Genomic DNA, 57504 nt, shown 5'->3' on the forward strand with positions numbered 1-57504 from the left:
GCAGCAGGGCGCCGATGGCAAGGATGACGGAGACCAGCTGGGTGAAGATGGCCGCGATGCGGTCCAGGACCCGTGCGTAGGAATCGGAGAAGCGCTTGGCGCGGTCGTACAGGTCAACAGTCTCTTTGTCGTCGTAGCGCCAGAATTCGAGCGCCAAGAAACGTTCATACATCTGGTCGCCAACGATGGCGCCCACCTTGAAGCTCATGAGCTGCTGGATGTAGCGGTCCACGCTGCTGAAGGCACCCCAGAAAAGTCCCAGGGCGGCAGTGATGATGACGTAGACGATGGCCTGCCGGCCGGCCGCGGCATCGCCGGCGTAGGCCGCCGCGAGCGCCGTCGTGGTGAGCGAGGCGAAGTAGGTGGTGACCAGCGGCAGCAGTGCCGAGATCAGGGAACCAACAACCTTCATCACCACCGCGGCCGGAGACGCCCGGAAGCTGACCCGCAAAATCTGGGCTACGGCACGCGCGTACGGCCGGACCGCCAGCTTCCGTTTGGAATCCGGCCTGGGGTTAAGCCCTGAGGGGTGCCGCGCTTCGGACATGGATTCAGCCTAGTCCGGGGCGCGGCACAGCCACTTAGCGCGAACCGTAGTTCGGCGCCTCCACCGTCATCTGGATATCGTGGGGGTGGGACTCCTTGAGCCCGGCCGGAGTGATGCGGACGAACTTGCCGCGGGCCTTCAGCTCGGGAATGGTGGGGGAACCGACGTAGAACATGGTCTGGCGCAGCCCGCCCACCAGCTGGTACGCCACCGAGGCCAGCGGGCCGCGGTAGGCAACGCGGCCTTCGATGCCTTCCGGGATCAGCTTGTCGTCACCGGACACGTCCGCCTGGAAGTAGCGGTCCTTCGAGTACGAGGTGTTCTTGCCGCGGGACTGCATGGCCCCCAGCGAACCCATGCCGCGGTAGCTCTTGAACTGCTTGCCGTTGACGAAGATCAGTTCACCCGGGGACTCGTCGCAGCCGGCCAGCAGCGAGCCGAGCATCACGGTGTCGGCCCCGGCGACCAGCGCCTTGCCGATGTCGCCCGAGTACTGCAGGCCGCCGTCGGCGATGAGCGGGACTCCGGCAGGGATCGCTGCCTTGGCTGATTCGTAGATTGCGGTGATCTGGGGAACGCCCACGCCGGCCACTACCCGGGTGGTGCAGATGGAGCCCGGCCCCACGCCCACCTTGATGCCGTCGGCGCCGGCGTCGATCAGGGCCTGAGCGCCTTCACGGGTGGCGGCCTGGCCGCCGATGATGTCCACGTGCGCGGCGACAGGGTCCGACTTCAGGCGGCGGATCATGTCCAGCACACCCTGGGAGTGGCCGTTGGCGGTATCAACGAACAGGGCGTCGACGCCGGCGTCCACGAGTGCCATGGCGCGCTCCCAGCCGTCCCCGAAGAAGCCGATGGCGGCGCCCACCCGGAGGCGGCCCTCTTCATCCTTCGTGGCCAGCGGGTACTGCTCGGCCTTGGTGAAGTCCTTGGTGGTGATGAGGCCCTTGAGCCGGCCCTGCTCATCCACGAGCGGAAGCTTTTCGATCTTGTTGGTGGCCAGCTTATGGGAGGCTTCCTCCCTGCTGATGCCCACGTGGCCGGTGACCAGGGGCATCTTGGTCATGACGTCGCTGACGAGCCGCAGCGGGAAGTCGGACTCCGGCACAAAGCGGGTGTCGCGGTTGGTGACGATCCCCAGGAGGCGGTTGCCATCGTCGACCACCGGAAGCCCTGAGACGCGGTACTGGGCGCAGAGCTCGTCGAGTTCCTGCAGCGTTGCCTCAGGACGGATGGTCAGCGGGTTGGTGATCATGCCGGATTCGCTGCGCTTGACGCGGTCCACCTGGTCGGCCTGGTCGGCGATGGACAGGTTGCGGTGCACCACGCCCAGACCACCCTGCCGGGCCATCGCGATGGCCATCCGTGATTCTGTCACGGTGTCCATGGCGGCCGACAGCAGCGGAGTCTCCACGGTAATCCGCTTCGAGATCCGCGAGGAGGTGTCGGCGTCGGACGGGATGACGTCCGTATGCCCCGGCAGGAGCAGGACGTCGTCGTAGGTCAGGCCAATGAAGCCGAAGGGATCGTGCTCGGGCTGGGTCATGAGTGCGCCTCTTACCTTGGGTATTCGTTCACGGGTAGGGGTTGCAACTGATGACCAGCCCGTCATTACGGGACTGGTCCGTGCAGAAAGTGTTGAATAAATATTAGAACCTCGGCGCCGATCCCCCTATTCCGCGGCCGCAATGTGAGCAACGGCACCCGCGGCCGGCATCAGGTCCAGCCAGTGGCAGCCAGGAGCCGCTGTTCAAACATCGGGATCATGCTCTGCACATAGGTCTTGGTGAGGTGGTTGTCGTCCTTGTACACGTACACGTTGCCCACCACGGCCGGGCAGGTGCCATCGGCGCAGATGAAGTCGCTCAGGTCCATGAGGTGGAGCCGGTCTGCCCCGCCGCGGTAGCTGTCCAGCGGCGAGGACTCTGCCAGCGACTCGTTCAGCGGCGCGTTGCATTCCGGCGCGTCCGCACCGTTCTTCTGGACGCATTCAGGCATGTTGATGCTGAACCGCGGGTTGTCCCGCACCCCCACCACGTCCATCCCGGCGTCGGTGAACTGGCGGATGCCGTCCAGGTAGCCGGGAACTTCGGTTTCAAACGGTGCTTCTGCGTGTGTCAGCGACGCCACGGTGAACACGGCGTCGGGCCGGTGCTCCATGACGTAGTCCGCACTGGCGCGGTTGAACGCGTTGCAGTCCTGATCCCGCTCGGGCGATTCCGCGCCGAAGCGGCAGTTGCCCTTGAGCAGCGTCACCACTTCCCAGCCGTGCCGTTTGGCGACCGGGCCCAGGGCGGCCATGTACTGCTGCGCGTGCGAGTCGCCCAGCACCACGATGCGCTTGGTTACGTTCTCCGGCCTGGTGTTCTGCAGGCAGCCGGACAGCAAGGGATCCGAAGGGACATTTGCGTCAGTACACAGTCCGTCGATGTCTGCCCATTCCTTCTTCATGGCGGCCGGCGCAGGGATGATCCGTGCGGCCGGAGTGGGTTTGCCCGCGTTTTCCGGCGCCAGCGCCGCAGCGCCCGGAGTCAGCTCCCGCGGCTGTGCAGCTGCCGCAGCTTCTTCAGCCGTGATGCTTGTCTGCCAGAGCGCGACGGGGCCGGCCAGGACCGCACAGCACGCGGCAACCACCACGGCGGTGCGCCGGGTCCGCAGCTTCGGCCAGTGCCATTCGCGCAGCGGCTTTTCGACAAAACGCGTGGTGAGGACCGCCAGGACGATCGACAGCCCGACAACGCCCAGGCCCTGGCCGATGCTCGGTGACGCGATGCCGGCGCCAGCCAGGGCCAGGACCAGTACCGGCCAGTGCCACAGGTAGAGGGCGTAGGAATTGTCCCCGAGCGCCACCAGCGGCCTCCAGCTCAGCAGCCTGTCCACGCCGAATCTGCTCCCGCTCTGGCCGGCAACGATGATGGCGGCGGAAGCGAGGGTCGGCCAGAGTGCGATGTAGCCGGGGAAGGACCGGTCAACCGTCAGCACCAGGCCGCAGGACACCATGGCGGCAAGCCCTGCCCAGCCCAGCACGATTCGGAGGGCCTTGCCTGGCCGCAGGTATGGCACACTCAGGGCCAGCAGCGAACCGAGCGCGAACTCCCACAGCCGGGTCCTGGTGTCAAAGTAGGCGTAGGCCTGGTTGGTGGCCGTCTGCTCGATTGAGAAGAGGAGGGAGGCGATGAAGATGCCAGCGAAGGCGACGAGCAGGACGAACCGGTAGCTGACGTCCCTCCCGGGGAAAATGCCGGAGAAAAGAAGACGGCGGCGGCCCTGCAGGAGCCGCCACACGAGGGCGGCACCTGCGAAGATGAGCGGCCACAGGATGAACACCTGTCCCTGGATGGACAGGGACCAAAAATGCTGCAGCGGGCTGGCGCCGGAGTGGTCCTGCGCGTAGTAGTCCACCGCGGTATCAGCCAGCAACCAGTTCTGCCGGTACAGCAGTGAAGCCCAGGCCTGGTCCAGGATATCCGGCCAGCGGCTCTGCGGCAGAATCAGCCAGGTGCCGGCGAGGACACCCAGGAGAACCACGACGGCGGCGGGCAGCAGCCGCTTAAAGAGGTGCAGCCAGTGCGGCAACAGGTTGAAAGACTGCCCGGCTTCGACCTTCCGCACGAAGGAGAGGGTCAGCAGGAAGGCCGAGATCAGCAGGAAGACGTCCACGCCGCCGGACACCCGTCCCAGCCACACGTGGTAGGTCACCACCATGAGGACGGCGAGCGCCCGGAGCCCCTGGACCTCCGGGCGGAACGTCGGTTTCCGCCCGCCGGGGTTTTCGGAGGCACCGCCAGATGCGGCCCTGGTACTCGGAAACGACACGAATGACCTCTCACAGCGGGTAAGCAAAGCCTCCATGCTACCCATCCGTATTTTCGAAGGCCAATCAGCGAAGGGTGGCCCGCAGGCTTAGGTGGAAGCTGCGGCGGCCTGGCGACTGACGGAATCCGGCATTCTTCCGGCCAGGTAGCGGGCATCGCGGCACGTACCCGGAATCGTGGCCGACGTTGCCGCGTACAGGAATTCCTGTCCCAGGAAGAACAGCCCGGGGGAATCAAGCGCAACCCCGCGTACCTGCCGCGGCAGCCCGCCGTCGTCGAGAAGTGCCGGATCGATCCAGCTGAAGTCATCCTTGAATCCGGTGCACCAGATCACGTTCGACACGTCCAGACGGGTCCCGTCCGCCAGGACTGGCAGCCCGTTCTCCACCCCGGCAACCCGCGGTACGAGGCGCACGCCGGCAGCTGTCAGGTCCTTGGACTTCGTCCGGATCAGGGGTGCGGCGTGCATCTTGAAGGACGGTGCCACCTTCCGCCCGATCGGAGTGCTGGTGGTCAGGACGTGCGACCCGACGAACCGCACCACCGGCAGGACGTACCGTGCGGCGGTCCGGCCATGCTTCACCGGAAGCTCCCCTCCGGGCTTTCCCGCCACGATCGTCGGATGCGTCCGGCACACTTCGATGCCAATCTCTGCCCCCGAGTTTCCCAGCCCGACGACCAGGACTGGACCTTCCTGGAGCTGCTCAATGTTCCGGTAATCGCTGGAATGGAGCTGGACGATGGAAGGCGCCAGTTCCGCCGCAAAACCAGGCACCTTCGCCGCCTGGCTGCAGCCCGTGGCCACGACGACATTATGCGCCTCCCAGCGCTGGCCGTTGGCGGCGGCCATGAAGCGGCCCCCTTCACGCCACAAGCGTTCGACACGGATACCGTTAAGGACGGGAAGGCTGAATTTTGCGGCATAGCCTTCAAGGTAACCGGCCACGTCATTCTTACTGGGGAAGGACAGCCTATCCGCCGGGAACGGCGCCCCCGGGAGTCCGTCGTACTTGGCTGGGGTAAACACCCGGAGCGAATCCCACCGCTGACGCCAGGCGTCTCCGGCTCTCGGGTTGGCATCCAGGATCAGGAACTTCCGCTGTTGTTTGTTCAGGTAATAGCCCAGGGCAAGGCCGGCCTGCCCACCACCGATGATCATGGTGTCCAGCGTTCCGGTTGCGTCGTTGTTGTTCATCACAGCTCCCCTTTTTCACTTATGTGGATTCCTACGGCTGAACCTTCCCCGTGGACTGCCGTTCCGCCGTCGCTCCTGGTGCTGGCAGTCTGCCTGTAACGCAGCCACCACGCAAGCATCAGCGCGGACGCCAGAACGTAAGCCATGTGGAGGGCCCAGATGGGACCGGCCGGCAGGTTGAAAACATAGACGGAATGAACGGCATTGGCCACATTGCTCAAGACCAGGTTCCCCGGACTGTAGGACGCCAGGTCCCGTGTGCGCGCGGCTTTCACCAGCATAGGGAGCATTCCTAAGGCAAACAGCACCGTTGAAAGGGTGCCGGCAAGGACTGGAAGGTTCATGCTTTGAGGCTACGGGCGGGGCCCTGCAGTCCGCGTCGGCCAAAACATGTAACTGTGCCTGGCACCTTATGGGTATTTATGTGCAGGGAGGCCCTTATCCCGCCAGTCCGTGCTCGAACGCATATCTGGTGGCTGCCGCCCGTGAGGAAAGCCCGAGCTTCAGGAAGATGTTGCTGATGTGCCGGGCCACGGTCTTTTCACTGAGATAGAGCTCAGCCGCTATCGCCCGGTTGCCCGCTCCGGAGGCAACGAGCCGGAGCACTTCCGTCTCCCTCGGGGACAGCGGCCCCTTGTTGCCATCGGCTCCTTCCCGCATAAGCGACGCCGCCCAGGCGGCGGCCGGCGCTGCGCCCAGTTCCAGGAACTCTGTGTGGGCGGCCTCTAAATCCATCAGTGCCGAGGGTTCATCGCCGAGGGCGCGGCACGCCCGCCCTATCAATACCCGGCAGCGCGCGGCCTCGTAGGGAACGCCGAGTTCCAGCCACAGCTTCCACGCCTCCCGCAGGGCTTGTGAAGCACCCACTGCGTCGCCTTCCGAGAGCCGGACCTCACCTTCTGCCTGGCCAGCAACCGCGCGGACCATGGGCATGGGGCATTCCCGAGCAAAGGCAGCGAGCTCGTCGGCACCCCGTCGTGCCGCCTCCACGTCGGATGCGGCGAGTTCGATCTCTACCAGGGCAGGCAGCAGATGGCGGCGGGTGGCGGCGTCCGCGACGCCGGCAGCCCTGCGGACCATTGACTGCGCCTGCTGCACATCTCCGCGCGCCAGAAAGAGGAGTCCAAGGCCAGGCTGTGGCTCATAGCCGCTTCGGGCCGCTTCCCGGTAGGAATCCGCTGCCGCATCCAGGTTGCCCATGAGCCGCTGCACTTCTCCCTGCTGGTAGTAGCCGCCGTAAAGGGCCTGTGGATCACCCTTGGTGGAACGTCCTTGAGCTATGGCCGCCGCCGCCAGCGCCTCGGTCCAGGCTCCGTGCAGCCGGAAGAGCTCGGCACGGTGTGACTGGCACTGGCCGCTGAAAAGTACCATGTCGGGGCGGGTACGGCACCAGCGGTCAAGTGCCGCCGTCCATTCCAGCGCCCGTTCCAGATCGAAGGCCAGGTGGCAGTTGCCAATGACTGCGCAGTAGACAATTCCTGACGGGACCGCGGACACTTCTCCCGCTGTCACGGCCACCATAACCTCGTCGAACATCCTGAGGCCCTCGTCGTTGCGCCCCAGCATGAGGGTTGCCTGGCCTGAACCTATGAGGGCCAACGCCGACACGTCTTTGTCCTGGAACCTTTGGCCAAAGTCAGCAACCTGGGCGAAGACTTCCAGGGCGCCGGCGGGGTCACCGCCGTACAGCTTGCCCAGGCCCACCGGAACGAGCAAGAGCCCCTGGACGGAGTCCGGCCCGTCCAGCTCGTCCGAAAGCCTTTGCCCGCGAGCGAACCATCCTCCGGCGCGGGACACCTCCCCCAGATGCATCAATTGCATCCCCATCCAGCCGGCGCACCGGGCGGCTCCAACGATGTCGCCGACAACCAGGTACTCTTCGTGGGCGCGCGTAAGGGTCTCCAGGCCAGAGTTCGTGTCCCCGGTCAGGATCTCCGCGGTTGCCAGACGTTCAAGGTCCGGTGCCGGCAGTCCGCCCAGCTGGTCGGCGTCGCGGAAGTTCTTGAAGGCATCGGTCCAGCGGCTCTCGCGGAACGCTGACCGGCCCTGGTCAATGCCAGTCTCAGCTGTCATCTGGCCTCCTTTCGGATACCACGCCAGCCTGCCGTCGTCGCGCACGGGACGCGACCTACTTAAGCGCCACGGTACGCCCGCTGAAGAAAGGGCACAAGCGGGCCGCAGGTGCCTCGCTGACCTGAATCTGGTGCCACCTCCAGCGTGTCCGATACGGTTGTCTTCGAAGGATTCTTCCGCTTCCGGCTACGACCGGAGCAGCCCGCGCAGCGTCTGGATGGTGTCAGCCTCCGCAGCCGTCTTGTCGTCGCGGTAACGCTTGACCCGTGCGAACCGCAGGGCGATTCCGCCCGGATAGCGTGAGGACTGCTGCACACCGTCGATCGCGATTTCGACGACGGTGACCGGCTCAGTCCAGACGGTGCCCGCCGTACGCCGCACCTCGAGCTCCTGGAACCGCTCGGTCTGCCAGCGCAGCAGGGCGTCAGTGAGGCCCTTGAATGTCTTGCCCACCATGACGTAGCCGCCCGGTTCGCCGAAATCGCCCGTCGGGTCGAGGGCTCCGAGGTGCAGGTTCGACAACAGCCCAGTGCGCCGTCCTGACCCCCATTCGCAGGCGAGCACCACCAGGTCGTAGGTGAGCACCGGCTTCACCTTGATCCAGTTGGAACCGCGCCGGCCAGCCGCATAGGCCGATCCGACCGCCTTCACCACCACGCCCTCATGGCCCGCGGCGAGCGCATCGTGCGCCACCCTTTCAGCAACGGCCGCATCCGCCGTGATCTCCCCCGGGATCCGGTATGCGGGAGCGATGCGCTCGAGCACGCCGATGCGCGTCGACAGCGGCTCCTCAAGCAGGTCGCGCCCGTCGATGTGCAGCACGTCGAAGAACCACGGATGAAGGACCGTAGCGCGCGCCGCGTCCGCCCCGAACCGTGCCATGGTCTCCTGGAACGGCCGCGGGCCGCCGTTATCGTCGAGGGTGAGGGTCTCGCCGTCGAGGATCACAGCGCGCACCGGCAGTCCACGCACCACCTCCACCACCTCGGGCAGCCGGTGGGTCACCTCGGCCAATGTGCGGGTGTAGATGCGCACGTCGTCGCCGACCCGGTGCACCTGGATGCGCGCCCCGTCGAGCTTGTATTCCACGGATGCCTCCCCCGTGACTTCCAGCGCGGCGGCGGCGCTGGATGCGGTTGCGGCGAGCATGGGCTGCACGGGACGGCCGACGACGAGGCCGACAGCGTCCAGCTGGGCCGCAGCGCCCGTGAGCGCCAACAAGGCGGTACCGCCGAGATCACCGGAGAGCATGGCAGCGCGGCGTACGGCGTCGACGGGCCGATCGGCGGCACGGGCAACGGCGTCGGTCAGCACCCCCTCGAGTGCACCGGTACGCAGTTCGCCGAGCAGCACGCCAGCGATGAAGGCCTGCTCGCGTTCGGTGGCTGCCGCCGTAAGCGTCCGAAGAGTCGCGGCGCGCTCCGCTGCCGATCCAGCGCCTGCTGTAACGAGCAGCCGGTCCAGCGCAGCATCGAGGTCGGCGACAGTAAGAGTGGGCTCAGCGGCTGGCTTCCCCATGGCCGCTGACATGCCGCGCCAGCCAACGCCCACCCGGCCTTGGCGCGGCTTTGCGGTCAGTAAGCCGACCGCCGTCGGAATTTCCCCGGGTTCAAGCCGGCGCAGCAAATCGGCCAGCGCATCAACCTTCGCGAGCCGGGAGCGGGTGGACGCGACGGCATCCGTGGTTCTCACGAGCTCCTCGAGCAGCATGGCACCAGTCTGCCACGCCGGCCCGGCACAGGACGCGAGTATCCGCCAACGCTGGACAGCTCCGGAACACGGTTCCAGACTGGAGCAATGGGAATCATCGTCGCGAACCTGTTCATCACCCTTGACGGCGTCTACCAGGCACCCGGCGGCCGCGAAGAAGACATCGAGGGCGACTTCGCCTTCGGCGGCTGGCAGGCGCCGGTGTCCGATGACGAGGCCGGCGCGGCCATCGGCGCGGAGATCAGCCGCATCGACGCCCTGCTTCTCGGCCGGAAGACCTACGACATTTTCGCAGCATACTGGCCGCACCAGTCCGATGAGATCGGCGGCACGCTCAACCGGGTGCCCAAGTTCGTCGTCTCCAGCAGCCCGGCCGATCCGGGCTGGGCGGGCACAACAGTGCTGCCGGATGCCGCGGCCGCGGGCCGGCTCCGCGAGGAGTACGACCAAGTGCACATGTTCGGCAGCGGCGTCCTCATCCGTTCACTGCTTGCGGCAGACGTGATCGACCGCCTCCACCTCTGGCTCTATCCGATCACCCTCGGCGAAGGCAAACGCCTCTTCGACACCGGGACCATCCCCGCCTCCTTCCGCCTCGCCGAGCCTGCGCGCACGTTTCCGAAGGGTGCTGTGTCGCTGGTCTACGAGCGCGCAGGCGATGTCCAGACGCAGGACATGGCGGGCGCGTAATGGTCAAGGTCGTCGCAGCCATCACCACGTCTGTCGACGGCTATATCACCGGACCCGATGACGGGCCCGGGAACGGTCTGGGCACGGGCGGGGAGCGCCTGCACTACTGGGTGATGGGTGGCCCGTGGACCTACGACGGCGGACACGACTTTGGGATGCACGGCCCCGACAAGGATTTCTACGACCAGCTCGAAGCGGGCATGGGTGCTGGCATCGTAGGCCGCGGCATGTATGACGCCGCGGGGGCATGGGGAGGGACGAACCCGTTCGCCGGCCCGCTGTTCGTACTCACGCACCGCGTGCAGGACCAGCCGGCGGCAGCGTCCGGGTTTACGTTTGTGTCCGGGCTCGATGAAGCCCTGAGGCGGGCCTCCGGGGAGGCGGGAGGCAAAGACGTGTCGATCGGCGGCGGCGCGGATGTAATCCGGCAAGCGCTGGCCGCCGGCCGGGTTGACGAACTGGTGCTATCTACGGCACCGGTGATCCTCGGCGCCGGAAAGCGTCTTTTCGACGGCTTTGATCACGACTTCCACCTCGAAATTGTCAAAACTGTCAGCTCGACGTTAGCTACGCACGTGCATTACGCGGTCAAAAGGTAGGCCACTACTTCCACCGTCACACAGAAAGAACCGGTCCAGCAAATGCTGGACCGGTTCTTTCTGTGTGACGGTGGGGACTAGTGGCTGTGGCCTGCGTGCTCGTCTTCTTCAGCAGGCTTTTCCACCACGAGGGTCTCAGTGGTGAGAACCAGCGCAGCGATGGACGCCGCGTTCCGGAGGGCCGCGCGGGTGACCTTGACGGGGTCGATGACACCGGCAGCGATCAGGTCCTCGTACTCGCCCGACTTGGCGTTGAAGCCGTTGTTGGTTTCGAGGTCGGCGACCTTTGCCGTGACGACGTAGCCGTCGAACCCGGCGTTCTGGGCAATCCAGCGCAGCGGCTGGACCAGCGCACGGCGGACGATGCCCACCGCAGCAGCAGCATCGCCGTCGAGCGCCTGGACGGCCGGATCCTCGTCGAGGGCCTTCAGTGCGTGGATCAGGGCAGAACCGCCGCCAGCCACGATGCCTTCTTCGAGGGCGGCGCGGGTGGAGGACACTGCATCTTCGATGCGGTGCTTCTTTTCCTTCAGCTCGACCTCGGTGGCTGCGCCGACCTTGATAACGCCGATGCCGCCGGCCAGCTTGGCCAGGCGCTCCTGGAGCTTTTCCTTGTCCCAGTCGGAGTCGGTGCGGGTCAGCTCGGCGCGCAGCTGGGAGACCCGGGCTGCGACGTCTTCTGCGGAACCTGCGCCGTCAACGATGGTGGTGTTGTCCTTGGTGACCGTGATGCGGCGGGCGGTACCCAGCACCTCAAGGCCAACAGTATCCAGGCTCAGGCCCAGTTCCGGGGAGACAACCTGTGCACCGGTGAGGGTGGCGATGTCCTGCAGCATGGCCTTGCGGCGGTCGCCGAAGCCCGGAGCCTTGACGGCAACCACGTTCAGGGTGCCGCGGATGCGGTTGACGATCAGCGTGGACAGTGCCTCGCCGTCGACGTCTTCAGCGATGATGAAGAGCGGCTTGGAGCTCTGCAGAGCCTTCTCCAGCAGCGGCAGGAAGTCCTGAACCGAGGAGATCTTGCCCTGGTTGATCAGGATGAGGGCGTCCTCGAGGACTGCTTCCTGGCGCTCTGCGTCGGTGACGAAGTACGGGGACAGGTAGCCCTTGTCGAACTGCATGCCTTCGGTGAGGACCAGTTCGGTCTGCGTGGTGGAGGACTCCTCGATGGTGATCACACCATCCTTGCCGACCTTGCCGAATGCCTCAGCGAGGAGCTCGCCGATCTCGTCGCTCTGGGCCGAGATGGCAGCAACGCTGGCCACCTGGGTGCCTTCGACGGGGCGGGCGTTCTCGAGCAGGCGGGCAGCCACGGCCTCAATCGAGACCTCGATGCCGCGCTTGATCTGGCCGGGAGCAGCGCCGGCAGCAACGTTGCGCAGGCCTTCCTTGACCAGGGCCTGGGCCAGCACGGTGGCCGTGGTGGTGCCGTCGCCGGCAACGTCGTTGGTCTTGGTGGCTACTTCCTTGGCCAGCTGGGCGCCAAGGTTCTCATACGGGTCATCGAGCTCGACCTCGCGGGCGATGGTGACGCCGTCGTTGGTGATCGTGGGCGCTCCCCACTTCTTGTCGAGTACGACGTTGCGGCCGCGGGGGCCGAGCGTCACCTTGACAGTGTTGGCGAGCTTGTCGATACCGGCCTCAAGAGACCGGCGGGCAGCGTCGTTGAACGCAAGCTGCTTAGCCATGGTTTTGTCCTTTCGGAGACAGAAACCCCGCGCTGCTGACAGCGTCAGACAAGTCAGACGGAGTCAGCGGCGCGGGGTCCAAGAGTTACTTTACGACGATCGCCAGAACGTCGCGGGCGGACAGCACGAGGTACTCGGTGCCGCTGTGCTTGACTTCGGTTCCGCCGTACTTCGAGTAGATAACGACGTCGCCTTCAGCAACGTCGAGGGGAACGCGGTTGCCGTTGTCGTCAAAGCGGCCGGGGCCTACTGCGACAACTTCGCCTTCCTGCGGCTTCTCCTGTGCGGAGTCCGGGATGACCAGGCCGGAAGCCGTGGTCTGCTCGGCTTCGAGCGGGCGGACAACAATACGATCCTCAAGAGGCTTAATAGAGACCGACACTCGGACCTCTCCTTTTCGTCAGCAAATTCATGGACTGGAAAGCTGTGGCACCTGGCTGGCAAACCGTCGTCGCGGTGCCGGCAGCAGCCTGGCTGGCAGCTCTTCATGTATTAGCACCCTCCTAGGGAGAGTGCTAATGAAGACTCTATGTAAGGGGTTAGCACTCGGTCAAGGCGAGTGCCAGCATTTCGTCTTCGGCGAACCCTGGTCCGGGTACCGGCCGGAGAACGTCACTCTGAATCCAGCAAGGCTTCCGGTGTAGATTCGAGCCGTGAGAGCGTCCGTTTACCTAACTCTGGCAGCGCTGTTCTGGGCAGGAAATTTCGTGGTGGGCCAGGCTGCCGTTGCTTCCATGACGCCGCTTGACCTCACCTTCTGGCGTTGGGCGCTGGCGGCCCTGCCCTTGCTGGTCCTCGCCCACTTTGTGGAGCGCCCCGATTGGTCCGCCGTGCTCCACCGGTGGCGGGTTCTTTTGCTTCTGAGCGTCTTGGGCATGACCGGCTACGCACTGCTGCTCTACAGCGCACTGGAGCACACGTCGGCGCTGAACGCCTCGCTTATCGGCGCCGCCAACCCGGCGCTGATTCTGGTGATGGCCGTTGCTTTGCTGGGTGACAGGCCGCCTCCCCTCAGCTGGTTCGGCATCGGCCTTGGCCTGGTGGGTGTGCTCCTGGTCCTCACGGGCGGAGATCCCCGGCGGCTGCTGGGCTTCGGCGTTAACATCGGGGAGCTGCTGATGCTTGTGGCCATTACCACTTGGGCGTTGTACACCATCATTGCTCGGCGGCTGAATCTCCCTGTCATCACCGCCACGGCAGTCCAGGTGGCAATGGCGGTGGTAGTGCTCGGCCCCGTCGCAGTCGCCTCTGGTGTCCGGTTTCCGGCAACAGCGGCCGAAGGATGGTCGCTGGCGTACATTGCCTTGTTCCCCTCGGTGGGCGCCTACCTGCTGTGGAACCTCGCGCTGAAAACCACGACGGCGGCCAACGCCGGAAACTACCTGAACCTGATCGCTGTGTTCACCGCCGTCGTTACCCTGCTTTTAGGCAAAAGCATCACCGTTCCGCAGATCCTTGGCGGAATTCTAGTGATTACCGGCGTCCTGCTGACTGGCTTCAGGAAGCGGCCCACCGACAAGCCGGACGATACGGGCGAAGCACCCAGCGTTCCGTCCGCCAGACGGCCCTGACCTCAGCGTCCCGCGAGGTCGTCGAAATCCACGTCCTCGTCGCCTTCGTTGCCGTCCTCGGGCCCGGTGCCGCGCTTGAGGTAAAGCACCACCGCGCCGCCCGCGGCGGCCAGCAGGGAAACCACCAGGAGGATGATGCCGCCAATCCGGGCGCCAGTGTAAAGGCCCCTGATGTCCCGGGCCTCGTCCGTGGCGTCCTGGATGTTTTTGCCACCCACGGAGTAGACAGTGGCGTTGAACGTGTCCAGGAAGAAGATAATCACCAGAAGCGCAATGCAGACGACGGCTACTGCAGCCCCCGCGATCAGTGCCGGCCGTGCGAACTTCACCAGGTCCGGATTCGTGGATCGGGGCTGTTCGGACGGCTGGGTGCCTGCACTGTCTTCCATGCGTTCAACCATATCGGGAACTCGCCATAGGGCTCCTCCACTAGGCTTGAACCCATGGCTCAAGCACCGCAGGACCAGATTGCACCTCTGCTCACGAGCGAAGGCTGGGAGCTGCTGGCGTCCCTGGGACCTTACCGCGAGGACAAGGCGTTCGAGCTTAATGCGTCCCTTCGCAAGGCCGGGCACTCCCCCGAACTGGTGTCAGCGGTGCTCACCCAGTCAAGGCTGCGGACCAAGGCCGAACTGAAGTTCGGGGAGTTCGCGCGGCGGATGCTTTTCACCCAGGCCGGGCTTGAGCAGGCCACCAGGCTGAACGTTGCGGCCAGGCACGCCGAGCGGTTCGCGCGGGCCGGGATCAGCCATGTGGCCGACCTGGGCTGCGGGCTTGCCGCGGATTCGCTGGCGCTCGCGTCCATGGACATCACTGTCACCGCGGTGGAAATGGACGAAACCACCGCGGCCTGCGCCACCGTAAACCTGATCCCTTTTCCGAACGCCACCGTGGTGCACTCCGATGCGACAACGGTGCGGCTGGACGGCGTCGACGGCGTCTGGCTGGATCCCGCGCGCCGCGTCACGTCCACGTCGGGTACCAAGCGGATCTGGGACCCGGAGGCCTTCTCCCCTCCGCTCTCGTTCGTGGAATCCCTCGCCGCGACCGGCCGTGCGGTGGGAGTCAAGATGGGCCCCGGCATGCCGCACGATTCGGTCCCCGCCGGCTGTGAGGCGCAATGGGTCTCCGTGGGCGGCGATGTCACCGAGGTGACGCTGTGGTTCAACGCCGTCAGCCGGCCGGGAATCCGCAGGGCCGCTCTGTTGCTCGGAGCCCAGGGCGCCGCCGAGATTACCAGCGGCGAAGACTTCGACGGCGGCCCGGCGGCGCCGGTGGGTCCGGTGGAGGGCTACCTGTACGAGCCCGACGGCGCCGTGATCCGTGCAGGCCTGGTGGCCGACGTCGCGCTCCAGCTGGGCGGGCACCTGGTGGATGAGCACATCGCCTATATCTGCGCCCCGGAGCTGGTGGACACGCCCTTCGCCCGGGCCTACAAGGTGCTGGAAGTGATGCCTTACAACGTCAAGGCGCTCAAAGCCTGGGTGAAGGACAACGGCGTCGGCGTGCTGGATATCAAGAAGCGCGGCATGGCCATCACCCCGGAGGAGCTGCGCAAAGAGCTTCTCTTCGGAGGGAAAACTGCAGGCAAAAACACAGGGAAGTCAGCGGCGAAGAAAGCCGGAATCAAGACAGCCACCCTGGTCCTGACCCGCATCGGTGAGGACCGGGTGGCCATCTCGGTGAAACCTGTCTGACTACTGCGCCCGCGCGAACTACTGCGCCCGCATGAACTCCTCGGCGGCTTGCACCTGCTCCTCGGTCGGGCGGACCCCGGTGTACAGGACGAACTGCTCCAGCGCCTGAATGGTGGCCACCTCGGCGCCCGTGATGACCGGCTTTCCTGCCGCGCGGGCGGCTTTGATGAGGGGCGTTTCGGCGGGCAGCGCGACGACGTCGAACACCACTTTGGCGGCATTGACAGCCTCCTGGGGGAAGGACAGCGAGTCGGACCCAGCCCCTCCCTCCATACCTCCCTCCATGCCTCCCTCCATGCCTCCCTCCATACCAATAGGAGTGACGTTAATGATCAGGTCCGCCGTGCCGCCGTCGAGCGCCGCGCGCCACGGGAACCCGTAGTGCTCCGCCAGGGCGCGTCCGGTGTTCTCGTTGCGCGCGACCACCGTGACGTCCGTGAACCCAGCATCCCGGAGCGCCGCGACGGTGGCCTTGGCCATGCCGCCGGCACCCTGGACCAGCACCGAGTAGTCCGTGGGGACGGCGTTGCTCTGGAGCAGCTGCTCGATGGCCGTGTAGTCGGTGTTGTAGGCCTTGAGGTGCCCGTCCGTGTTCACGATCGTGTTGACCGAGTCGATGGCCTGGGCTGACGGATCCATCTCATCCACCAGGGCGATGACGTCCTCCTTGTACGGCATGGACACCGCGCAGCCACGGATTCCCAGGCCGCGCACGCCGGAGATGGCCTGGGCGAGGTCCGTGGGGGCGAAGGCCTTATAGATCCAGTTCAGTCCGAGCTGCTCGTACAAGTGGTTGTGAAAACGCGTCCCGTTGTTGCTCGGCCGGGCCGACAGGGAGATGCAGAGGGTCATGTCTTTATTGAGAATAGGCACCCGTCCATTAAAACGGGTCTCCGGCTGCTTTAAGGGCAGCCGGTCCCCGCCGGGAAACTTCCGACGGCGGCAGGCAGCTTTCCCGGTGCCGTCGCCTTGCCTGCCAGTACGGCCGCCAGGGCGTCAAAGGCGCCCTGGCTCCGGCCATAGACCGCTATCTTGACCGGCGCGCTGGAGCCCTGCAAAGGCCAGGGAGCGTCCAGGGCCACCGCGATGTCACCGCCGGCAGGAAGGCCACCGTAACCGATGAGGCTGACGAGCGGCCCTTCCCCCGCGCCCAGCCCCGCCTTTGCTGCGGCGGCCTCGAACCGGGCCCTGTCCTGCGGGGAACCGCCGTCCAGCCGGACGCTGCCGGGGACCAGAGGTCCGCTACAAGGGCCGGAAAGGACTGTGACTGCGGCCGCGGAAACCTGGGCGGAGAGTACGCTGCCGCTTCCCGGCGCAGACCCGCCCGGCGGTGCTGTCCTGGCCCGCCAGATCATCATGGTGGCAACCCGTCGAGCTGCTTCGTCCAGCCTTGCGGCGGGCAGGCTGCCGGAAGCCACTGCGCCGACAATGGCCGCGTGTGCCTTCCCGACATCCGGTGGCATCAGGAGCAGGTCAGCCCCGGCGGCAAGCGCAGCGGACGCCGCGGCGCCGTCGGGGTACTGCTGCTGGATGGCACCCATGTTGAGCGCGTCCGTCACCGCCACCCCATTGAAGCCCAGCGCCCGCAGGGCTGCGTACGCCGGCTTGGACAACGACGCCGGGACGCCAGGTTCCAGTGCGGGTACGGCGATGTGCCCCGTCATGACCACGGGCGCACCCGCTGCGACGGCTGCCTGGAAGGGCTTCCAGTCTCGCGCGCTGAGCTCGGCGACTCCCGCCGGCTGTACGGGAAGGCTCTGGTGGGAATCCACGGTGAGGGAGCCGTGGCCAGGGAAATGCTTGACGACGGGCAGGAGGCCTGCTTCTTGCATGCCCTGGGAAAAAGCCACTCCCAGCCGCGCTGCCGTATCCGGGTCGCCGGACATGGAGCGCGCGCCGATGGTGGGATCCGCCGGGCCGATGGTGACGTCGGTGTCGGGCGCGAAATCCACGGTGAAGCCCAGTGGCACAAGTTCGGAGGCAAGGGCGCGGCCGGCGTCCTTGGTGAGCGGCGCACTGCCTGCCGCGCCGTAGCTCATGGGCGCCGGCCATTCGGTCAGGGGTGCCCCGAGCCGCGCCACGATACCGCCCTCCTGGTCCACGCCGATAAGCCCGGGCCATGTCCTGCCGTCGGCGCGTGCGGCCTGTGCCAGCCGGGCGTTCACCGCCGCCATGGCAGCCGGGTCCACCTGCTTCCGAGCGTCCAGGGGAATGTTGTCCCCCATGATGATGGATCCTGCAAGGTGCAGCCGCTCGATGGTGGCAGCCTGGGCTTCGGCATCGGTTCCGCTGTAGGACGGCATCAGGACCTGCCCGGCCTTCTGTTCCACAGTCATCGCTGCCACTGCTGCGGCGGCTGCATCCTGGTCCCGCTGCTCAGGACCCCAGCCGAGTGCCCGCGTTCCATCGTCAGGTGCGTCCCCCGCCGAGGCATCCGGGGAGGCGGCAGGGGACGGTGGGGCCGACGTCGTCGGGCCTTCGGACGAGGACTGCGGAAGCGGCACTGACGGCGAAGACGACGGTGCTGGAGCCGGAGCCGCGCTACAGGAGGCGAGACTGACGGCGGCCATGACCGCCGCCACGGCGAGAGTGGTTTTGTGAATACTGTCACGGGTCCGCGGGAACAACGACATCAATACGATGCTACCCCTGCACTAGACTTGAGACACCCGTTCGCCTGCCGGCCGCCGCCTTTCTCTGCCCCCTTCTCTGCGGCCTGTTAGTAGCGGCGTGAGCCAGCCGCAACAGGACAGTTAGGGAAACGCGTGAAGATTGATTTCGCTTCATCGAGGCAGTCGACTCTTGGGGTGGAATGGGAACTGGCGCTCGTGGATGGCCAGACCGGCGAACTGGCATCTGTGGCCAACGAGGTGCTTCGGGGCGTGGCTTCCAAGCATCCCGAGCTCAATGAGGACGACGAGCATCCGCATATCAAGCAGGAACTGCTGCTCAATACGGTGGAGCTGGTCACTGGAATCTGCGAAACGGCGGGCGAAGCGAAGGAAGACCTCAGCCGCTCACTGGCCGCCGTCCGGGAAATCACCGACCCCATGGGCGTGGAGGTGTTCTGCGCCGGCAGCCATCCCTTCAGCCCCCCGCAGCTCCAGCCCGTGACAGACAAGGCCCGCTACGCGAAGCTCATCGACCGAACCCAGTGGTGGGGCCGGCAGATGGTGATCTACGGCGTACATGTCCACGTCGGACTGGACCGCCGTGAGAAGGCATTACCGGTGCTCGACGGGCTGGTTAACTACTTCCCCCACTTCCAGGCGCTCTCGGCGTCGAGCCCGTTCTGGGGCGGTGAGGACACTGGCTACGCCTCGCACCGGGCCCTGATGTTCCAGCAGCTTCCCACCGCCGGCCTGCCGTTCCAGTTCCGGTCGTGGGAAGAGTACGAATTCTACGTCCAGGACATGTTCAGGACCGGCGTGATAGACACGCTGTCCGAAATACGCTGGGACATCCGGCCCGTACCCAACCTGGGCACCATCGAAATGCGCATCTGCGACGGCCTGGCCACCCTGGAGGAAGTGGGCGCGATTGCGGCGCTGACCCAATGCCTGGTTGACGAATTCTCCAGCACGCTCGATAACGGCGGAACCATTCCCACCATGCCGCCCTGGCACATCCAGGAGAACAAGTGGCGTGCGGCCCGCTATGGCATGGACGCCATCATCATCCTCGACTCCGCCGGCAAGGAGCAGCTGGTGACTGACCACCTGCTGGAGACCCTGAACCGGCTTGAGCCCGTGGCGGCCAGGCTCGGCTGCCCGGACGAACTCGCCGATGTTGAGAAGATCATCCGCCGAGGTGCCGGCTACCAGCGCCAACGCCGGGTTGCCGCCGAACACGGCGGAGACCTCCGGGCCGTGGTGCTGGACCTCGTCAAGCAGATGCGGAACGGACCCACGGCTTAGGGCATATATTTGGCCAGCCCTGCGGCACGTTACCCCGCGGGCTCCGCGACTGTTTCCGCGGGGGCCGAGACGCTGGTAACCGGCATCGAGGAATCCGGGGCGAAGCGTATGCCACTCGGCCCGATCCCGGCCATGACCAACTGGGCACCCAAGGCAGCCACCATGGCTCCGTTGTCCGTGCACAGGTCCAGCGGGGGCACGTGGAGCCTGATTCCGGCGGAAGCACAGCGCTGGCCGGTCAGCTCGCGCAGCCTGGAGTTGGCCGCCACGCCCCCGCCCAGCAGGACATCCTTGATTCCATGCTCGCGGCAGGCCAGTACTGCCTTGGACGTGATCACGTCCACCACGGCCTCCTGGAACGCGGCGGCAATGTCAGCCACGGGAACGTCCTCGCCGCGGGCCTCGAACTGTTCCACGCAACGCGCCACGGCCGTCTTCAGCCCGCTGAAGGACCAGTCATACCGGTGCGGCCCTGGTTCCTCCGGCGTGCCCATGTACTTGGGCTGGGAGAGACCGCGCGGGAAGCGGATGGCTTTCGGATTGCCGGTGCGGGCCAGCTTGTCGATTGCGGGTCCTCCCGGATAACCGAGGCCCAGGATGCGGGCCACCTTGTCATAAGCTTCGCCGGCGGCGTCGTCGATCGTGGAACCCAGCAGTTGGACGTCGTCGGTAATGCTGTTGATCTTCAGGATCTCCGTATGTCCGCCGGACACCAGCAGGGCGCCGAGGTTTTCCGGGAACCGCAAGCCGGTCCCGTTGGCGCTGCCCTCCGCGCCTCCGTCGGCTGCGTGCCCTCCGTTCAGGAGCCCCACGCCGACGTGCGCCACCAAATGGTTGATCGCGTACAGCGGCTTGCCGGTGGCGACGGCCAGGGCCTTCGCGGCGCACACCCCCACCATGAGGGCACCTGCCAGGCCGGGGCCGGAGGTGACGGCGATGGCGTCCACATCGTCCAGTTGCACGCCTGCCTCGGACAGGGCCTGCCGCAGGGTGGGCACAAAAGCGTCCAGGTGCGCCCGCGAGGCGATCTCCGGAATCACGCCGCCGAAGCGGACATGCTCATCCATCGAGGAGGACACAGTGTTGGTGAGGAGGGTGGTTCCCCGCACAATGCCCACGCCGGTCTCGTCGCAGGAGGATTCGATGCCCAGCACCAAGGGCTGTGAGCGGTTCATGGCTGGCCTGCTTCCGCTGTCAGGGGGCCGGTCGGCCCGGTGAGCTGGAGCCTCATGATGAGGGCGTCCACGCCGTCCCGGTAGTACTTCCGGCGGAGATGGATCTGTTCGAAGCCGAACCTCAGGTACAGCTGCTGGGCCCGTGGGTTGTCCGCACGGACCTCCAGCAGGACGTCTTCCGCCCCGCGGCGGCGGGCTTCTTCGATGAGTTGCGTCAGCAGCGCGGAGCCGATCCCCCGGCCCTCCAGTTCAGGGACGACGGCGATGGTCTGCACATCGGCAATGGGCTCGATGCACATTAGGCCGGCATAGCCCACGATTCCTGAGCTGGTCTCCGCCACGAGGTAGCGGCGTGTGGTTGTCTGTGAGAGTTCGTCCAGGAACATCTGCAGCGGCCAGGCGTCCGCCGGGAACAGCCGCTGTTCCAGGGCGTTGACGGCCGGTATATCCTCCAAGGTCATGTCGCGCAGGAAGACACCCTCAGCGCGGGGCAGCGCCGGCGTACTCATAGTGCCCGCTTCCGGGGGCCCGGGACCTGGGCGTCGGATTCGCGGAGGTAGAGAGGTGTTGAGTCGAGCAGCTTCCCGCCCGCGGCCAGCCGGGCCAACGCGAACTGACCCAGGTAGAGGGCGTCAGGCTGCTCGGCGCTGAATCCTGGATCGGCCCGGAGGACGTCAGCGTAGAGTCCCGCTCCTGCCCCGTACGCCGGCAGGTCCGGCAGGTCCGTCGCGAAGCCAACGTGCGGGCCGTCCTCAAGCTGAGGCAACTGCCCTTCTGCCAGGCTGTAGCGCGCCCAGTAGACTTCTTTCCGCCGGGCGTCGGTGACCACCAGGAACTCGGCCGCGGCTCCTGTTGATTCAGCGACCTCCAGGGCAACGGCGTCCAGGCTCATCAGTCCGTAGAGCGGCTTGTCCCAGACGAAGGCCAGCGTCCTGGCCGTGGCGATGCCTGACCGCAGGCCGGTAAAGGGACCGGGACCTACTCCGGTGACGATCGCATCGATGTCGCTGCCCGTGACGCCGGTTGAGGACAGGAGGTCTTCGATGCCCGGGGCCAGCACTTCGGCGTGGCTGCGCGTGTCCTCGGTGGAGAAACTGGCCACCACTCCTTCCAGGGCGTCGTCAGAGACCAGCGCTGCGCTGGCCACGGCGGAGGTGTCGATGGCGAGGATAAGCATCAGGCTGTCCCTTCCGGGATTCCGGCGAGCGCTGGAGACCGGTCCCAGCGCGGACCGAAGCCGCGCATCACGATGGTCCGGGGTTCGTCGTCGTCCAAGGTGTCAAAGTCCAGGGTGCCAGAGTCCAGGGTGCCAGAGCCCAGGGTGTCAACCTCAGGGGCGCCAGAGCCTGTATCGTCAGTGCCCCGCGTTTTGGTGGTCCGCACGGGAGGCTGAAGGCCGGTGGCGCGGTGCAGATCGACTTCCAGCCGGCTCTCGCTCAGGTGCTCCACACGCCCGCGTCCCCACTCCACCACTGTCACGGACGAGTCCATGGTGTTCTCAAGGTCGATGTCATCAATTTCCGATGCCGAACCCAGCCGGTAGGCATCCACATGGACAAGGTCCGGGCCACCCGGACGGGCGCCATCCGGCAGGTTCGGGTGGATGCGGACCAGGACGAAGGTGGGCGAGATGATTCCGGGGCGCACGCCGAGCCCTTCCCCCAGCCCTTGCGTGAAGGTGGTCTTGCCTGCCCCGAGTTCGCCGGACAGGACCAGCAGGTCTCCTGCTTCCAGTGACGTTCCCAAGGCGGCGCCGAGTGCGTGCGTTTGCTCCGCCGTCGAGACGCTGAGTGTCAGTTCCCAGTTCGGCGGGTCCGCGGGGACGGGCACGCTCATGGCGCGTCCTGTCCGCTCAGCACGAGTTCATTGACGAAGCGCCGAGGAACGCGTGGGCTGATCCTGGTCACGATCTCGTAGTTGTTGGTTCCGGCCGCCTGCGCCCAGTCGTCGGCGGTCGGTCCTCCGCCCGCGCCGGTGCCGAACAGTTCCGCTTCGGCACCCAACAGGCCCGTCCCGGCAGGGCCGATATTGCCGAGGTCGATGACCATCTGGTCCATTGCGATGCGGCCCACGACGGGATAGGTCTTCCCTGCCACCCGCACGGGTCCGCCGGTCGCGACACGGGGAACGCCGTCGGCATAGCCCAGCGGAATCAGGGCCAGGGTGCTGGGGCCGCTCGTATGGTAGCGAAGCCCGTAGGACACGCCCTGCCCGTCCGGGACCTCCTTGCACTGGGACACCAAGGTCCGGAGGGTCATCGCCGGGCGGAGCCCCAGTTCAGCGGATGTCTGGCCCTCGAACGGCGACAGGCCATAGATGCCCAGGCCCACCCGTACCAGGTCGAAGTGGGTATCCGGCCGGGACAGCGTGGCCGGGGTGTTGGCCAGGTGCCGGACCTCAGGATCCACCCCTGCGTCCTCGGCCACCGCGAGCACTTCGCGGAAGGCAGCCAACTGCTGGTCTGTCTCAGGTCGCTCCGGCTCATCGGCGACGGACAGGTGCGAGAAAATGCCCACCACGCGCAGGAGTCCCTGGTCCTGGTACTCCAGGGCTTCGCCCACCACATGGTCCCAGGCATCAAGGGTGGCACCGTTCCGGCCCAGTCCCGTGTCCACCTTCAGATGGATCCGGGCGGGACGCTCCTGTTCCCGCGCCGCGGTCACGATCCGGTCCAGCTCCCAGCCGGAGCATCCGATGTCGACGCCGGCAGCCACCGCCGCGCCGAAGTTGCTTTCTGTAGTGTGCAGCCAGGCCAACATAGGCGCGTCGATTCCCGCGGCCCGCAGTGCCAGGGCCTCGGAGATGTGGGCCACTCCCAGCCAGGACGCCCCGGCTTCGAGGGCAGCCCTGGCCACCGGCACTGCTCCGTGCCCGTAGGCATCGGCCTTCACCACGGCCATGACCTTCGCTGGCGAGGCCGCATCCGCCAGCCGGCGCACGTTGTGCCGGATGGCGTCGAGGTCGATGACGGCGGACCGCTCGTTCAGGGGGTCCCCTCCTGAGGCCGCGCCGAAGTCACCAGATGCTACGGGGTAAGTCACCTTAGTGATTCTAGTGCGGGCGGTCAGGGCCGGATAATCGCGGGGTCGTCGGCGGCTGTTCCGACAACCGGTCAGGCGACTGTTCAGGCAACCGGTCAGGCGGCTGTTCAGGCAACAACCCAGGTAACTGCCCAGGCGTCAGATAGGTGCGCGTACTCAGGCGTCGGACAGATGCGCGATGGTTGCGGTTGCCCGGCGCTGCGCCGCCAGCGGGACGTCATGGACGATCTCGGCGAGGAATCCGAAGCGCCGCAGCCACTGGCTGCTCTGGCGCTCCCGCCGGGCGTTGGCCCGCTGCCACCAGTCGGCGATGTCGCCCCATCCGGGAGCGGCCAGTGAACCGCCCACTTCCTGGACCGCCAGTGAGGCGCAGAGATTGGCGAAGCGCAGCCTGTTCCCCAGCGGCCAGCCTGCGAGGCTGCCCACGATGAAGGCAGCATCAAAGCAGTCGCCGGCACCGGTCGGATCGAAGGCCGTAACGGGAAGCGACGGCACCCACTCCTCCTCCCCCGTCTCCGAGTCCACAGCCATGGCACCCTGGGCGCCGAGCGTCACCACGGCAACAGGTACTCGGTCCGCGAGGGCATACAGGGCGGCCCAGGGATCGTCCTTCCCGGTGAACGCCATGGCCTCGCGCTGATTGGGCAGGAAAGCGTGGAAATACTGCAGGTTGTCCAGCCTCACCGGCGCCCATTCGCCGCTGGGATCCCAGCCAACATCCCCGAAAAGCTTGACGCCGGCCCCATGGGCGGCTTTGGCCCATGGTTCGATTTCGGTGCCGAGCTCCGCGATGCCCGCGAGCGCAGGAGGCGGCATTCCGATCAGTTCGGAGGATGTCACCGGGGCCGGGTGCCCGTGAGTCACGAGGGAGCGGTCCTTCTCGATGCTCAAGGAAACCGTCACCGGCGAATGCCAGCCCGGTATGCGGCGGGAGAGGCTGAGGTCCACGTGTTCTTGTCCGGCCAGGATCTTCCAGTTGTAATCCCCGTAACCGTCATCCCCGAAGGCAGCCGCCAAACCTGTCCGGAGGCCCAGCCGCGCCGCCGCGATAGCCTGGTTCGCCACCCCGCCGGGGCAGCTACCCATGCCCTCGCTCCAGATCTCGGTCCCCGGCTCCGGGGCATGGGGCAATCCGGTAAAGATGATGTCCTGGAACACGGTTCCGGCGAGGATCAGGTCGAACTCCCCGTCCGACGCGGTGCGGACGGCCGAAAGCGGATCGAAGCGGCGGGCGGGGATCGCGTCCATGTCCGGCACACTACGCCCTGGCGCGGCCCGGCGATAGGGGCGACGCGGCTCCAGGCCTAGACTGCTGCCTATGCGGCTCATGATTGCCGGCGGCGGCGGATTCCGCGTACCGCTTGTCTACCGGGCGCTGGCCTCCGGCCCCTTTGCCGGGCTGGTCAGCGAACTTGTCCTGTTCGACGTCGACCCCGGGCGCCTTAGCGCCATCACCGCGGTGCTGCGCTCCATGCCGCTTACCCCCGGCACCGGCGTCCTGCCGCCGTCCATCCGCACCACCAGTTCCCTGCCCGAAGCACTGGCCGGGACCCAGTTGGTGTTCGCGGCGATCCGTCCGGGAGGGACGGCCGGCCGGGTCGCGGATGAGCGCGTGGCCCAAAACCTTGGCCTGCTGGGACAGGAGACCACCGGAGCAGGCGGTATTTCCTACGCCCTGCGCACCATCCCGGAGATGCTGGACCTCGCGCGGCAGATGCGGCAGCACTGCCCGGATGCCTGGCTCATCAATTTCACGAACCCGGCCGGGATGGTCACCGAAGCCCTGCTGCCGGTCCTCGGACGGAAAGCGATCGGGATCTGCGATTCTGCGGGCGGGCTGGTCCACCGTGCGGCACGGGCTGCCGGTGTGCCGCTGCCGGATGGAAGGCTCGACGGCGTGGGCTACTACGGGCTCAACCACCTGGGCTGGCTCTACCGGATGGAGCGGGGCGGCCGGGACCTGCTCCCGGGCCTGCTGTCCGACCCGCAGGCCCTCGCGTCCTTCGAAGAAGGCCGGCTGTTTCCCCAGCCGTTCCTGGCCCGGCTGGGCGCCCTTCCCAATGAATACCTGTATTACTACTACCAGCGGGACAGCGCAGCAGCCGCGATGCGTGCCATGGTGATGACCCGCGGCGAGTCCATTCACCGCCAGCAGGCAGAGCTTTACCCACGGCTTGCCGCGGCAGGTGCCGAAGCCTACCGCCTGTGGGACGCCGCCCGCCGGTCCCGGGAGGAAGGCTACCTGGCCGAGGCCCGGACCCATGGCGAGCAGCGCGACGAGGACGATCTCGCGGGCGGCGGGTACGAACGCGTGGCCCTGGCGGTCATGAAGGCACTTTCCGGTGGCGGCGACGCTCAGCTGATCCTCAACACACGCAACAGGCTGCCGGCGGCCGGCGCTGCTGCCGACCCGGGCGGCGGCAGTGCTGCGGACCCGGGTCCTGCAGAAGCGGCCCTCCCGGGGCTGCCCCCGGACGCCGTCGTCGAGGTCCCCTGCACCGTAACGCCCGACGGCGCGGTGCCGCTTGCGCAGTCGTCGCCGGCAGCGGAGCAGCTTGCCCTCCTCCAGCAGGTCAAGGAGGTCGAACGGCTCACCGTGCAAGCCGCAACGCAGCGAGACCGGACGGCCGCCGTCGAGGCCTTCGCCCGGCACCCGCTGGTAGATTCAGCGGACCTTGGTGCTGCCTTATTGGCCGGATATGAACGGGAATTTCCTGCACTTCTGAATCTCTGGCGGAACGCCGGCGCCGCAGCGGGCCGAGGCTAGAGCTTTCGGTACATCACGTGCAGCCCGACGTATCCCAAGCTGGGATGGTCGAACGCCTCGGGAATGGTTGCGAGGACCTCGAAACCCATGGCTTTCCAAGCGGCCACGGCCCGGACGTTGCTTTCCACCACGGCGTTGAACTGCATCGCCCGGAAGCCTGCCGCGCGCGCGGCCTCCAGGGAGTAGTTGCAGAGTGCCCTGGCCACGCCCTTGCCTCCGTGATTGCTGTGGGCCATATAGCCGGCATTTGCCACGTGGCTGCCGGCTCCGCCCTGATTGGGGTGCAGCTCGCCGGTGCCGATCACGCGGCCGTCGGAGGTCACAGCCACAAAGGCTTGGCCCGGAGCTTCCTTGAACCAGCGCTGGCGGGCGGCCTCCTCGGTGGTATCCCGGTCCCAGGTGAACGTCTCGCCGGCCCTGATGACGGGCTCCACCACCGCCCACATGCCTGGCCAGTCTGCAGCTGTGGCTGGCCGGACCGAAAAATCTGTGGAAGTGGATGGTTCCGGGGTTGCTCTCACATGCGCCACGTTAGCAGCCGGGCACGGACCGTGAAGACGCCCGTTAACAGAGGAGTAGTGTTTTATCGGATGCACCACCGAGGGCACCGCCGACGCGGCGCCGGTGGTTGGAAGGAGACGCCATGGCACTGATTCGCAGGGTCGCGCTGCTCTCCCTCCACACCTCCCCCATGGAGCAGCCGGGCTCGGGGGACGCGGGCGGGATGAACGTGTATATCCGGGAGCTGGCTTCGGCGCTCGCGGAAGCCGGCGTCGAAGTGGAAATCTTCACGCGCTCCACCTCAGCGGGGCAGCCTGCCGTCGAACATCCATACCCTGGCGTGTGCGTCCACAACGTCATGGCCGGACCGGCCCGGAAAATCCCCAAGGAAGAACTCCCGGAACTGCTGCACAGCATGGTGGCCCAGATCGATCAGATCCGCCGGCGCCAGCCCCACGGCCGGTACGACGTCATCCATTCGCACTACTGGGTATCCGGAATCGCCGGCCTGGAACTGTCTGAACTCTGGCGCGTGCCGCTCATCCACACCATGCACACCATGGCTAAGGTCAAGAACCTGCTGCTCGAATCCGGCGAACAGCCGGAGCCGCGGCGCCGGGAAGTGGGCGAGCACAGGATTGTTGACGGCGCGGCGCGGCTCATCGCCAACACCACTGCCGAAGCGGCAGAACTGGTGTCACACTACGGGGCGGATTTCGACGTGATTGACGTAGCACCGCCGGGGGTGGACCTCAGCACCTTCACGCCGGCCTTCCGGGCGCGGTCCCGGGCCGAACGCGGCGTGGCGCCCGAGACGTTCCATCTGGTCTTCGCCGGCCGCATCCAACGATTGAAGGGGCCGCACGTCTTGCTCAAGGCCGCCGCCCTGCTGCGCTCCCGCCGCCCGGAAATCGATCTTCGGCTCACCATTCTGGGGGCGCTCAGCGGCAACAAGGACTTCAACCTCCGGCAGCTGATCGCGGAGGCGGGAATGGACGACGTCGTCACACACCTGCCGCCGGTCGGGGCACCGGAGCTGGCCTCCTGGTTCAGGTCCGCCGACCTTGTGGTGATGCCTTCCTACAGCGAGTCCTTCGGGCTCGTGGCCCTGGAGGCGCAAGCTTGCGGGACACCCGTGGTCGGCACCAGGGTAGGCGGGCTCTCGCGCGCGATCTGCCACGGACGGACCGGACTCCTGGTGGAGGGCCACCACGCCGCGGACTGGGCCGATGCCCTCGAATCCCTGTATGACGACCCGGCCACCCGTGAAGACATGGGCAGGGCTGCCTCCATCAGGGCAGAGAACTCCGGATGGCAGCGCACTGCCGCCATTACGCTGGAGAGCTACCACGCCGCCGTCGACAATTACGTGGCCCGCCGGCTGGTTCCGGCGGTCCGTGCGCCCTGAGCCAAACGCCCGCCGGGTGAACCGGCACGCCCCTAGCTGGAGAAGAGCCCAAACAAAAGGACAAAGATGTCTGAACGGAATTCCCTGAGCGACCTCGACATCGCCCGGCAGGCCCACATCCGGCCCATCGGGGAGATCGCCATGGCAGCAGGTATCAATGCTGAAGCGCTGGAACTGTACGGGCGCTATAAGGCCAAGGTTGATCCGGCCCGGCTGGACGCGCCTGCTCCCGCGGGGAAGGTGGTACTGGTGTCCGCGATGTCCCCCACTCCTGCCGGCGAGGGGAAATCCACCACCACCGTGGGGCTCGCGGATTCGCTCGCGCGCGCGGGCCACAAGGTGATGATCGCACTGCGGGAACCGTCGCTCGGCCCCGTGCTGGGCATGAAAGGCGGGGCAACTGGCGGCGGTTACTCCCAGGTCCTGCCCATGGACGAGATCAACCTGCACTTCACGGGTGACTTCCATGCCGTGACCTCCGCCAACAATGCCCTTATGGCGCTCGTGGACAACCACATCTACCAGGGCAACGAGCTGAACATCGATCCGCGCCGCATGACGTTTAAGCGCGTCCTGGACATGAACGACAGGTCGCTGCGGGAAGTGATCATCGGCCTGGGCGGGCCCACGCAGGGAGTCCCGCGGCAGGACGGCTTCGACATCACCGTCGCCTCGGAGATCATGGCCGTGTTCTGCCTGGCCACTGACCTTGCCGATCTCCGTGAGCGGCTGGGCCGGATCACCTTCGGCTACACCTATGAACGCTCGCCGGTCAGCGTCGCCGACCTCGGCGTCCAGGGGGCCCTGACCCTGCTTCTGAAGGAAGCCATCAAGCCCAACCTCGTGCAGACCATCGCGGGAACGCCAGCGCTGGTCCACGGTGGCCCGTTCGCCAACATCGCCCACGGCTGCAACTCGCTTATCGCCACGCAGACCGCACGGCGGCTCGCCGACATTGTGGTCACCGAGGCCGGCTTCGGCGCGGACCTGGGGGCGGAGAAGTACATGGACATCAAGGCCCGGGTGGCGGACCTGGCACCGTCCGCCGTCGTGGTGGTGGCGACTGTCAGAGCCCTGAAGATGCACGGCGGCGTGGCCAAGGACAAGCTCACGGAACCGGACCTCGAAGCGCTCGCTGTCGGCGTCGACAATCTCCGGCGGCACGTGCGCAATGTTGAGAAGTTTGGCGTCACCCCGGTGGTGGCCATCAACAGGTTCGCAACCGACACGCAGGAGGAGCTCGACTGGCTGCTGGAGTGGTGTGCGACGGAAGGAGTGCAGGCCGCCGTCGCTGATGTCTGGGGGCGGGGCGGCGGCGGAGATGGCGGCGACGAACTGGCAGCCAAGGTGGCGGCGGCGGTCTCCGCCCCCAACAGCTTCCGGCACTTGTACCGGCTGGACCTGCCTGTGGAGGAGAAGATCAGGAGCATCGCCCAGGAGATCTACGGAGCCGACGGCGTGGAGTTCTCCGTGCCTGCCCTGAAGCGGCTTGCAGACATCGAAAAGAACGGCTGGACCGGGATGCCCATCTGCATGGCGAAGACCCAGTATTCGTTCAGCGACGACGCCTCCCTGCTCGGCGCGCCGAAGGGCTTCACCATCCACGTGCGCGACCTCATCCCCAAGACCGGGGCAGGTTTCATCGTGGCCCTCACGGGTGCCGTGATGACCATGCCTGGCCTTCCCGCCAGCCCTGCCGCCATGCGGATGGACGTGGACGACGCGGGCAACCCCGTCGGCCTCACCTAGCCCCAACGCTCTCTCACTTCCTGCCGCCTTCCCCCGGACCCTCTCTCACTTCCTGCCGCCTTCCCCCGGACCCTCTCTCACTTCCTGCCGACGGGCAACCTCCTGTGGATAACTTCTGCAGCATCGTGCCGTTTCGAGTCACAATGCCAGCATGCAAAAGCCCAGCATCCTTCCCCCGCACTTGACGGTGGCTCCCTTCACCTTCGATTCGGCCCGGGCGTCCGGTGTCACCACTGGCCGCCTGCGGCGAAAGGATGTGGTCCATGTTGGCCGCGGACTTTACCGCCCCTTGGACTGGAGCTTTGAATTGGAGGCTGCAGCCCGGGCGTTGTCTGCCGCCTCGCCCGGCGCCTGGATCTCGCACGTTACTGCCGCCCGGCTTAGCTGCCAGTTGCTCCCCCCTTGGTTGGCCGATTCGACGGAGCTTCACCTTAGTAAGCCACGCTCCTTGCCCTCTGTGCGCAGGAAGGGCGTGTTCGGACACACCCTGCTGGCCCGGGACGACGAGATCGAATCGGTGGACGGCATCCGAATCAGTACGCGGTCACGGACGTGGCTGGACTTGGCGCGAACGCTGCCGCTCAGAGACCTCGTGTGCATGGGCGATCAGTTGGTCCGAATCCCTCGCGAGGATTTCGAAGGGCGGACGCAGCCTTACGACACTGTGGATGGCTTGCGTTCGCTGGTCGGCCGTCATCCGAACTTGCAGGGCATTGTCCGGGCCCGAGAGGCTCTGGACTTGATGCGAGTCGGCTCCGACTCAGGGCCAGAATCGCTACTTCGCCTGGCGATGGCCGATGCCGGTCTCCCCGAGCCAGACCTTCAACTGCCACTACGCGTAGGCGACGACCTGTCTCCAACGGCGGACCTGGGCTACCGTCACAGGCGGATTGCAATCCAGTACGACGGCGGGCATCACCTTCTCGACGCCCAGGTCCTCCGCGACCGGCGGCGCGACAAGGCATTCAAATCAGCCGGCTGGACTGTTTTGGTGTTCGACAAGAGCGATCTTGCCGACGACTTCGAGCAGGCTCTCGGAAGGATCAAACGCGGACTGCGAACAGGATGGATTGACCATCCTCTTGCATCCGGTTTTGCAAACATCGAGTGAGAGAGCGTGCTGTCGAAACCTGCAGGAAGTGAGAGAGCGTGCTGTCGAAACCTGCAGGAAGTGAGAGAGCGTGCTGTCGAAACCTGCAGGAAGTGAGAGAGCGTCCCAGGGCCGTTCAGGAATGCTGCGGGCGGCCCAGCTTCTGTGGAATTTCCGGACGGGCCGGCATGTCCGGACTGCCGCCGCGCTTGAGCAGGCCAGCCACGCCTTTCGCCGCTACGGTCAGGGCGGCTAGACGCGCGACGCTCTCCCACCAGAGTGAGAGAGCGTCAGGCCAAAAGCCGCAGAAAGTGAGAGAGCGTCCCCCGGGGTTAGCGCTCCAGGTCGCCGCGGATGAACGCCTCGACCTTTTCGCGGGCGAGGTCGTCGTTGAACTGCTCAGGCGGAGACTTCATGAAGTAGCTTGAGGCGGACAGCAGCGGTCCGCCGATGCCGCGGTCCAGCCCAATCTTGGCGGCGCGGATGGCGTCGATGATCACGCCGGCCGAGTTGGGCGAGTCCCAGACTTCCAGCTTGTACTCCAGGGACACCGGCGCATCACCGAAATTGCGTCCCTCGAGGCGGACGAAGGCCCACTTGCGGTCGTCGAGCCACTGGACGTAATCCGACGGGCCAATGTGGACATCCTTGGCGGCCAGCTCGGCCTCCACGTTGGACGTTACGGCCTGGGTCTTGGAGATCTTCTTGGATTCGAGGCGGTCGCGCTCCAACATGTTCTTGAAGTCCATATTGCCACCGACGTTCAGCTGGTACGTCCGGTCCAGGGTGACGCCGCGGTCCTCGAACAGCTTGGCCATGACGCGGTGGGTGATGGTGGCACCGATCTGGCTCTTGATGTCATCGCCCACGATCGGCACACCGGCGGCGGTGAACTTATCCGCCCACTCCTTGGTCCCGGCAAGGAACACCGGCAAGGCGTTGACGAAGGCAACGCCTGCGTCGATTGCTGCCTGGGCGTAGAACTCTGCTGCCTTCTGCGATCCGACCGGCAGGTAGCACACGAGGACGTCGACCTTGGCGTCCTTGAGTGCCTGGACAACGTCCACCGGCTCCTCCGTGGACTGCTCGATGGTCTCGAGGTAGTACTTGCCGAGGCCGTCCAGGGTGTGCCCGCGCTGGACTGTCACGCCGGTGGGCGGTACGTCGGCGATCTTGATGGTGTTGTTTTCGCTGGCCAGGATGGCGTCAGCGAGGTCAACGCCGACTTTCTTGCCGTCAACGTCGAAGGCGGCAACGAACTGGACGTCGTTGACATGGTACTGGCCGAACTCCACGTGCATCAGGCCTGGGATCGTCGCGGCGGGATCTGCGTCACGGTAGTAGTGCACGCCTTGGACCAGCGAGGCGGCGCAGTTACCCACACCGACGATTGCAACACGAATCGGATTTGAAGACACGGAACTCCTTGTTGAGGACAAAACTTAAGCCACCGGGACAAATCGGTACCGGAAAGTACGACGGCGGACAGTCGGCACGGCGCCACGCGGCACCTTTTCATACTACCCAACAGAGCAGGGGCGGGGATTACTCCCTCGCCCCTGCTCCAGGTCTTACCGCGCGAAAAGGGAACGTTACGGCTTCTGCTGCCAGAGGTTGATGTCCGATTCCACCGCAAACTCATCGATGGCCGCCAGTTCCTCCTCAGTGAACTCCAGGTTGTTGATGGCCGAGAGCGTGTCTTCCAGCTGCCTGACGCTTGAGGCGCCGATCAGGGCCGACGTGACCGGGGGGCCCTTAGGCTGGTCGCGCAGAATCCAGGCGATGGCCATCTGTGCCAGCGACTGGCCGCGGCCTGCCGCGATCTTGTTCAAGCCACGGATTCGGTCCAGTTTTTCGTCCGTGATGGCGGCCTCGGACAGGAACCGTTCCTTCGCTGCCCGGGAATCAGCGGGGATGCCGTTCAGGTACCGGTCCGTGAGCATTCCCTGGGCCAGCGGCGAGAACGCGATGGAGCCTGCGCCCACCTGCTCGAGGGCTTCGTAGAGGTTGGGCGTGCCGTTCTCCGTCCACCGGTTGAGCATGGAGTAGCTGGGCTGGTGGATGAGCAGTGGCGTGCCGAGTTCCTTCAGGATCCGGGCCGCCTCGATGGTCTGCTCAGGTGTGTAGGAGGAGATACCGGCATAGAGTGCCTTGCCGGAGCGCACGGCGTAGTCCAACGCACCCATCGTCTCTTCCATGGGTGTTTCCGGGTCCGGGCGGTGGCTATAGAAGATATCCACGTAGTCCAGGCCCATCCGCTGCAGGGACTGGTCCAGGCTGGAAATCAGGTACTTGCGTGAACCCCATTCACCGTAGGGGCCGGGCCACATGTAGTAGCCGGCCTTGGTGGAGATGACCAATTCATCCCGGTACGGCTTGAAGTCATCCGCAAGGTGGCGTCCGAAGTTAATCTCCGCGGTGCCGTCCGGCGGTCCGTAGTTGTTGGCGAGGTCGAAGTGGTTGACGCCCAGGTCGAAGGCGCGGCGGAGGATGGCGCGCTGTTCGTCAAAGCGCTTGTCATCTCCGAAGTTGTGCCACAGCCCAAGCGAGATGGCCGGCAGCTTCAGCCCACTGCGTCCGACGCGGCGGTAGGGCATGGATTCATAGCGGTTATCCGCAGCGGAATAAGTCATATAACCTATCCTGCCAGTTGTGATCCAGGCTACAGAAACAGGGTCCCCTGGTTACGCCGCGGGCTGACAAAAAACCCGCAGCGTACCACTAGGCCTTCAGCACCGCAGCACTCCACGGCGCCAAAACCAGGGAACCGCCGTCGAGCACCTTGGCCTCCTCGGTGGAGAGCAGCAGCGTTCCCCGCACATCCTCAAGACGGATCTCCTCTTCCGAGAAGTTCAGCAGCACTTCGGCGGGCCCGCGCCGGAAACGCAACCAGCCGTCGTCGTCGAACGCGACCTCCGTCTCCGTGAACCCGAGGCCCGCAACCTCAGGGTGCTGGCGTCGCAAAGCCGTCAGTGTGCGGTAGAGCTCCAGGAGCTTCGCGTGCTCACCCGTGGCGGCTTCCGCCCAGTCCAGTTTGGAGCGACGGAAGGTCTCCGGGTCCTGCGGATCCGGCACGACGGCGGGATCCCACCCCATCCGCTCGAACTCACGGATCCTGCCCTCCGCCGTCGCTTTGCCAAGCTCCGGCTCGGGGTGGGAGGTGAAAAACTGCCACGGCGTGGAGGCACCGTATTCCTCGCCCATGAACAGCATGGGCGTGAACGGGGACGTCAGCGTGAGTACGGCCGCCAGAGCCAGCGGTCCGTACGGCAGCGACTGGGACAACCTGTCCCCTGTTGCCCGGTTGCCGATCTGGTCGTGGTTCTGGTTGCAGACCACCAGCGCCTCGGGATGCACCAGGGAGGTATTGATGGAACGGCCGTGGTGGCGCCCGCGGAAGCTGGAGTAACTTCCGTCGTGCAGGAAGCCGTCCTTGAGGACCTTGGCGAGGGCTCCCAGGGACACGAAGTCCCCGTAGTAGCCGGTGGTTTCGCCGCTGACGTTGACGTGAACGGCATGGTGGAAGTCGTCGCTCCACTGTCCGGCCAGCCCGTATCCGTTGGCGCGGCGCGGATAGATGAGGCGCGGATTATTCAGATCCGATTCGGCGATGAGCGTCTTGGGACGGCCTGTTTCGGCCGAGATTGCGTCGCCCAGTGCCCCGAGCTCCTCCAGGATGTGCACAGCGCGCTCGTCCTTCAGCGCATGGACAGCGTCCAGGCGCAGCCCGTCCACGTGGTAGTCACGCAGCCAAAGCGCGGCATTGTCCAGGATGTACTCCCGGACCACATCCGAGCCCGGCCCGTCCAGATTGACGGAATCCCCCCAGGTGTTGGCGTCGCCGTGCTTGAGGTACGGGCCGAATCTGGGAAGGTAGTTGCCGCTGGGGCCGAGGTGGTTGTAGACGACGTCCTGGATGACGCCCAGCCCCGCAGCGTGTGCGGCGTCGACAAAGCGCTGGTAGGCGGCGGGGCCTCCGTAACCTTCGTGGACGGTGTACCACTGCACGCCGTCGTAGCCCCAGTTGTGGGTTCCGTTGAACCCGTTGACCGGCAGCAACTCCACACAGTCGACGCCCAAGTCCACCAGGTATCCGAGCTTTTCAGAGGCGGCATCCAGTGTTCCGGCCGGCGTGAACGTCCCCACGTGGAGCTCGTAGATGACCGAGCCGCGCAATTCCTTGCCCCGCCAGCCGGCATCCTGCCATTCATGCTCTGCCGGGCTGAAGGTCCGGGACAGAGCATGAACGCCTTCGGGCAACCGGCGTGAACGGGGATCGGGCAATGGATGCGTGTCCCCGTCCAGCAGATAGCCGTAGTCCACTTCCCCGTCTGCAGGCGCGCCGGCAGCGGACCACCAGCCTTCGGCGCCTGAACCTGCGTCAATCCGGGCCATCGGGTACTGCTGCCCGTTCGCGAGCAGCGTCACGGAAGCAGCCTCCGGAGCCCAGATGTCGAAGCGGCCGGAGCCGTTGTGTGCCAGGCTCATGCGAACCCTCCGCTCACTGGCACCAGGAGTGCCACGGGGTAGGTCTGCAGGAGGTCGGCCACCGGCACCGCGCCGGGGCCGAAGCGGTTTCCGGTGAGCTCGTCCTGCATTTCGGTAGCGAGTTCGACGGCGGTGTCCCGCCAGCCGCCGCCCTGTTCCAGCCCGTGGGGAAGCCTCGTGGCCAGTGTGACGGCGCCAGCACCGCGGTTCGCGTCAGGTGCGCTGCGGTCAAAGGCGACCAGGTGTTCCGCGGCGGGCCCGGAAGCCTGAACCGGGCGGTAGCCCTGGAACAGCTCTGGCCGGTCACGGCGCAGCCGCAATGCCCGGGATGTCACCAGCAGCTTGCTCGTTTCGTCGAGGGCGGATTCCGGAAGCAGGCCGCTGTCCAGCTTGGCCAGGGCGTCCTCGCGCTCATCGAAGTCCACAGGCCGCCGGTTGTCCGGGTCCGTCAGGGAGCGGTCCCAGAACTCGGTGCCCTGATAAACGTCCGGCACACCGGGCATGGTGAGCTGGATCAGTTTCAGGGCCAGCGAGTTGGACGCGGCGTACCGATCAATGGCAGCCACGAAATCCTCGATCAGGGCGTTGACTGAGGGGTCGTCGAAAGCCGAGTCCACAGCCTTCCGCAGCGCGGCTTCGAATTCTTTGTCCGGATCCGTCCAGGTGGTGGAGTTGCCGGCCTCCCTCGCGGCTTTTTCAGCGTAGCCATGCAGGCGTTCCCTGCTGGCCGGCCAAGCGCCGACGACCGCCTGCCAGAGCAGTGAGGAGAACGGGCCATCCGGCAGCGGTGCGGCCTCCCGAAGCGCGCTCAGCACCTGGGTCCATTCAGGAACACGCTCGGCGATCACGGAGATCCGTGCGCGGGTGTCCTCGCTGCGCTTGGTGTCGTGGGTGCTCAGGGTGGTCATGGACAGCGGCAGGGAATCCTGGCGGTTCTGCATCCGCCGATGGAATTCCCCCGGCTCCACCGAGAATTCGGTGGGATCTGCCCCCACTTCGGTCAGGGTCCCCAGCCGCGTGTAGCGGTAGAAAGCGGTGTCTTCAACACCCTTGGCCATGACCATTCCGGAGGTCTGCTGGAACCGGCGCCCGAGTTCCGTCTCCGGCTTCAGCAGGAAGGGCAGGAGCATGTCCACGGCATCTGAGAGGTCCGGGCGGCATTCGGCCGCCGCCGCACAGGCTTCGCGCAGCACGTCCTCACCGGTGGGCAAGTAGGTGCGGTACACGGGAAAGGCTGCGATGATCTGGGCCAGGGCATCAGCCGCGGCACCCTCTGAAAGGCCGGAGTCGGAAGGGACCAGGCGTGCCAGCCGCAGGATCTCGGACCGAAGAATCCCGTCTGCGATGGCGCGTTTGGTGCCCAGGATCATGGCAGCGTAGTTGGCCGGCTCATCTGTAAGACGCAGCCGCGCGTCGAGGACGTCCAGGGGCGTCTGGCCCGCGGGGTCCACCAGGACCCGGTCAACGTCCGCCAGCGCGTCGTAGCCGGTGGTTCCTTCGCATGCGAATTCGGGTGGCAGCTCCTCCCCCGGCTCCAGGATCTTTTCCACCAGGACGTACGCGCCGCCGCTGATCTCCTTGAGCCGGTGAAGGTAGCCGGCAGGATCTGCCAGTCCATCCGGGTGGTCTACACGCAGGCCATCGACCAGGCCCTCGCGGAACCAGCGGGCAACCTCGGCGTGGGCCTCGTCAAAGACCCAGGGGATTTCCACCCGGAGCCCGGCAAGCGTGCTGACGGCGAAAAAGCGCCGGTAGTTCAGCTCGTCGTTAGCACGGCGCCACCCCACCAGCTCATAGTGCTGCCGGTCGTGGACGGCGGCCGGCGACTCACCCTCCGCATAGGTTCCCTCGGCGAGGGGAAAGCGGTGCCCGTAATAGCGGAGTTCGCCGTCCTCGATCTCCAACTGCTTGACGTCTTCATCGGCACCCAGCACCGGAATCCGGATCCTGCCCCCGCCGAAGTCCCAGTCGACGTCGAACGCGTCAGCGTAGCGCGACGCGCGGCCTTCCTTCAGCAGCGACCACCACCAGGGGTTCAGCGGCGAGGAGGCTACGCCGACGTGGTTGGGGACGATGTCCACGAGCACGCCCATGCCGTGCTCGCGGGCAACCTTCGAGAGCGCCACCAGGCCTTCCGCCCCGCCGCGCTCCGGATCCACCGCTGAGGGATCGGTTACGTCATAGCCGTGGTCGGAACCGGGCTCTGCTGTCAGGATGGGCGACAGGTACAGCCAATCCACGCCGAGGGCCTTCAGGTAGGGCACTCTGCGGGCTGCATCAAAGAGCGTGAAGCCGCGGCGGATCTGAAGGCGGTAGGTAGAAGCCGGAATCCTCACTTCTTCTTGTCCGTTCGTACGCCTACCTTCGTGGTCTTCCCTGGCTCTGCCACCATGGGCGAACTCAGCGCCTCCGTCTCGCTGGTGGACGTCTGGGTCAGCGCCGCAAGCGAAGCGGCCACCGAGTGGTCCGGTTCGGTCTCCGGCACGCTGTGGGCCCGAAGCACTACCAGGGACTTGGCGTCAACGGGCAACGCCTCTCCGGCCTTCACGGGCTCGGTGTCTGCGTTGTGGCCCGCGGTATCGATGATGATGTCCCACGCCGGCGCGTACTCGTCGGCGGGAAGGGTGAAATTCACCATGTCATCGTGGGCGTTGAAATACAGCAGGAAGTTCACGTCGGTGATGCGGCGCCCGCGGGTGTCCTTGCCCTGGATGCCGTCGCCGTTGAGGAACACGCCGACGGAGCGTCCGAAGCCGCTGTGCCAGTCCTCCGGCGTCATGGTTGCGCCGTCGACATCCAGCCAGACGATGTCAGGGAGCCGTTCGCCTTCTCCTCGCAGGACCGGGCGTCCGTCGAAGAACCGGCTCCGGCGGAACGTTGGGTGTTTGGCTCGCAGTGCGTTGACGGCGGACGTGAACTCCACCAGCGGCTGGTCGATGTTGTCCCAGTTGATCCAGGTCAGTTCCGAGTCCTGGCAGTATCCGTTGTTGTTTCCCTGCTGGGTGCGGCCGAGTTCGTCGCCGTGCAGCAGCATGGGGACACCCTGGGACAGCAGCAGCGAGGCGATGAAGTTCCGCTGCTGGCGGGCGCGCAGCCCCAGGACGGCGGGATCGTCGGTGGGCCCTTCGGCCCCGCAGTTCCAGGAACGGTTGTGGGATTCGCCGTCGTTGTTGCCCTCGCCGTTGGCCTCATTGTGCTTCTCGTTGTAGGACACCAGGTCCGACAGGGTGAAGCCGTCGTGGGCGGTGACAAAGTTGATGGATGCCACAGGCCGGCGGCCCGAGTGCTCGTAGAGATCGGCCGAACCGGTGATTCGGGAGGCAAATTCACCCAGCGTCGCCGGTTCACCGCGCCAGAAGTCGCGGACAGTGTCACGGTATTTTCCGTTCCATTCGGTCCACTGCGGCGGGAAGTTGCCCACCTGGTAGCCGCCGGGCCCAACGTCCCAGGGCTCTGCAATGAGCTTGACCTGGGACACTACCGGGTCCTGCTGGATGAGTTCAAAGAACGTGGACAGTTTGTCGACGTCGTAAAATTCGCGGGCCAGGGTGGAGGCGAGGTCGAAGCGGAAGCCGTCCACGTGCATTTCCGTGACCCAGTACCGCAGCGAGTCCATGAGGAGTTGCAGCGAGTGAGGCTGGCGGACGTTGAGGGAATTGCCAGTGCCCGTGTAGTCCATGTAGTGCTTTTCGTCCCCCTCCATCAGCCGGTAGTAGGCCGCGTTGTCGATGCCCTTGAAGGAGAGAGTGGGGCCAAGGTGGTTGCCTTCGGCGGTGTGGTTGTACACCACGTCAAGGATCACCTCGATACCGGCCCGGTGCAGCGAGCGGACCATGGCTTTGAAGTCCTGCACCTGCTGGCCGGTGTCACCCGTGGAGCTGTACGTGTTCTGCGGCGCGAAGAAGCCGATGGTGTTGTAGCCCCAGTAGTTGTTCAGGCCCTTGTCCTGAAGGGTTCCGTCATTGACGAACTGGTGCACCGGCATCAGCTCAATGGCGGTCACCCCCAGCTTCTGGAGGTGCGAGATAACGGAGGGGTGCGCCACGCCGGCGTACGTGCCGCGCTGCTCTTCGGGGATCTCGGGGTGAAGCTGGGTCAGGCCCTTGACGTGCGCCTCGTAGATGACCGACTTGTGGTACGGGACCCGGAGGTTCTGGTCGCCGTCCCAGTCGAAGAAGGGGTTGATAACCACCCCGAGCATCATGTGGGATGCGGAGTCCTCGTTATTGACGGAGTCCGGCTCGCCGAGCTTGTAGGAGAAGAGCGACGGGTCCCAGTCCACCTGCCCGTGGACTGCCTTGGCGTAGGGGTCCAGCAGGAGCTTGTTGGGGTTGAAGCGGTTGCCGGAGGACGGGTCGTACGGGCCGTGGACGCGGTAACCGTATTTCTGGCCCGGCTGAACCTGCGGGACGTAGCAGTGCCACACATAGCCGTCCACTTCATCCAGCTCGTGCCGTGATTCAACACCGGCGTCATCGAAGAGGCACAGTTCCACTTTTTCGGCGCGTTCGCTGAACAGCGCAAAGTTGGTGCCTGTCCCGTCGAAGGTGGCGCCAAGGGGGTAAGCCGATCCGGGCCAGATTTCCATGCGTGCTCCTCATCATTGTTCGCCAGCAGGGCTCCGAAACGCCTCCGGTCCCTGCTGTCGATACAGAACCTATCCCCTACCGTAACGGGTGGGCGTGACTATTAAGTTTCGTCGCCGTCCGCGTAGTAAGCATGCTTACTTTACCCCATACCTCTGGTAGTACCTCCGCAATCCGGCCCGCGGTCAGCGGTCCGCCGCTTGAGGCAGCCGTCCCGGCAAGGCCGTGGAGGCTCGCGGCCAGGGCGGCGATGGCGGCCCAGCGTTCGTCAGGACCGATGCCGGCATCACGGAAGCGCCCGACGTCGGAACCCAGCTGTGCGAGCAAGGCACCGATGATTCCGGCCAGGACATCGCCGCTGCCGGCGGTAGCCAGCCAGGGCGTGCCGTCCGCCTGGCTGTAGAAATCCTGGGAGGGCGACGCCACCAGCGTCGTGGCGCCTTTGAGCAGTACCGTGGCTCCGGTCAGCCCCGCAGCGCGCCGGACGGCGCCAAGGGTGTGGGCTTCGACCGCTCCACGCTCAACCGCCCTGGCCGGTTCAGGAGCCAGCCGCTGGAGCAGGGACGCGAGTTCACCGGAGTGCGGGGTGAGCACCACGTGCGGGGCCAAGACGCCGGGAAGGGCCGGAAGCGCACCGGCGTCGGCGATAACCGGCAGACCGGATTCCACGGCGTCCCGTGCGCGCTGGAGCTGTTCAGAATCGCCGGGGCCCATCCCGGAGCCCACCAGCCAGGCCTGAACGTGGGTGTCAGCCACCGGGCCGCTGCCGCACACCACTTCCGGGCAGGACTGCCGCACCAGGTAGGCGACCTCGGGCGGTCCCAGATAGCGCACCATACCCACCCCGGCGGCCAGCGCGCCGCGGCAGGCCAGCACCGCGGCACCGGGGTAATCGGCCGATCCGGCCACCACTCCGAGCACACCGCGCGAGTACTTGTGCGAACGCCTTTCCGGGTGCGGTAACAAACGCGCGAGGTCCCCGGGTTCAAACCGGCGCAGCGCAGGCCGTGGGAGGTTCTCCTCGATGCCGATCGGCACCACCTGGACGCGGCCCGCACAGTCGGCTCCGGGGTCAGCCAGCAGGCCGGCCTTCGCGGCGCCGAAGGTCACGGTCAGGTCCGCGGACAGCACGGGCGCGTGGACTTCGCCGGTATCGGCATCAACGCCGCTGGGAACGTCGCAGGCGACCACCAGCGGCTCCCCCGCGCCTGACAATCCGGCGTCCCCAAGCTCGCCCACCAAGGCGGCTGCGGTGCCGCGCAGTCCGCCCTTGGCCCCGGTGCCCAGGACAGCATCAATGACGACGTCGGCACCCGCCACATCCGCCGCCAGCCGGGGCAGGGTGGAATCGGTGAGCAGATGTACCCGGCCGCCGGCCTGTTCAAAGGCGGCCAGCGCCCCGGGGTGTGCCGCTCCGGCGGTGAGCACCGCTATCGTACGCATTCCCCTGGCGGCCAGAAACGCGGCGGCGAAGAGACCGTCGCCGCCGTTGTTGCCCTTGCCAGCGAGGACAGCCACGCTGGCGCCATAGACACGCCGGCGGCGGGCCTTCAGCTCGCGGATGACAGCATTGGCGAGTCCGTGGGAGGCTCGCTGCATGAGGACATCGCCCATGCCGGAGGCCAGGAGCGGCTCTTCAGCCGCCCTGATCTGGGTTCCGGTATAGGCGCTGATCATCGTGTCAGGTCCGTGCTCAGGCTCAGCCTTCCGACTCAGCCTTCGGCCAGCACCGTCGCGGTGGCGATTCCACCATCGTGGCTCATGGACAGGTGCCAGCGTTTGACGCCCTTGGCCTCGGCCACTGCAAGCACGGTGTCCTTCACCTGGATAGTCGGCCCGTGCTGGTCAAGGCCGATCCAGCAGTCCTGCCAGTTCATGCCGGCGGGCGCGCCGAGAACCTTGGCTACCGCTTCCTTGGCCGCAAACCTCGCGGCCAGGGATCGCGTGTTCAGCTCCCGCTCGGCCGGCACGAACAGCCGGTCCCGGAGCCCCGGGGTGCGCTCAAGCTGGCGGCCGAACCGCTCGATGTCTACTACGTCTACGCCAATGCCAACAATCATTTGGCTATTCTACGGTGACGCTCTTGGCCAGGTTGCGAGGCTGGTCCACGTCGTAGCCCTTGGCCGAGGCAAGTTCCAGGGCGAAGATCTGCAGCGGCACTGTGGTCAGCAACGGCATCAGCAGCGTAGGAGTCTCCGGCACATAGAAGACATGCTCTGCGTAGGCCTTCACGGCCTCGTCGCCCTCCTCAGCGATAACCAGCGTCCGGGCGCCGCGCGCGCGGACTTCCTGGATGTTGCTGACCACCTTGGCGTGCAGTGAGTCCCGGCCGCGCGGCGAGGGGACCACCACGAACACCGGCTGGCCCTCATCGATCAGGGCGATAGGCCCGTGCTTAAGCTCGCCCGCGGCGAATCCTTCGGCGTGGATATAGGCGATTTCCTTGAGTTTCAGCGCGCCTTCCAGGGCCACCGGGTAGCCCACATGGCGTCCCAGGAACAGGACGGACTTCTCGTCCTTCATGCTGCGGGCCAGCTCGCGCAGGGGCCCGGAGTTGTCCAGGATGCTCTGGATCTTCGCGGGGATCTTGTTCAGGTCAGCCAGGACGTCCTTGATCTGACCGGAGAAGATGTTGCCGCGCAGTTGTGCCAAATAAAGGCCCAGCAGGTAGGCGGCGGTGATCTGGGCAAGGAAGGCCTTGGTGGAGGCCACCGCGATTTCCGGGCCGGCGTGCGTGTAGAGCACGGCGTCGGATTCACGCGGGATCGTGGAGCCGTTGGTGTTGCAGATGGAGATGGTCTTGGCCCCCTGCTCCCGTGCGTAGCGGACCGCCATCAGCGTGTCCATGGTCTCGCCGGACTGGCTGATGGACACCACCAGGGTGTTGGCGTCAAGGATGGGGTCCCGGTAGCGGAACTCGTGCGCCAGTTCCACTTCGGTGGGGATGCGGCACCAGTTTTCGATGGCGTACTTGGCCACGGTGCCGGCATAGGCAGCCGTGCCGCACGCGAGGACGATGATCTTGTTGACCTGCTTCAGCAGCTCAGGGTCGATGCGGATTTCGTCCAGGGTCAGTTTGCCGTTGATGTCCGAACGGCCCAGCAGTGTCTGCCCCACGGCGTCGGGCTGGTCGTTGATCTCCTTCGCCATAAAGGAGCTGAAGCCGCCCTTTTCCGCAGAGGCAGGATCCCAGTCCACGTGGTATTCCTTGCCCTCGGCAGGGGCACCGTAAAAGTCGGTGATGTCCACCGAGTCGGCTGTAATGGTCACAATCTGGTCCTGGCCCAGTTCCACCGCCCGGCGGGTGTAGTCGATGAAGCCGGAAACGTCCGAGCCCAGGAAGTTCTCCCCTTCGCCCAGGCCAACCACCAGCGGCGAGTTGCGGCGGGCGGCGACCACGACGTCGGGCTGGTCGGCGTGGACGGCCAGCAGGGTGAATGCGCCCTCAAGGCGCTGGCAGGCGAGCTGCATGGCCCTGGTCAGGCCGCCGTCGCTCACGTCACCGTTCAGTTTGGTGCGGAAGATATCGCCCAGCAGCGCGGCAGCGACTTCGGTGTCCGTTTCGGAGGCGAACGTGACGCCCTTGGCCATCAGTTCCCGCTTCAGCTCGGCGAAGTTCTCGATGATGCCGTTGTGGATCAGCGCGAGCTTGCCGCCGTCGGAGAGGTGCGGGTGCGCATTCTGGTCGGTGGGACCGCCGTGCGTGGCCCAGCGGGTGTGCCCGATACCGGTGACCGTTTCAGGCAGCGGCCGGGCCTCCAGCTCGGCGAGCAGATTGCTCAACTTTCCGGACTTCTTCCGGGACGAGATCACGCCGTCGGCAACAACAGCGACCCCCGCGGAGTCATAGCCCCGGTACTCCAGGCGGCGCAATCCTTCGAGGACAACGTCCAGCGCACTGTGACCGGCGTTTCCATGGCCATCTGGGCGGCCCACATATCCTACGATTCCACACATGGGACCAAGCCTATCCGCCGCGGGGTTGAGATCTAAACTGAACCGGGGGCGGCAGCGGGCTTAACGTTGCTGCGTCCGCAGCGCATGGGTGCGTCCCCATTTCGCTCTCAGCCGCGCGAGGGGCAGAATCTCTAACGTGACTTTGCAACGCAATGAAGCGAACGGCGAGGGTGTCTCCCCGTTCGTTGAGCTGGACCGGCAGACCTGGTCCCGGCTCGCAGCCCAGATGGAACAGCCTCTTAATGAAGAGGACATTGTCCGTCTGCGCGGCCTCGGCGACCCCCTGGATATGAAGGAGGTCCGCGAGGTCTACCTGCCGCTGTCCAGGCTGCTCCACCTGTATGTTGAGGCGGCGCACCAGCTTCATTCGGCCACTACCACGTTCCTTGGCGAGCAGACCCAGCGCACGCCCTTTGTCATTGGCGTGGCCGGGTCGGTGGCGGTGGGCAAATCCACCATTGCCCGTGTACTCCGGGAGATGCTCCGGCGCTGGCCTGGTACGCCCAACGTGGAACTCATCACCACGGACGGCTTCCTGTACCCGCTTGCCGAGCTGAAGCGGCGTCAGCTGCTGGAACGCAAAGGCTTCCCGGAATCTTATGACCGGCGCGCGCTGCTGCGCTTCGTGAGCGAGATCAAGGGCGGCGCCGAGGAAGTCAGGGCACCCTGGTACTCCCATGTCACGTACGACATCGTTCCTGGCAAGGAAGTGGTGGTCCGCCGTCCGGATGTCCTGATCGTGGAGGGCCTGAACGTGCTGGCCCCCGCCCGCCCGCGGCACGACGGCCGGCAGGGACTGGCGCTGAGCGACTTCTTCGACTTCTCCATTTACGTGGACGCCAAGACTTCCTACATCGAGGAGTGGTACGTGGACCGCTTCCGCAAGCTTCAAAGCACGGCATTCGCGCAGCCGGAGTCCTATTTCCACCGCTACGCCACGCTGTCCGACTCCGAGGCCGAACGGACCGCACGGGACATCTGGAAGCGCATCAACGAGCCCAACCTGGAGGAGAACGTGCTGCCTACGCGGGGCCGTGCCCAGCTGGTGCTGACAAAGGATGCCGACCACTCCATCCGCCGCATGCTCCTGCGGAAGGTCTAGCACGGATGTGCCACGACTGCGCCGCAGTAAACGGAGCCTTCAGCGAACCGGCCAACGAAACGGCGGCAGGCGAAACGGTCACCCTCGGAACCGCTGCGGCCGGCGCCACCCGGCGCAGCTTCGCGCGTTTCCTGGCCGCCGGAGCCGGACTGACTGCCCTGGCAGCCTGCACGCCGGACGCCCCCGCGCAGGTGCCGCCGTCGTCGTCCGCTCCCTCCACTTCACCCACAGTGGCCTCCGCGTCCCCCTCGCCTGCCCTGGACCCGACGACGGTAAGTCCGACGCCGGCCATACAGTCCCCGACAGAGGTGCCTGCGCCGCCGTCGGCTGCTGCCGCGATGCCCCGGAAGTTTTCCCTGACTGATCCTGCCAGCCCCTGGCTGGTGGTCAACAAGCACCGCCCGCTGGTTCCTGCCGCCTACGTTCCGGCGGACCTGGTACAGCCGAACATCAGGCTGGCAGTCTCCGGGGAGGCGGCGCTCCTGAACAGCACGACGGCGGCTGCTGCGGAAGCGATGTTCGCTGCGGCAGCACAGGAAGGTGTGGTCATGACCCTGGCGAGCGGCTACCGCTCCCACTCCACCCAGGTGTCCACCTACAACGGCTACGTGGCGTCCCGCGGCCAGGCCGATGCGGACACGGCCAGCGCCCGCCCGGGGTACTCTGAGCACCAGACTGGCTGGGCCTTTGACATCGGCGACGGCGGCGGGGCCTGCAGCTTCCAGCCCTGCTTCGCGGAACAGCCAGCGGCCGTTTGGGCCAAGGCGAATGCCTACCGGTTCGGCTTTGTGGTCAGGTATCCGTGGATGTTTCACCCGATCACCGGGTATTACTACGAACCCTGGCACCTGCGGTACATCGGCGTGGAGGCTGCCACGGACATGGCCACCCGGGGCATCAACACCGTGGAAGAGTATTTTGGCCTTGAGGCTGCACCGGGTTATCCCTAGGCGATGGCTTGGCTCTGGGCACGCTGACACATAGCGGAGGCGTCATCTGGTGTTAACGGGGATGCGCTAGCTTGGTTGTCATGCTGACAGGATTCAAGAATTTCATTATGAAGGGCAACGTCGTCGACCTTGCCGTCGCCGTTGTGATGGGGGCAGCTTTCAGCTCCGTCGTGACTTCTATCGTCCAGGGCCTGCTGACGCCGCTGATCGGACGTCTCTTCAGCGCCAAGGGCATTGAAGAAATGCAGTGGGAGGGATTCATGTATGGATCCGTCATCTCCGCCGTTATTTCGTTCCTCCTGGTGGCCGCCGCCATCTACTTCGTGGTGGTGCTGCCGATGAACCACATGATCACGCTCCGCAACCGCAAGCTGGGGATCAACCAGGACGTGAAGGAAGAGGCAGCGGAGGACCCGCACATCGCCCTGCTCACCGAGATCCGGGACGCGCTGCACGCCCGGCAACACTGAGTTTCTCCAGTAAGCAAAAGCGGCCCGTTTCATTCTGAAGCGGGCCGCTTTGTAGTCATACCGCCGAGGGCCCGGAGGACATCGAGTAAAGTTCTGTGTCATTGACACGACAGCGTCCGACCCGAATGATGGCGCAATGGGGGAATCCAAAAGTATTCAGGGGGTCGAAAGGCGGCAGCCCCTGCGGCGTTTCCCGGTTTCCCTCACCTGGATCTTTGGTGCCATTGCCCTGCTGGCACGTCTCTCGATGTTTCCCTATGTCAGCGAAGACGCCACCTTCTTCCTGTTGCCATGGATGCAGGAATTCCGCGACCACGGCGCCCTGGCATTAGGTGGGGAGTTCTCAAACTATAACTTTCCCTACTTGCTGTTGATGTATCTGGCGAGCCTTCTCCCACTGGAACCGCTGTACGCGATAAAACTGGCGTCCCTGGTTGGGGATCTGGCGCTAGCTCTCTCCATCGGAGCGCTGGTTCGGCAGTTTCGGCCAGCGAAGCTCGCGCCGTCGGCTGCCGCCCTCATCGCTCTCTTCCTGCCGACCGTGCTCATGAATGCAGCCATGTGGGGGCAGTGCGATTCCCTCTACACTTCGTTCTTAGTACTGTCGCTCAGAAGCCTTTTGCGAAATGACGGACGCGGGGCATGGCTGTTTTGGGCAGTTGCGCTCTCATTTAAGCTGCAGTCGGTATTTTTCCTGCCAGCGCTGGTTCTCGTCTCGTTGCGGAACCGCTACAGCGTTTCCAGCCCGGCGATTGCTGCGGCCCTGTGGCTCGTGTTGAGTTTGCCGCCCATGGTGCTTGGACGATCGTTCGCAAGCACCATTGGGGTTTATGTACAGCAAACTCAAGGCAATCGCCTGGTGTTCGGTGCCGCCAACGTATTCGTGTGGTTTCCTGAGGCAGATCCGGCCCAAGGTCGATGGTGGGGAATCCTGTCCTGCGGTCTCGTGGTCGCCCTTGTTGGCATAGGGTACTGGCGGCGGGAAGATTCTCCGGAACAGCGTGTCCTTCTGGTCATTTCCATGGTTGCCGTATGTCCACTCTTGCTGCCACAAATGCATGACCGCTACTTCTTCGCAGCGGAAGTCATGTCACTCCTTCTGGTTGGCGCGAGAGGCCTGCGCGTCGTTCCTTTGCTTTTTGCTGGGAACGGCCTGCTGGTCTACCTTCTGTACTTTGCAGGCAACAGGTACGCCTTGCCGCTCATGATAGCGTCCGTCGTTCAATGCTTCGCGGCCTTCCTGCTTCTGCGAGCTCTGACTGGTGGCAGTAACCCATGGAAGCGAGCACCCGCGACCGTCAATCCGTGACCAGCTCCAGTGCCAGCTCGGTCCGGACGATCTGGGCAAGGCGCTCAGCAATGGCTTCGGCGGTGGCCTCGTCGCCGGCCTCCACCATGACGCGCACCACGGGTTCAGTGCCCGACGGACGCAGCAGGACCCTTCCGGTGTCTCCCAGTTCGGCCTCGGCGGCCCTTACAGCCTGCGTCAGCGCTTCTGAACTCTGCACACGGGTGCGGTCCACTCCCCTGACATTGATCAGAACCTGGGGAAGCTTGGTCATCACCGTGGCCAATTCCTTGAGCGGGCGGCCGGTCAGGGCGATCTGCGCGGCCAGCTGCAGCCCGGTGAGCACGCCGTCGCCGGTGGTGGCGTGGTCGGCAAAGATGACGTGGCCGGACTGTTCACCGCCCAGGTTGAAGCCCCCGTTCCGCATCTCCTCCAGGACGTAGCGGTCCCCCACTGCCGTCTCTCGGAGGCTGATGCCGGCGTCGCGGAGGGCGATCTTCAGGCCGAGGTTGCTCATGACTGTGGCCACAAGGACGTCGTCCCTGAGCTTGCCGGAGGCTTTCAGTGCCACGGCCAGGATGGCCATGATCTGGTCGCCGTCCACCTCGTTGCCTTCGTGGTCCACGGCGAGGCAGCGGTCGGCGTCGCCGTCGTGCGCAATACCCAGGTCCGCCCCATGCTTCAGGACGGCGGCCTTCAGCGGGCCCAGGTGGGTGGAGCCCACGCCGTCGTTGATGTTGTGGCCGTCAGGGTCGGCACCGATGACGACGACGTCGGCACCGGCGTCTTTGAAGACCTGCGGCGAGCAGCCGCTGGCGGCACCGTGGGCGCAGTCCAGGACCACCTTCAATCCGTCGAGGCGGTGAGGCAGTGTGCGGAGCAGGTGGACGATGTAGCGGTCCTCGGCGTCCGAGAAGCGCTGGATCCGGCCTACCTCTGCACCCACCGGCCGTTGCGGTTCCTTGGCCATCTGGGCTTCGATGGCGTCCTCGACGTCGTCTGGCAGCTTCTGGCCGCCGCGGGCGAAGAATTTAATGCCGTTGTCCGGTGCCGGGTTGTGGGAGGCGGAAATCATCACGCCGAAATCGGCGTCGAGGTCGGCCACGAGGTAGGCAGCTGCCGGCGTCGGGAGGACCCCGGCGTCGTAAACGTCGATACCCGAACTTGAGAGGCCAGCCTCAACGGCGGCGGCGATGAACTCCCCGCTGGCGCGGGGGTCGCGGGCAACCACGGCGCGGGGGCGGGTGCCGTTGGTGTTGCGGTCGTGGCCGAGTACGACGGCGGCCGCCTGGGCCAGCTGCATCGCCAGCTCCGCTGTCAACATGCCGTTAGCCAGGCCCCGGACACCATCTGTTCCAAATAATCTAGACATCGGGTCAAGTGTAGAGGATGGGGTGAGGAGGCCGTCCGATCGGTCACCTCCGCGGGCCGCCTACCTGTTCATCGGGCTCGACTACCTGCTGTGCTGCCAGGGCGGTTACGTGGACTACTTGGTTTATTTGGATGGTACCTGTCTTTGCCTAAAAGCCTCGCTATCGTTATTCAGCCGCCTCTATTATTCGATGCATGACACCCAGCTACGGGGGCTTGGCGCTCGAAATTGTAGTACCGGTTTTCAATGAGGAAGCCGTACTCGAAAACAGCATCTCAAGGCTCGCCGAATATCTCACGCACGAAATGCCTTCGACGTGGAAAATCACCATCGCCGACAACGCAAGCACCGACCGGACTCCGGCAATTGGGGCTCGTCTCAGCGAGCAGTTACCGAACGTCGAATACCGACGCCTGGAAGTCAAGGGCCGGGGCTATGCGTTACGGGACGCCTGGAGTGCCTCCGAGGCTAAAGTGCTGGCATACCTGGACGTGGACCTATCAACAGATCTGGCTGCCTTGCCACCGCTGGTGGCGCCCCTTCTTTCCGGTCATTCGGACATTTCTATCGGCACACGCCTGGGTCAGAGTTCCCGGGTCAGCCGTGGACCGAAGCGGGAATTCATTTCGCGGTCCTACAACTTTCTCCTTCGGCGCACGATGCAGGTGCGTTTCTCCGATGCTCAATGTGGGTTCAAGGCAATCCGTGCGGATGTTGCAAGGCGACTACTGCCCCATGTCGAAGACAACTGCTGGTTCTTTGACACCGAACTGCTGATTATCGCCGAGCGCTCCGGTCTTCGAATTCACGAAATTCCAGTTGATTGGGTGGATGATCCGGACAGCCGGGTGGACATCAAGCAAACGGCCATGGACGACCTCCGTGGGATGGTGCGTGTGGCCAGCTCCCTGTTCAAAGGCGCCATTCCTGTCCAGGCGATATACGCGGAACTTGGTCGGCGGCCGATGATGCCCCCGGGAAGACCCAGCTTTTTCGGCCAAGTATTGCGCTTCGGTCTAGTGGGCGTTGCTTCAACGCTGGCCTTTGCAGTCTTGTACTTGGTGCTGCAAGGTCCCTTCGGAGCCCAAGAAGCAAACTTCCTTGCCCTGCTGATGACGGCCGTAGGCAATACCGCTGCCAACCGGCGGTTCACTTTCGGAATCAGCGGTCCCGCGAGACTATTCACACAGCAGTTGCAAGGTCTTATTGTGTTCCTCGTGGCATGGGGAATCACGTCGTCTTCACTCCTCATCCTGCACGCGGCCAATTCGGATGCCCTTCCAAGCGTAGAACTGCTGACTCTCACCGCGGCCAACGTCTTCGCGACCTTGATGCGGTTCGTGCTCCTGCGGCTTTGGGTGTTCAGGGCGCGGCGTGAGGATGAGAGGACTGCAGCAATTGCACTGCGGCCGGTTGGAGACTCCGGCCATTGAGCTCTGACGCTCAAGGAGAACCCTGGTAAATCTAAAGCAAGTTGATCCCGAAACAGTCAAAATCTCGGAATGGGTCAGAAGGAACTTCAGCTATAAAACAATTTGGGGGAGAGCGAATTTATGACCTCGACAGCTGCGCTTGCAAGTCCCCGGACAGGCACCCTTGCCCAGAGGCTGAGCCACATCGTCATACGCGGTAATGAGGCTCATCCGATTTGGGAGCGGCCAGTCTTGCTTGGCATTTTGTTTGTGAACGCGCTGATGAACTTCTGGAATCTAGCCATCAACGGGTGGGGCAACCCTTTCTACACAGCTGCAGTCCAATCAGGCACAAAGGATCTTCCCTCGGCCTTCTACGGTGCATCTGACTGGGGAAATTCGATCACTGTAGACAAACCGCCTCTAAGTCTCTGGGTCATGGAAATATCAGTCCGAATTTTCGGTTTCAACCCGGTAAGTCTTTTGGCCCCACAGGCAGTCATGGGAGTTGCTTCAACCTTTCTGATCTACATCATTCTACGTAGACATTCTTCGGCACTCGCTGCCATCTTGGCTGCCGTCGTCTATTGCACAACTCCCATCGTGGTTCTCTTGTCACGCTATAACAACCCTGACCCGCTAATGCTGCTCCTGATGCTGTTGGCCGTGTACTTCATGCAGTTGGCAATCGCATCGGTCAGGGCAAGATACTTCCTCTGGGCGGCTTTTGTCCTGGGACTCGCGTTCATGACCAAGCAGCTTCAGGGCCTTCTAGTCTTACCCAGCCTTGGAGTCGCCTATCTGTGCTGGTTCCAGGCACCGTGGCGCAAGAAGATCGGCCAGACCATTGCTGCGATTGGAACCTTAGCCGTCACGGGTGGCATCTGGATGCTCGTAGTGGACGCTGTACCGGCCCAATTGCGTCCGTTTGTGGGCGGTTCGCCCACCAATAGTGTCCTGGAGCTGACCCTGGCATACAACGGTGTGGATCGAGTGATCCAGAAGGGAGATGACGCGTCCACAAACCTTGTTCCCCAGCAATTCCGCCAAGTCGAATCAGATGCCGGCATCGCGAGGCTTCTGAACCCGAACTACGGGCAAGAAATCGGGTGGCTCCTTGTCTGCGGGGTTGTTTGTGCGCTCACAGTCCTCCTTCTCTGGAAACTGCTGTCAAAGACCCCGGAAACCCGCGCCACTGCCTTTGTGGCGACCAGCTGGTTTCTGGTGACTTTCCTGATGCTTTGCTTTATGGGAGATCAAATTCACACCTACTACACCGCAGCACTGGCTCCGCCCCTTAGCTTGGTCATCGGTGTGGCCGTGGACTTATACGTCAAACACCGACGGTCATCCCGGATGATCCGATCCGCCGTGGCCGTTGCCGCGTTGGGTGGCGCAGCTTCATCTTGGCTGCTCCTCAACAGCGTGGTGGGATGGCCAAGTTGGTTGCCGACCGCTGTCATCGCCGTGGGAGCCCTGGGAGCCACGATGCTGATGGTGGTGGCACCGAACCGGGCCATGCTTGTCGTGGGTGTCCTAGTAACCATGAGTGCACTGCTGGCAGGGCCGATCCTTACGTCCCTGCACAACGTGGCGGTTCCACACAACGGCTCAAACCCGGTGTCGGGGATGCTCAGTAGGAACACGGGCAGCATCAACCGGTTCCTGGATGAGATGCAACACGGTGAGCACGAGTGGGCGTACAACATTGCATTTGGCCAACGACCAACCGCAGGTCTGGTCACTACACTAAGTCAGTCGAGTGGGTGCACGTGGGCGGCTGCCACATATGCCTCCCAGACGGCCGCAAGGCTTCAAATAGAATCAGATCGCGCCGTGATGCCCGTAGGTGGTTTCGCGGGCACGGATCCGTCGCCGACGCTTCAAGACTTCATCAATTACGTCCGCAACGGAAAAATCTGCTATTTCCTGGGCCACGACGACTTCCTCGCTACACAAACAGCTCCGACCGCCGTCGTCGAGATCTCTGATTGGGTCAAAGCCAATTTCCAAGCCGAGACAATGGACGGGCAAACGCTATATGACCTCCGCCCTCAGCCCTAACCGGCATAGCAGGAATCACGACAGGCCGAGGAAGAGAAGGAAACAGCAGAAGCCCGCCCCGCCAATGGCGGGACGGGCTTCCATGAAAGCGCGGGATTAACGCTTGGAGTACTGCTGAGCCTTACGGGCCTTCTTGAGGCCGGCCTTCTTGCGCTCGATGACGCGGGCGTCACGGGAGAGGTATCCGGCCTTCTTCAGGATGGCACGGTTGTTCTCGACGTCGATCTCGTTCAGGGAACGGGCGATGCCGAGGCGCAGTGCACCGGCCTGGCCGGAGATGCCGCCGCCGTGGATGCGGGCGATGACGTCGTAGGCACCGTCAAGATCAAGGATCTTGAAGGGCTCGTTGACGTCCTGCTGGTGCAGCTTGTTCGGGAAGTAGTTAGCCAGCTCGCGGCCATTGATGGTCCACTTGCCGGAACCCGGCACAACGCGGACGCGGGCAACAGCTTCCTTGCGGCGGCCAACAGCTGCGCCGGCAACGGTGAGGGCCGGGCGCTCCTTCTTCGGCGCAGCCGCTTCAGCAGCTCCGCTTTCCGAGGTGTAGCTGGTCAGGGTTTCCTCAGCCTCAACGGCTTCGGTGGTCTCTTCGTTCTGAGCCACGATTCTCCTTGTATAGATAAGTTGTTTGGTGGCCAGGACTACTGGGCGACCTGGGTGATTTCGAAAGTCTTGGGCTGCTGGGCGGCGTGGGGGTGCTCGGCACCGCGGTACACCTTCAGCTTGCCCAGCTGCTGGGCAGCGAGGGAGTTCTTGGGGAGCATGCCCTTGATGGCCTTCTCAACGGCGCGGACCGGGTTCGATTCCAGCAGCTCCGCGTAGTTGACGGAGGTCAGGCCGCCCGGGTAGCCGGAGTGGCGGTATGCGCGCTTCTGCTCCAGCTTGGCGCCGGTCAGGGCTACCTTTTCAGCGTTGATGATGATGACGAAGTCGCCCATGTCCATGTGGGACGCAAAGGTGGCCTTGTGCTTGCCGCGCAGCAGGATTGCGGTCTGGCTGGCAAGACGACCAAGGACAACGTCTGTGGCGTCAATGACGTGCCACTGGCGGTTGATATCGCCGGGCTTCGGGGTGTACGTACGCACGGTTTTTGCCTCGTTCTTGTTCTGGCGTTCTTGTTTAGGTGTCACTCAAGCGCGTGCACCTACTATCTATGCGCTACCGGAACAGAGGTGAGGGCTCCATGTAACCAGTCATCCTGAGGTCCCGAATGTGCTCGTTGAGTAGTCATCCTGCAACCGGATCCTCAAGCGGGCACGCATCATCGAGAAAGGACACGCACAACGACTACCAATATTAGCTTGAACCGGGCGTCAGGGTCAAAATGAGGTAGCCGCGTACTCCTACGTCACGAGCCGGCCAGACGCTAGCAGGGGGATTCAGTGATTTTTCTGGGCAATGCCGGTTCGGCCGGCACGCTGTTCGCCGCTGGCTTCGGCCTGCTGGGGCTCATCCTGTCACCCCTCACTGAGTGGGTTATTGCGAGGCTCCTCCCTCGGCTTGACGGATTGCCTTCACTTCGCGTCCGGATCACGACGGCGGCCATCACTTCCGTTGTCTGCGCCGCCTTCGCGTTGAGGTTCTGGTCCGATCCGGGCCTGCCGGCCTTCCTCCTTCTTGCCGTTTTAGGCGTCCAGCTGGCAAGAATTGATATTTCGTTTCATTTGTTGCCCAACCGTCTGGTTCTATTCCTGCTGTTGGGTGGCTTTACCTTGCTCCTGGCTACGGTAATTGTCGGGCCGCAGTGGCCCAACGTCCTCCGTGCCGTGGCCGCAGGGGCCACCCTGTTCGTTATTTACCTGATCCTGGCGATTATTTCCCCCGGCGGCATCGGGATGGGCGATGTAAAGCTCGCAGCACCAGTCGGCCTGTACTTGGGGTACCTAGGTTGGAACCAGTTGCTCTATGGCGGCCTTCTTGGCTTCATTCTCGGAGGAATTGCGTCTTCGCTCATGCTGAGGTGGCACCGGAAAGAAAGGCCGGTCGAAGTAGCCTATGGGCCATCGATGCTCACTGCAGCCGTTGCCGTGTCACTCCTTTGGGGTTGAGCCTGGCGTTCCCCCAACTCACTTTTTGGGACGTTCGATCTTCCCGCCCAAGTAGTACCTGCCCCTGACCCGGGCTAAAACTGAGTACTCAAAATCACGTCGCACGTACGTCTGTGCATTAGTCCGCAAAAAGTCGAGTACCACTACGCATTGTTGCCTTTGGATGCCAGTGACAATCTTTTCCTAGCGAAGTCCAACTGCTTAGGAAATATGGGGGCAGCTGGAAATTCGTTGAAATCAATCTAAATCTATTTCACCGAATTAAGGAAAATACAATGACTTCTCTTATGGTCTCGATGATGGCATTCGTCGCCGGCATCAAGGATCGCTTTACTTCCGAGAAGGGCGCGACGGCAACTGAGTACTCGCTCCTCGTCGCGTTCATCGCCCTGATCATCGTCGCCGGCGTCACTCTCTTCGGGAACGCGCTGAACACCTGGTTCACCTCTCTGGCCACCAAGGTCGGCACCTGGTAAATGGCACTCCGCGGGTTGTGCCGTGCCCTTCCTTGAGCGGCGCGGCAAACCGCGAAGTGCTACGACGCGAAGCCCTGAAATCGCCGAATGGGGCGGATTAGGCCTTCACCGCAGATCCGAAGTGCTTCAACCGACTTAAGGAATTCACAATGACTCAACTCATGGTCTCCGTCCTCGCCTTTGTCACCGGGGTCAAGATCCGCTTCACTTCCGAGAAGGGCGCAACTGCTACCGAGTACTCCCTTCTCGTCGCGTTCATCGCCCTCATCATCGTCGCCGGCGTCACCCTCTTTGGGCAGGCGCTGAACGACTGGTTCACCGCTCTGGCCACCAAGGTCGGCACCTGGTAGCAGAACACCACCCAGGAGTATGCCGCGCCTCGCAGTACGCGCGGCATACTCCCAAGATCCAGCATCCTCGGGGGACCCGTTGAAGAAGACCCGCATGAAAAGTACGGACAGCAAGAGCCGTGGCGCTGTTGCCGTCGAGTTCGCCTTGGTTGCACCGCTATTGCTGGCTCTCGTCACCGGAATCGTCGAATTCGCGAACGCCTACAACGCCCAGATCTCTGTGACGCAGGCGGCCCGTGAGGCAGCGCGGACGATGGCCGTGAAGAAGAACCAGCCAGATGCCAAAGCAGCTGCAGTGGCCGGAGCTCCCGGCCTGAATGGCGCCGCATTCGTTTATAGCTTCAACCCGTCGACGCCTTGCATTCCCGATCAAGAAGTCAAAGTGACTATTTCCTACACCTCAGCAACGTTGACCGGGCTTTTTGGAAGTTCAGTAACCCTTACCGGAGTAGGAGCTATGCGATGCGGCGGATAGTCACGCACCCCAAATCCACAGAGCACGGGGCTGCGGGTGTCATGGTGGCCGTCATGATGCTGGTCCTCCTCGGCGCCGGGGCCCTGGCAGTCGATACCGGCCAGATCTATGCCGAGCGCGCCCAGCTACAGAACGGGGCCGACGCCGGAGCGCTGGCGGGCGCGGACCTCTGCTCGGTGTCCGGCGGCTGCACCCAGGCTAACGCGAATGCCGTGGCACAGACACTGGCGAACAGCAATTCCAATGACAATAAATCCACCGTTCAGTTGGTGGACCTGTCGGTAGCCGGCCAGGTTAGTGTCACCACATCGACAAAAGACGGCACCACTAACGCCGGGTTCCTCAGCAAGATGTTTGCGAGCGTCCTCAACGCTCCGCCCGCCACTGTGGGCGCTACGGCAACGGCCAAATGGCTATATCCCACCAAGGGAGTCTCCGTCCTGCCTCTCACTTTTGCTGGTTGCGAATTCGTGGACGACGGCATGCCGCACAAGGTGCTCACGCAAGGCGGAGCCCAGGACTGCAACGGCACGAACCCGTCGAACCAGATCATTCCCGGTGGATTTGCTTGGCTCATGCCCGACGGCGGCATCGGATGCAACGTAATAGCCGAAATCGGCAAATGGAGCTACACCAGCGCAGGCGAGGGAGTGCCCAATTCGTGCATTGATCTTTTCAACCCATCAATCAATCCGTCCTTGGCCAACTCCACTGTTGCGGTGCCCGTCTACAAATACACCTGCGCCGGAATGCCAGCCGCGCAGTTCGGTACCTGCAAAGGCAGCAGTGTGCAGTACTACATCGAAAAATGGGCAGGTTTCAAGCTCCAAGCGTGGAGCCTCACGGGTCAAGCCAAGTATGACCCAACCAACGTCTTTAGCAGCAGCGAGAAGGGACTGTATGGAACCTTCAAGGGCTATTCCGCGGATCCTGGCCTCTTCACCGGGGGCTCAACCACACCCACAGGCAACGTCGTTGTCCTCGGGCTGATCAAATAAGAAACATCTAAGGGGAACAAATTGAAAACACGCCTACTGGGAGGCATCGCCGCGCTACTGGTTGCAATAATCGGCACAGTCCTCCTCATAACATATGTTCAAAATGCGGATCAAAGGGCCATGGCAGGTACGGAGACATCAGAGGTCCTCGTAGTGCAAAAGGCCATTCCCGCCGGGACTCCGGTCAGCGGATTCACTGATTCCGTCGCCAAGAAGCCCATCCAGAAATCAACCC

At 64.7% G+C, this 57504-nt stretch carries 51 protein-coding genes (2 of these 51 running past the window's edge); 21 read left to right on the forward strand and 30 right to left on the reverse strand.

Going from position 1 to position 57504, the window contains the following annotated elements:
• The 7 genes from J7E83_RS07790 to J7E83_RS07820 form a co-directional block, all read right to left on the reverse strand.
• Positions 1 to 547 carry the start of an ABC transporter ATP-binding protein gene (locus J7E83_RS07790; RefSeq protein WP_214960571.1) on the reverse strand. 1313 nt of this gene lie to the left of the window's left edge, so only the first 547 of its 1860 coding nucleotides appear in the window; the start codon lies at positions 545 to 547; its stop codon lies off the left edge, out of view.
• Positions 548 to 581: 34 nt separating this feature from the next.
• Positions 582 to 2093: an IMP dehydrogenase gene (guaB, locus tag J7E83_RS07795; RefSeq protein WP_214960575.1), complete on the reverse strand. Its 1512-nt coding sequence runs from the start codon at positions 2091 to 2093 to the stop codon at positions 582 to 584.
• A gap of 170 nt (positions 2094 to 2263) precedes the next feature.
• On the reverse strand, positions 2264 to 4399 hold the full coding sequence (locus J7E83_RS07800; protein WP_214960577.1) for an acyltransferase family protein: 2136 nt from the start codon (positions 4397 to 4399) through the stop codon (positions 2264 to 2266).
• A 51-nt stretch (positions 4400 to 4450) separates the two neighbouring features.
• Positions 4451 to 5557 (reverse strand): NAD(P)/FAD-dependent oxidoreductase, encoded by a 1107-nt coding sequence (locus tag J7E83_RS07805; RefSeq protein ID WP_214960580.1) that lies wholly within the window; start codon positions 5555 to 5557, stop codon positions 4451 to 4453.
• Entirely contained in the window at positions 5557 to 5901 is a 345-nt protein-coding gene (locus J7E83_RS07810; protein ID WP_214960582.1) for a hypothetical protein, read from the reverse strand. Before J7E83_RS07810 ends, J7E83_RS07805 begins: the two co-directional genes overlap by 1 nt.
• A gap of 94 nt (positions 5902 to 5995) precedes the next feature.
• Entirely contained in the window at positions 5996 to 7630 is a 1635-nt protein-coding gene (locus J7E83_RS07815; RefSeq protein WP_214960584.1) for a helix-turn-helix transcriptional regulator, read from the reverse strand.
• 186 nt (positions 7631 to 7816) lie between these two features.
• Positions 7817 to 9340, reverse strand: coding sequence for an ATP-dependent DNA ligase (locus J7E83_RS07820; RefSeq protein ID WP_214960587.1), 1524 nt, complete (start codon positions 9338 to 9340; stop codon positions 7817 to 7819).
• Between the two features lie 87 nt (positions 9341 to 9427).
• On the opposite strand from J7E83_RS07820, the gene J7E83_RS07825 reads away from it, so the two are divergent.
• Positions 9428 to 10030: a dihydrofolate reductase family protein gene (locus J7E83_RS07825; RefSeq protein WP_214960590.1), complete on the forward strand. Its 603-nt coding sequence runs from the start codon at positions 9428 to 9430 to the stop codon at positions 10028 to 10030.
• Positions 10030 to 10629, forward strand: a complete 600-nt coding sequence (locus tag J7E83_RS07830) for a dihydrofolate reductase family protein (protein WP_214960593.1) — start codon at positions 10030 to 10032, stop codon at positions 10627 to 10629. The genes J7E83_RS07825 and J7E83_RS07830 overlap by 1 nt, the downstream gene beginning before the upstream one ends.
• A 77-nt stretch (positions 10630 to 10706) precedes the next feature.
• On the opposite strand, the gene groL is transcribed toward J7E83_RS07830, so the two are convergent.
• Positions 10707 to 12317 carry a chaperonin GroEL gene (gene groL, locus J7E83_RS07835; protein ID WP_214960595.1) on the reverse strand — a complete coding sequence of 537 codons (1611 nt, stop codon included), beginning with the start codon at positions 12315 to 12317 and terminating at the stop codon, positions 10707 to 10709.
• An 85-nt stretch (positions 12318 to 12402) separates the two neighbouring features.
• Positions 12403 to 12699, reverse strand: coding sequence for a co-chaperone GroES (gene groES / locus J7E83_RS07840; protein ID WP_050054380.1), 297 nt, complete (start codon positions 12697 to 12699; stop codon positions 12403 to 12405).
• Between the two features lie 271 nt (positions 12700 to 12970).
• Between groES and J7E83_RS07845 the strand changes: the two genes are divergently transcribed.
• Positions 12971 to 13888 (forward strand): DMT family transporter, encoded by a 918-nt coding sequence (locus J7E83_RS07845; RefSeq protein ID WP_214960597.1) that lies wholly within the window; start codon positions 12971 to 12973, stop codon positions 13886 to 13888.
• A 2-nt stretch (positions 13889 to 13890) separates the two neighbouring features.
• Here J7E83_RS07845 and J7E83_RS07850 read toward each other — a convergent pair whose 3' ends face one another.
• Positions 13891 to 14277 (reverse strand): hypothetical protein, encoded by a 387-nt coding sequence (locus J7E83_RS07850; protein ID WP_214960599.1) that lies wholly within the window; start codon positions 14275 to 14277, stop codon positions 13891 to 13893.
• A gap of 54 nt (positions 14278 to 14331) precedes the next feature.
• Here J7E83_RS07850 and J7E83_RS07855 point away from each other — a divergent pair, with 54 nt between their 5' ends.
• Complete coding sequence (locus J7E83_RS07855) at positions 14332 to 15585, forward strand: class I SAM-dependent methyltransferase (RefSeq protein WP_214960601.1); 1254 nt, start codon at positions 14332 to 14334, stop codon at positions 15583 to 15585.
• 18 nt (positions 15586 to 15603) lie between these two features.
• On the opposite strand, the gene J7E83_RS07860 is transcribed toward J7E83_RS07855, so the two are convergent.
• Both J7E83_RS07860 and J7E83_RS07865 read right to left on the reverse strand, forming a co-directional pair.
• Positions 15604 to 16458 carry a shikimate 5-dehydrogenase gene (locus tag J7E83_RS07860; RefSeq protein WP_311379604.1) on the reverse strand — a complete coding sequence of 285 codons (855 nt, stop codon included), beginning with the start codon at positions 16456 to 16458 and terminating at the stop codon, positions 15604 to 15606.
• 29 nt (positions 16459 to 16487) lie between these two features.
• Positions 16488 to 18218: a glycoside hydrolase family 3 N-terminal domain-containing protein gene (locus J7E83_RS07865; RefSeq protein ID WP_396020509.1), complete on the reverse strand. Its 1731-nt coding sequence runs from the start codon at positions 18216 to 18218 to the stop codon at positions 16488 to 16490.
• Positions 18219 to 18350: 132 nt separating this feature from the next.
• Here J7E83_RS07865 and J7E83_RS07870 point away from each other — a divergent pair, with 132 nt between their 5' ends.
• On the forward strand, positions 18351 to 19502 hold the full coding sequence (locus tag J7E83_RS07870; protein ID WP_214960603.1) for a glutamate--cysteine ligase: 1152 nt from the start codon (positions 18351 to 18353) through the stop codon (positions 19500 to 19502).
• A gap of 29 nt (positions 19503 to 19531) precedes the next feature.
• On the opposite strand, the gene tsaD is transcribed toward J7E83_RS07870, so the two are convergent.
• The 6 genes from tsaD to J7E83_RS07900 all read right to left on the reverse strand — a co-directional run bounded on the left by tsaD (position 19532) and on the right by J7E83_RS07900 (position 24966).
• The gene (gene tsaD / locus J7E83_RS07875; protein WP_214960605.1) at positions 19532 to 20677 is read right to left on the reverse strand and encodes a tRNA (adenosine(37)-N6)-threonylcarbamoyltransferase complex transferase subunit TsaD; all 1146 of its coding nucleotides are present in this window, start codon (positions 20675 to 20677) and stop codon (positions 19532 to 19534) included.
• A complete protein-coding gene (gene rimI / locus J7E83_RS07880) occupies positions 20674 to 21186 on the reverse strand; it encodes a ribosomal protein S18-alanine N-acetyltransferase (protein ID WP_214960607.1) in 513 nt (170 codons plus the stop codon). Before rimI ends, tsaD begins: the two co-directional genes overlap by 4 nt.
• Positions 21183 to 21854 (reverse strand): tRNA (adenosine(37)-N6)-threonylcarbamoyltransferase complex dimerization subunit type 1 TsaB, encoded by a 672-nt coding sequence (gene tsaB / locus J7E83_RS07885; RefSeq protein ID WP_214960609.1) that lies wholly within the window; start codon positions 21852 to 21854, stop codon positions 21183 to 21185. Before tsaB ends, rimI begins: the two co-directional genes overlap by 4 nt.
• Positions 21854 to 22513, reverse strand: a complete 660-nt coding sequence (gene tsaE, locus J7E83_RS07890; protein ID WP_214960612.1) for a tRNA (adenosine(37)-N6)-threonylcarbamoyltransferase complex ATPase subunit type 1 TsaE — start codon at positions 22511 to 22513, stop codon at positions 21854 to 21856. The genes tsaB and tsaE overlap by 1 nt, the downstream gene beginning before the upstream one ends.
• The gene (alr, locus tag J7E83_RS07895) at positions 22510 to 23718 is read right to left on the reverse strand and encodes an alanine racemase (RefSeq protein WP_214960614.1); all 1209 of its coding nucleotides are present in this window, start codon (positions 23716 to 23718) and stop codon (positions 22510 to 22512) included. The genes tsaE and alr overlap by 4 nt, the downstream gene beginning before the upstream one ends.
• A gap of 156 nt (positions 23719 to 23874) precedes the next feature.
• The gene (locus J7E83_RS07900) at positions 23875 to 24966 is read right to left on the reverse strand and encodes a PfkB family carbohydrate kinase (RefSeq protein WP_214960616.1); all 1092 of its coding nucleotides are present in this window, start codon (positions 24964 to 24966) and stop codon (positions 23875 to 23877) included.
• A gap of 70 nt (positions 24967 to 25036) precedes the next feature.
• Here J7E83_RS07900 and J7E83_RS07905 point away from each other — a divergent pair, with 70 nt between their 5' ends.
• Positions 25037 to 26485 (forward strand): 6-phospho-beta-glucosidase, encoded by a 1449-nt coding sequence (locus J7E83_RS07905; protein WP_214960618.1) that lies wholly within the window; start codon positions 25037 to 25039, stop codon positions 26483 to 26485.
• Here the strand turns inward: J7E83_RS07905 and J7E83_RS07910 are convergent.
• Positions 26482 to 27006, reverse strand: a complete 525-nt coding sequence (locus tag J7E83_RS07910) for a GNAT family N-acetyltransferase (protein WP_311379605.1) — start codon at positions 27004 to 27006, stop codon at positions 26482 to 26484. The genes J7E83_RS07905 and J7E83_RS07910 overlap by 4 nt on opposite strands.
• A 122-nt stretch (positions 27007 to 27128) precedes the next feature.
• Between J7E83_RS07910 and mshA the strand changes: the two genes are divergently transcribed.
• From mshA to J7E83_RS07925, 3 genes are all read left to right on the forward strand, one after another.
• The gene (mshA, locus tag J7E83_RS07915; RefSeq protein WP_214960622.1) at positions 27129 to 28394 is read left to right on the forward strand and encodes a D-inositol-3-phosphate glycosyltransferase; all 1266 of its coding nucleotides are present in this window, start codon (positions 27129 to 27131) and stop codon (positions 28392 to 28394) included.
• A gap of 66 nt (positions 28395 to 28460) precedes the next feature.
• A complete protein-coding gene (locus J7E83_RS07920) occupies positions 28461 to 30143 on the forward strand; it encodes a formate--tetrahydrofolate ligase (protein WP_214960624.1) in 1683 nt (560 codons plus the stop codon).
• Positions 30144 to 30294: 151 nt separating this feature from the next.
• Positions 30295 to 31254: a DUF559 domain-containing protein gene (locus J7E83_RS07925; protein WP_214960626.1), complete on the forward strand. Its 960-nt coding sequence runs from the start codon at positions 30295 to 30297 to the stop codon at positions 31252 to 31254.
• Positions 31255 to 31565: 311 nt separating this feature from the next.
• Here the strand turns inward: J7E83_RS07925 and J7E83_RS07930 are convergent, their stop codons facing one another.
• The 8 genes from J7E83_RS07930 to glmS form a co-directional block, all read right to left on the reverse strand.
• A complete protein-coding gene (locus tag J7E83_RS07930; RefSeq protein ID WP_214960628.1) occupies positions 31566 to 32651 on the reverse strand; it encodes an inositol-3-phosphate synthase in 1086 nt (361 codons plus the stop codon).
• Between the two features lie 174 nt (positions 32652 to 32825).
• A complete protein-coding gene (mgrA, locus tag J7E83_RS07935; RefSeq protein WP_214960630.1) occupies positions 32826 to 33866 on the reverse strand; it encodes an L-glyceraldehyde 3-phosphate reductase in 1041 nt (346 codons plus the stop codon).
• An 88-nt stretch (positions 33867 to 33954) separates the two neighbouring features.
• Positions 33955 to 35721 (reverse strand): malto-oligosyltrehalose trehalohydrolase, encoded by a 1767-nt coding sequence (gene treZ / locus J7E83_RS07940; protein ID WP_214960632.1) that lies wholly within the window; start codon positions 35719 to 35721, stop codon positions 33955 to 33957.
• Positions 35718 to 38057: a malto-oligosyltrehalose synthase gene (gene treY, locus J7E83_RS07945; protein ID WP_214960634.1), complete on the reverse strand. Its 2340-nt coding sequence runs from the start codon at positions 38055 to 38057 to the stop codon at positions 35718 to 35720. Before treY ends, treZ begins: the two co-directional genes overlap by 4 nt.
• On the reverse strand, positions 38054 to 40309 hold the full coding sequence (gene glgX, locus J7E83_RS07950) for a glycogen debranching protein GlgX (protein ID WP_214960636.1): 2256 nt from the start codon (positions 40307 to 40309) through the stop codon (positions 38054 to 38056). The genes treY and glgX overlap by 4 nt, the downstream gene beginning before the upstream one ends.
• A gap of 76 nt (positions 40310 to 40385) precedes the next feature.
• Positions 40386 to 41984, reverse strand: coding sequence for an NAD(P)H-hydrate epimerase (locus J7E83_RS07955; RefSeq protein ID WP_214960638.1), 1599 nt, complete (start codon positions 41982 to 41984; stop codon positions 40386 to 40388).
• A gap of 35 nt (positions 41985 to 42019) precedes the next feature.
• On the reverse strand, positions 42020 to 42367 hold the full coding sequence (locus J7E83_RS07960; protein ID WP_214960640.1) for a holo-ACP synthase: 348 nt from the start codon (positions 42365 to 42367) through the stop codon (positions 42020 to 42022).
• Between the two features lie 4 nt (positions 42368 to 42371).
• Complete coding sequence (gene glmS / locus J7E83_RS07965; RefSeq protein WP_214960642.1) at positions 42372 to 44264, reverse strand: glutamine--fructose-6-phosphate transaminase (isomerizing); 1893 nt, start codon at positions 44262 to 44264, stop codon at positions 42372 to 42374.
• 127 nt (positions 44265 to 44391) lie between these two features.
• Here glmS and coaA point away from each other — a divergent pair, with 127 nt between their 5' ends.
• The 4 genes from coaA (at position 44392) to J7E83_RS07985 (ending at position 48095) form a co-directional block, all read left to right on the forward strand.
• Entirely contained in the window at positions 44392 to 45366 is a 975-nt protein-coding gene (gene coaA / locus J7E83_RS07970) for a type I pantothenate kinase (protein ID WP_214961098.1), read from the forward strand.
• Between the two features lie 5 nt (positions 45367 to 45371).
• Positions 45372 to 46316, forward strand: coding sequence for a D-alanyl-D-alanine carboxypeptidase family protein (locus J7E83_RS07975; RefSeq protein WP_214960644.1), 945 nt, complete (start codon positions 45372 to 45374; stop codon positions 46314 to 46316).
• Between the two features lie 80 nt (positions 46317 to 46396).
• Positions 46397 to 46786 carry a large conductance mechanosensitive channel protein MscL gene (mscL, locus tag J7E83_RS07980; RefSeq protein ID WP_214960646.1) on the forward strand — a complete coding sequence of 130 codons (390 nt, stop codon included), beginning with the start codon at positions 46397 to 46399 and terminating at the stop codon, positions 46784 to 46786.
• 136 nt (positions 46787 to 46922) lie between these two features.
• Positions 46923 to 48095, forward strand: coding sequence for a hypothetical protein (locus tag J7E83_RS07985; protein WP_214960648.1), 1173 nt, complete (start codon positions 46923 to 46925; stop codon positions 48093 to 48095).
• On the opposite strand, the gene glmM is transcribed toward J7E83_RS07985, so the two are convergent.
• Positions 48085 to 49446 carry a phosphoglucosamine mutase gene (glmM, locus tag J7E83_RS07990; protein WP_214960650.1) on the reverse strand — a complete coding sequence of 454 codons (1362 nt, stop codon included), beginning with the start codon at positions 49444 to 49446 and terminating at the stop codon, positions 48085 to 48087. The genes J7E83_RS07985 and glmM overlap by 11 nt on opposite strands.
• A 194-nt stretch (positions 49447 to 49640) precedes the next feature.
• On the opposite strand from glmM, the gene J7E83_RS07995 reads away from it, so the two are divergent.
• Both J7E83_RS07995 and J7E83_RS08000 read left to right on the forward strand, forming a co-directional pair.
• Complete coding sequence (locus J7E83_RS07995; protein WP_214960652.1) at positions 49641 to 50879, forward strand: bifunctional glycosyltransferase family 2/GtrA family protein; 1239 nt, start codon at positions 49641 to 49643, stop codon at positions 50877 to 50879.
• Between the two features lie 261 nt (positions 50880 to 51140).
• Complete coding sequence (locus tag J7E83_RS08000) at positions 51141 to 52922, forward strand: glycosyltransferase family 39 protein (RefSeq protein ID WP_285289327.1); 1782 nt, start codon at positions 51141 to 51143, stop codon at positions 52920 to 52922.
• Between the two features lie 96 nt (positions 52923 to 53018).
• On the opposite strand, the gene rpsI is transcribed toward J7E83_RS08000, so the two are convergent.
• A complete protein-coding gene (gene rpsI, locus J7E83_RS08005) occupies positions 53019 to 53525 on the reverse strand; it encodes a 30S ribosomal protein S9 (protein ID WP_214960656.1) in 507 nt (168 codons plus the stop codon).
• A gap of 38 nt (positions 53526 to 53563) precedes the next feature.
• Positions 53564 to 54007, reverse strand: a complete 444-nt coding sequence (rplM, locus tag J7E83_RS08010; protein ID WP_015937805.1) for a 50S ribosomal protein L13 — start codon at positions 54005 to 54007, stop codon at positions 53564 to 53566.
• Between the two features lie 297 nt (positions 54008 to 54304).
• Between rplM and J7E83_RS08015 the strand changes: the two genes are divergently transcribed.
• From J7E83_RS08015 to J7E83_RS08040, 6 genes are all read left to right on the forward strand, one after another.
• Positions 54305 to 54970: a prepilin peptidase gene (locus J7E83_RS08015; protein ID WP_214960658.1), complete on the forward strand. Its 666-nt coding sequence runs from the start codon at positions 54305 to 54307 to the stop codon at positions 54968 to 54970.
• Between the two features lie 275 nt (positions 54971 to 55245).
• Positions 55246 to 55446 carry a Flp family type IVb pilin gene (locus tag J7E83_RS08020; protein ID WP_214960660.1) on the forward strand — a complete coding sequence of 67 codons (201 nt, stop codon included), beginning with the start codon at positions 55246 to 55248 and terminating at the stop codon, positions 55444 to 55446.
• Positions 55447 to 55595: 149 nt separating this feature from the next.
• Entirely contained in the window at positions 55596 to 55796 is a 201-nt protein-coding gene (locus J7E83_RS08025) for a Flp family type IVb pilin (protein ID WP_214960662.1), read from the forward strand.
• Between the two features lie 79 nt (positions 55797 to 55875).
• Entirely contained in the window at positions 55876 to 56271 is a 396-nt protein-coding gene (locus J7E83_RS08030; protein ID WP_251043488.1) for a TadE/TadG family type IV pilus assembly protein, read from the forward strand.
• Positions 56259 to 57269, forward strand: coding sequence for a pilus assembly protein TadG-related protein (locus J7E83_RS08035; RefSeq protein WP_214960664.1), 1011 nt, complete (start codon positions 56259 to 56261; stop codon positions 57267 to 57269). Before J7E83_RS08030 ends, J7E83_RS08035 begins: the two co-directional genes overlap by 13 nt.
• Before the next feature lie 120 nt (positions 57270 to 57389).
• Positions 57390 to 57504 carry the start of an RcpC/CpaB family pilus assembly protein gene (locus J7E83_RS08040; RefSeq protein WP_214960667.1) on the forward strand. The gene runs 572 nt beyond the window's last position, so 115 of the gene's 687 nt are visible here — the first part of the coding sequence; it begins with the start codon at positions 57390 to 57392; its stop codon lies beyond the right edge, outside the window.

Origin of the sequence: Arthrobacter sp. ISL-48 (genome assembly GCF_018613805.1) — a bacterium.
Lineage (GTDB): Bacteria > Actinomycetota > Actinomycetes > Actinomycetales > Micrococcaceae > Arthrobacter.

Coding starts and splice junctions, on each gene's coding strand:
- J7E83_RS07820 (WP_214960587.1), bottom strand. CDS start 9,340: ATGCTGCTCGAGGAGCTCGTGAGAACCACGGATGCCGTCGCGTCCACC.
- J7E83_RS08035 (WP_214960664.1), top strand. CDS start 56,259: ATGCGGCGGATAGTCACGCACCCCAAATCCACAGAGCACGGGGCTGCG.
- J7E83_RS07985 (WP_214960648.1), top strand. CDS start 46,923: ATGGGGGAATCCAAAAGTATTCAGGGGGTCGAAAGGCGGCAGCCCCTG.
- groL (WP_214960595.1), bottom strand. CDS start 12,317: ATGGCTAAGCAGCTTGCGTTCAACGACGCTGCCCGCCGGTCTCTTGAG.
- glmM (WP_214960650.1), bottom strand. CDS start 49,446: ATGTCTAGATTATTTGGAACAGATGGTGTCCGGGGCCTGGCTAACGGC.
- J7E83_RS07925 (WP_214960626.1), top strand. CDS start 30,295: ATGCAAAAGCCCAGCATCCTTCCCCCGCACTTGACGGTGGCTCCCTTC.
- tsaE (WP_214960612.1), bottom strand. CDS start 22,513: ATGAGCGTGCCCGTCCCCGCGGACCCGCCGAACTGGGAACTGACACTC.
- J7E83_RS07830 (WP_214960593.1), top strand. CDS start 10,030: ATGGTCAAGGTCGTCGCAGCCATCACCACGTCTGTCGACGGCTATATC.
- J7E83_RS07805 (WP_214960580.1), bottom strand. CDS start 5,557: ATGAACAACAACGACGCAACCGGAACGCTGGACACCATGATCATCGGT.
- guaB (WP_214960575.1), bottom strand. CDS start 2,093: ATGACCCAGCCCGAGCACGATCCCTTCGGCTTCATTGGCCTGACCTAC.
- J7E83_RS07975 (WP_214960644.1), top strand. CDS start 45,372: ATGTGCCACGACTGCGCCGCAGTAAACGGAGCCTTCAGCGAACCGGCC.
- J7E83_RS07865 (WP_396020509.1), bottom strand. CDS start 18,218: ATGTCGTTGTTCCCGCGGACCCGTGACAGTATTCACAAAACCACTCTC.
- J7E83_RS07855 (WP_214960601.1), top strand. CDS start 14,332: ATGGCTCAAGCACCGCAGGACCAGATTGCACCTCTGCTCACGAGCGAA.
- J7E83_RS07960 (WP_214960640.1), bottom strand. CDS start 42,367: ATGATTGTTGGCATTGGCGTAGACGTAGTAGACATCGAGCGGTTCGGC.
- glgX (WP_214960636.1), bottom strand. CDS start 40,309: ATGGAAATCTGGCCCGGATCGGCTTACCCCCTTGGCGCCACCTTCGAC.
- glmS (WP_214960642.1), bottom strand. CDS start 44,264: ATGTGTGGAATCGTAGGATATGTGGGCCGCCCAGATGGCCATGGAAAC.
- mgrA (WP_214960630.1), bottom strand. CDS start 33,866: ATGACTTATTCCGCTGCGGATAACCGCTATGAATCCATGCCCTACCGC.
- J7E83_RS07920 (WP_214960624.1), top strand. CDS start 28,461: ATGTCTGAACGGAATTCCCTGAGCGACCTCGACATCGCCCGGCAGGCC.
- J7E83_RS07800 (WP_214960577.1), bottom strand. CDS start 4,399: ATGGAGGCTTTGCTTACCCGCTGTGAGAGGTCATTCGTGTCGTTTCCG.
- J7E83_RS07825 (WP_214960590.1), top strand. CDS start 9,428: ATGGGAATCATCGTCGCGAACCTGTTCATCACCCTTGACGGCGTCTAC.
- J7E83_RS08020 (WP_214960660.1), top strand. CDS start 55,246: ATGACTTCTCTTATGGTCTCGATGATGGCATTCGTCGCCGGCATCAAG.
- J7E83_RS07900 (WP_214960616.1), bottom strand. CDS start 24,966: ATGGACGCGATCCCCGCCCGCCGCTTCGATCCGCTTTCGGCCGTCCGC.
- J7E83_RS07810 (WP_214960582.1), bottom strand. CDS start 5,901: ATGAACCTTCCAGTCCTTGCCGGCACCCTTTCAACGGTGCTGTTTGCC.
- mshA (WP_214960622.1), top strand. CDS start 27,129: ATGGCACTGATTCGCAGGGTCGCGCTGCTCTCCCTCCACACCTCCCCC.
- rimI (WP_214960607.1), bottom strand. CDS start 21,186: ATGAGTACGCCGGCGCTGCCCCGCGCTGAGGGTGTCTTCCTGCGCGAC.
- J7E83_RS07905 (WP_214960618.1), top strand. CDS start 25,037: ATGCGGCTCATGATTGCCGGCGGCGGCGGATTCCGCGTACCGCTTGTC.
- J7E83_RS07955 (WP_214960638.1), bottom strand. CDS start 41,984: ATGATCAGCGCCTATACCGGAACCCAGATCAGGGCGGCTGAAGAGCCG.
- tsaD (WP_214960605.1), bottom strand. CDS start 20,677: ATGAACCGCTCACAGCCCTTGGTGCTGGGCATCGAATCCTCCTGCGAC.
- J7E83_RS08025 (WP_214960662.1), top strand. CDS start 55,596: ATGACTCAACTCATGGTCTCCGTCCTCGCCTTTGTCACCGGGGTCAAG.
- J7E83_RS07850 (WP_214960599.1), bottom strand. CDS start 14,277: ATGGAAGACAGTGCAGGCACCCAGCCGTCCGAACAGCCCCGATCCACG.
- tsaB (WP_214960609.1), bottom strand. CDS start 21,854: ATGCTTATCCTCGCCATCGACACCTCCGCCGTGGCCAGCGCAGCGCTG.
- J7E83_RS08000 (WP_285289327.1), top strand. CDS start 51,141: ATGAACTTCTGGAATCTAGCCATCAACGGGTGGGGCAACCCTTTCTAC.
- treZ (WP_214960632.1), bottom strand. CDS start 35,721: ATGAGCCTGGCACACAACGGCTCCGGCCGCTTCGACATCTGGGCTCCG.
- J7E83_RS07995 (WP_214960652.1), top strand. CDS start 49,641: ATGACACCCAGCTACGGGGGCTTGGCGCTCGAAATTGTAGTACCGGTT.
- mscL (WP_214960646.1), top strand. CDS start 46,397: ATGCTGACAGGATTCAAGAATTTCATTATGAAGGGCAACGTCGTCGAC.
- J7E83_RS07815 (WP_214960584.1), bottom strand. CDS start 7,630: ATGACAGCTGAGACTGGCATTGACCAGGGCCGGTCAGCGTTCCGCGAG.